We start from the raw sequence: 48,353 nt of genomic DNA, 5'->3' as shown, positions 1-48,353 counted from the left end.
GGATCAAACTCTCCAATAAAGTTAGTTTGTCTAGCATCTAAAATAAAAATTGACGTTTCACGTTGTTTGTTTCGTTCAGTTTTCAAAGAACTACTTTGTCGCTCAGAAGCGACTTTATCAATATAACATTTCGTTATACTTTCGTCAACAACTTTTTTCAATAAGTTGTTTTTCGTTTGTTTTGTTTGTTACCTTTCGTGGCAACGAATATAAATATACCAGTTTGATTATTAAAATGCAATAGTTTTTCTAATAAAATTTTTAACTTAGTAAAAAGTATAAAAACAGCACATTTCTTCTATATAAATATAATTTCTCGCACTATCAAGATTTACTATACCCACGCAACTCATGCTCAAATAAAAAAAGCTTTGGAGAAATCTCCAAAGCTTAGTCTTGTTTATGGCGCATAGCAGGGAATAATAATACATCACGAATAGATGGTGCATTTGTTAATAACATAACTAGACGATCAATACCGATTCCTAATCCACCCGTAGGAGGCATACCGTACTCAAGAGCTTCAATATAATCGTCATCCATCATGTGAGCTTCGTCATTACCTTGTTCGCGCTCTTTTAATTGCGCTTCAAAACGTTCTTTTTGATCGATTGGATCATTTAACTCAGTGAATGCATTTGCATGTTCACGCGCAACGATAAATAATTCGAAACGATCTGTAAATCTTGGATCTTCATCATTCTTTTTCGCAAGCGGCGAGATTTCTACCGGATGACCGTAAATAAATGTTGGTTGGATTAATTTATCTTCTACTTTTTGTTCGAAGAATTCATTTATAATATGACCAACTTCCATTGTATCTTTAATTTCTACATTATGTTCTTTTGCAAGTTCACGCGCTTCTTCTACACTCATCGGATTCCAGAAATCAGCTCCAGAGTATTGCTTAATCGCATCTACCATATGAAGACGTGTCCATTCTGGTTCTAGATTAATTTCATAATCACCATACTGGATTGTTGTTGTACCCAGTACTTTTTTCGCGATATGAGCAACCATATCTTCTGTTAACTTCATAATATCTTTATAATCAGCGTATGCTTCATATAATTCAATCATCGTAAACTCAGGATTATGACGAGTTGATACACCCTCATTACGGAATACACGGCCGATCTCATATACTTTTTCTAAACCACCCACAATAAGACGCTTTAAATGTAGCTCAATTGCGATACGCATATATAATTCCATATCTAACGCATTATGGTGTGTAGTGAAAGGACGCGCAGAAGCTCCACCTGCAATTGCATGCATCATAGGTGTTTCCACTTCAAGATAACCGTTGTCATCTAGGTATCTTCTCATCTCACGAATGATTTTACTACGAGTAACGAACGTTTCACGACTTTCCATACTTGTAATTAAGTCTAAGTAACGTTGACGGTAGCGTTGTTCAACATCTTTTAATCCATGGTATTTATCTGGTAATGGACGAAGAGATTTCGTTAATAGCGTAAAGCCTGTTGCTTTTACTGAAAGTTCTCCAACGTTTGTTTTGAACACTTTACCTTCAATACCTACTAAATCACCTAAATCTGCTGTTTTAAATAATTCGTACTCGTCATCTCCAACAGCATCTTTACGAACATAAATTTGAACTTGTCCATGTAAATCTTGAACATGTGCAAATCCAGCTTTCCCTTTTCCGCGTTTTGTCATAATACGACCAGCGATAGAAACAGCGATTTCCTTCTCCTCTAATTCCTCTTTAGAGAACTCTCCATATAGACTCACTAAGTCAGTTGTTGAATTTGTGCGTTCAAATCTTTTACCGAACGGGTCAATTCCTTGTTCACGTAAATTATGTAGCTTTTCACGACGAACAATCAATTGGTCGTTTAATTCTTCGTGGTTCATGTTATCCATGATATTGATATCACTCCAGCTCTATTTAATTTTACAATATATACAGTATAGCATTTTCTACTCAACTAGAAAAACTGCCAGCAACTAACTGGCAGCTCTTCTTTCTTTCACGTAATTATAGGAAGTGTATAGAAGAATGTCAATCTCCTATGTCCATTATTAACCAACGTAAATTGTTTGTTGTTTCGCTTCCACTTCTTCTACAAATGTACCTAACACATTCGCAAGGTCTTCCCGTGTGTTACAAGCATTAATACCATTACGTACACTCGCATTACCACGAACACCTTTTAAATACCAAGCTGCATGTTTTCTCATCTCTCTTACAGCGACACTTTCATTCTTTAAGTCGATAAGACGATCTAGATGCAACATACATACATCAATTTTCTCGCGCACTGTTGGTTCCGGCATTAATTCACCTGTCTCCAAATACTTTACCGTACGATAAATCATCCACGGATCTCCAAGAGCAGCACGACCAATCATAACACCATCTACACCAATTTCATCAAGCATACGCTTTGCATCTTGCGGCGTTGCGACATCACCATTTCCGATAACCGGGATATTTACAGATTGTTTTACTTGTTTAATAATATCCCAATCCGCTTTTCCTTCATACATTTGCACTCGTGTACGTCCGTGAACCGCCACAGCTTGGCCACCAGCACGCTCAACAGCCCTAGCATTTTCTATTGCGAAAATATGTTCTTCATCCCAACCGATACGCATTTTAACTGTAACCGGCTTTTCAACAGCATCTACAACCGCTGCTACCATTTCATATATTTTATTCGGGTCTAAAAGCCACCTTGCTCCAGCATCACATTTAACGATTTTCGGCACTGGACAACCCATATTAATATCAATTATGTCTGCTGTCGTATATTTATCTACATATTTCGCAGCATCTACAAGAGTTTCTTTCTCTCCACCAAAAATTTGTAAACTTAATGGCTTTTCTCTCTCGTCGATATATAACATATCTAATGTTCTTTTATTATTAAGCAATATTGCCTTATCACTTACCATTTCAGCACAAACTAAGCCGGCACCAAATTCTTTTACTGTTAAACGGAATGCAGAGTTACACACTCCCGCCATCGGTGCTAGTACAACCGGATTTTTCATCTCGATATTTGCAATCTTTAACAATCAATCTACTCCTTCCTGTACAATCACTTTGGCATTAATTCCTCTATCGAAACATTTAATGCCTTAGCAACTTCTACTACAAAATCTTGAGAAGGCGATCTATTCCCTCTCTCAACCTCACCTAAAACAGATACAGATACCCCTAGTGCTTTAGCAAAACCTTCTTGTGTGTAACCTTTTAGCTTTCGAAAAGCACGAATGCGTCTTCCCCATTTTTCTGCTTCCATACCGTTACTCCCTCTCGCCTTTTCATTTCTTCTACTTGTGAACATGAAATGTTTTGTTTTATGTCTTGATTAATTTCTAACAACGGAACGATAACAAAAGCTCTTTCAAACATCCGCGGATGCGGAACAATAAGATTCTCTGCTTCAATATTCTCTTGATTATAAAGTAAAATGTCAAGGTCGATAGTCCTCGGCCCCCACCTAATTTCCCTTTTTCTTCCTAGGTCATTTTCTACTTTTTGTGTTACTTTCAATAATTCTTGTGGTGATAAATTGGTAGAAATTTTTATAACTAAATTTAAAAAGCAACTTTGGTCAGTATAGCCAACTGGCTCAGTTTCATATACAGATGAAATATCATCAACCTGAATATAAGGATTTTTATTTAAAAACTGAATCGCTTCGGTTAGATACGTATAACGCTCTCCAATATTCGACCCTAATGCAATGTAAGCTATATTGTTCATGGACGTTCTCTCGTAATTTCTACTGCTACAGCACGATAATGACCCGGTATCGGTGGATCCGGCTTAATTACCTTAATTGTACAGCGCGAAATACTTTCATATTGTTTTAATATATCTGCAGCAATATTTTCAGCGATACTCTCCACAAGCTTATACTTTCTATCCTCAACAACTTTTCTACATAATTCGAAAAGCTCTCCATAATTGACCGAATGCTCTAAGTCATCACTTTCCCCTGCACGCTTTAAATCCAACTCCACCGTTAAGTCAACTTTAAATCTCTGACCTAATTTATTCTCCTCTGGGAACACGCCATGATAACCATAAAACTCCATATCATGGATATAAATTTTATCCAATTACCTTACCCCCTTACCAATCATCGCATCCATCATTTTAGCCATACGCGCCATTTCTTTCACATCATGGACACGAACAAACTCACAGCCCTTTTCAATACCAAGACAAACAGTAGCTCCCGTTCCCTCAAGGCGTTCCTCTACTGGCAAATCTAATACGTGCCCAATAAAGGACTTTCTCGAAGTACCTAAGAGAACCGGATAACCTAGCACATTTAACTGTTCTAAATTACGCATCGCCTCTAAGTTCTGCTCAGGTGTTTTAGCAAAACCGATACCTGGATCTAAAATAATATTCTCATCTCGCACACCAGCATTTTTAGCAATTTTAATACTGTCATACAAATCAGCAATCATATCCGCCATTAAATTACGATAATTCATGTTATCGCGGTTATGCATTAAAATGATGGGTACATCGTAATGAGCTGCGACTTCAGCAATTTTCGGCTCCGCCTTCGCTCCCCAAATATCATTAATAATATGAGCACCAGCCTCAATTGCTTGCTTTGCAACTTCAGCTTTATATGTATCGATAGATATAGGCAATTTTACTTCTTTTGAAACTGCTTGAATCATCGGGACAACTCGCTTTATTTCTTCTTCTACTGATACTTTAGCAAAACCCGGGCGAGTAGATTCGCCACCAATATCAATAATATGAGCACCTTCACCTTGCATTTCTTTTGCGTGACGTACCGCAGCATCTACCTCGTTGTAACTCCCACCATCAGAAAACGAATCTGGTGTTACATTTAAAATCCCCATAATTAATGTCTTTTCATTTAAATTCAATGTATATTCGCCGCAGCGTAAATCATAATCCCACTTCAAACTACACATCTCCTCTTCGTAATTCATTTCTGCTCCATAATTTCTCTCTTTGCATTCCATAAAGGTACATTAAACTTTTTGTAACCACTCCTACTTTACCCGGGAAATCCTGCGCTTCTATACGATAAAGCGGAACAATTTCTTGAATGGAGTTTGTTACGAAGACTTCATCCGCTGAAAGTAGCTCATCTTTTGTAAAGAAACCTTCCTTTACTTCTATATTTAATTCTTCAGCACTCTTTATAATAAACGCACGAGTGATACCATTTAAAATCCCTGTCTCTAACGAAGGTGTATATAAAACATCACCTTTCACAAAAAATAGATTGGAAACAATACCCTCTGCAACATAACCTGCTTCAGTAAGAAAAATACCTTCCTTACTCACAACATTTCCAATTTCACGCTTCCCTAAAATATTATTTAAATAATGATGAGACTTCAGACGAAATGTTCCTTCCGGTGTATTTCGCACTTGTTTTAGAATAACACCTTCTTTTTCCACTACATCTCCTGGAGCTGTTAAAGGTTTTATAAAAACAATAACCGAAGGCTCTTCATACATTTCCGTTTGTAATCCTATTTCATCTATACCCGCTGATACATTAAAACGTACATATGCATGCTTCAATTCATTCTTAGCGAGTAAATCTTTCAAAATAAGCATCACGTCATTTTTTGTCATTGTCCATTTAATTTGCAATGTATCCAGCGCTTCTATTAAACGGTCATAATGATCATCCAATAAGAAAGGATGACCATTATAAATACGAAACGTTTCAAAAACTCCAAGACCATATAAATAACCATGATCATAAGGAGAAATTTTCGCTTCACTTGCTTCTACATACTGACCATTTACGTAAATTAACATAACGTTGCACTTGGACTGTATTTACAAATGAAATTCTGTAACAACTCTTTCCCATGAGAAGTCATAATAGATTCCGGATGGAATTGCACACCCTCTATCGGCAATGTCTTATGACGAAGTGCCATAATTTCTCCTTCCTCTGTCCAAGATGTTACCTCTAAGCAATCGGGTAACGTCTCTTTCTTAACAATAAGGGAATGATAGCGCGTCGCAGTAAACGGATTAGGAATATCCGAAAAAATCGTCTTTCCATCATGATGCATAAGCGACGTTTTCCCATGCATTAATCGTTCTGCACGGACAACCTCTCCACCAAACACTTGTGCAATGGATTGATGCCCTAGACAAACTCCAAAAATCGGAATCTTTCCAGCAAAGTATTTAATAACTTCCATACTAATCCCCGCTTCATTAGGACTACATGGACCTGGAGAAATCATTAGAAAATCTGGTTTCATATTCTCAATATCTGAAATGGTCACTTCATTGTTACGTTTAACAACGAGCTCTTGTCCAAGTTCTCCAAGAAACTGCACTAAATTAAATGTAAAAGAATCATAATTATCAATCATTAATATCATTTCTCTCACCTAACCGTTTCTTCGCTACGTTCTTTTGCACGCCATAAAGCAATCGCCTTTTTTAACGACTCTTTATATTCATTTTCTGGATTTGAATCAATTACAATTCCCGCCCCTGCTTGTACATGAGCTTTTCCATCTTTAGCAAGAAGCGTTCTAATTACAATATTCAATTCTGTATCTCCAGAATAACCAATCCAACCGATTGAACCTGTATAAATCCCTCTTCGAACAGGTTCTAATTCCTCAATAATTTCCATCGTACGTATTTTCGGGGCACCAGTAATTGTTCCCCCAGGGAATACAGCCTTCACTAAATCAAAAGCATCTTTATCTTCTTCCACCTCACCACGCACATTAGAAACAATATGCATAACATGTGAGTATTTCTCAATTACCATAAATTCATCCACTTCTACAGTGCCATATTTACAAACACGTCCTAAATCATTTCTTTCTAAATCCACAAGCATTACATGCTCTGCTCTTTCTTTTTCGTTCTCAATTAATTCTCTTGCTAATTCTTCATCCTCTTGCTCATCCGCGCCTCTAGATCTCGTTCCAGCAATTGGTCTTGTACTTACTTCAGTTCCTTGTTTCTTAATTAACAACTCTGGCGATCCACTAACAATTTGAAAATCCCCAAGCTCCAGGTAACCCATATATGGAGATGGATTAATTTCACGAAGACTTGTATAAATTTCTAGTGGGTGTGTCTGTAACGTTCTTTCTTGTCTCGTCGACAAGTTTACTTGGAACACATCACCCGCCCCAATATATTCTTGAATACATTCAACTGCCTTCATAAAGCCGGCTTCAGTAAAAGCAACTGCTTCACTTTTCTTTTCAGGACTTTCAAAGGGCACAGTCACTTCAGGCGCTTCTGTCATCCAAAGACTCTTCCACTCATTTAGCCGTTCTTTTGCCTCTTCATATTTATCTACATAATGCGTAATAACCCATAACACTTGTTCTTTTTGATCATAGACAAATACGTCATCAAATAATAAAAAGAAGATGTCAGGTATATTAATATCATCTTCCGCAAGAGAAGGCAGCTTTTCAATATAACGGATACAGTCATAACTGAAATAGCCAATTGCACCACCTTGAAAAGGCGGATACTCTGGGTTATAGTCCGTCTTCCATTGTTCCATATATTCTTGCATTAAATCTAACGGATTCCCTCGTTTTATTGTTTCCTTACCACTTTCACTTATATGTAACGTTTCATCCTTCCCTCGGATTACCGCTACTGGGTTCAGCCCTACAATGTTATAACGACCGCCACGGCCGCTTTCTAACAAAATATGTTGCGATTTACCCTGAGAAAGAAATTTATATTGCTTAAAGAAATCTAACTGATATGGAATAGAAAGCGCTAAAGATTTTCTTCGTTGCATATCAACACCCCGTCTTCTTTTATCCCACCCTCTTAGATTAACCAGCTCAAACTACATAAGTTATTTATATAGAGATTGATTATACTCGAAGGCTAGTGAAAATAATTTAATTATACTACCTCTTATTTTACATGAAGTTTTCTAGTCATTCACTCTTTTCCTATTTCCAATCCCAAAAGAAAAAGCACCCTTTTTCAAGGATGCTTTTTCAATCGCGTTTAATTATGATTCAAATTGATAAAGTGGTGTACTTAAATAACGTTCACCGTTACTCGGGATAATAACAAGTACCTTTTTCCCTTTACCTAACTTTTTCGCAACTTCTGTTGCTGCATAAATAACTGCGCCTGAAGAGATACCAACTAAAATACCTTCCTCTTTAGCCACTCTTCTCGCATATTCAAATGCTTGCTCTGTTTTCACTTGAATAATTTCATCATATACTTCTACATCCAACGTCTCCGGAACAAATCCCGCCCCAATTCCTTGGATTTTATGTGGACCTGGTTTCCCACCAGATAATACTGGTGAATCTGCAGGTTCTACTGCATAAATTTTAATATCTTTATACGCTTCCTTCAGTACTTCACCAGCACCAGTAATCGTTCCACCTGTACCAATACCTGCAATAAACGCATCTAATTGGTCACCCATTTGTTCAATAATTTCTGGACCTGTTGTTAAACGGTGAATTTCTGGATTCGATTGGTTTTTGAACTGTTGTGGTATAAAGTAGCCATGCTCTTTTGCTAATTCAGTCGCTTTACGAATTGCTCCACCCATTCCTTCAGGCCCTGGAGTCAATACTAATTCCGCACCGTAAGCACGTAATAAATTACGACGCTCAATACTCATTGTTTCTGGCATTACTAAGATTGCATTATATCCTTTAGCAGCCGCTACCATCGCTAAACCAATTCCTGTGTTACCACTTGTCGGCTCAATGATTGTATCGCCCTCTTTTAATAATCCATTTTTTTCAGCATCTTCAATCATAGCTAATGCGATACGATCTTTAACGCTACTCCCCGGATTCATAAATTCTAATTTTAAGTATATATCTGCGCTGTCTGATTCTACGATGCGGTTCAACTTAACGATCGGCGTTTTCCCGATTAATTCTGAAACTGATTGTGCCATTCGCATTCCTGTCACTCCTAACACCGAGTATTTTTATTGGTTTTATCTATATTTAGATTTTGTCAGAAAATTCCCTGTTTGTCAATTCATTTGGAGGATTGCTCCTCTTAATTCCCTTATTACAAATTCTCGATTAAATTTGTAATATCTTCTTTAGAGAACTTGTATCGTTCATTACAGAAATGACAGTGAACTTCTGTCTCTTCCTCTTCTTCACGAACTTGCTCTAACTCTGTTTTACCTAAACTAATTAATACACTCTCAATACGCTCGCGTGAGCATGTGCAATTAAATTGAACATCCATTGTTTCTAATACTTTTACTTTATCTTCTCCAAGAACTGCATATAGTAGCTCTTCCGGAGAAAGTCCTTGTTCAATCAACGTTGATACAGGTGGAATCTTTTGTAAACGGTCTTCAATAAATGAAATCGTTTCATCTTGCGCACCCGGCATAATTTGAAGGATGAATCCACCTGCCGCTAATATGCTATCATCTCCATTTACAAGAACACCAACACCTACAGAAGAAGGCGTTTGTTCAGAAACTGCAAAATAATACGTAAAGTCTTCTCCTAATTCTCCTGAAACGATTGGAGATTGACCAATAAACGGCTCACGCATTCCAATATCTTTAATTACAGTTACAAACCCCTCTGTACCTACCGCTTGATATACACGTAACTTCCCTTGTTCTGTTCCTTCAAAATCAACATGCGGATTCGTTACATAACCACGTACATCTCCATTTGCATGAGCATCTACTAAGATAGGACCAATCGGACCGTTACCTTCTACCTTAATCGTTAACTTTTGCTCACCTTTTAACATTGCGCCCATCATTGTACCCGCAGTTAAAGAACGCCCTAGTGCCGCTGAAGCTGTTCTCCATGTATCATGACGTCTTTGCGCCTCACTTACTGTATTTGTTGTACGTACACTATACGCACGCACTTCTCCATCAAACGCTAACGCTTTTACTAAATAATCTTTCATACGTATTTATTCACCTTTCTCATGCTGTAAATTTGCATTACGTTCATATAACATGTATAAACCTTTTAACGTTAAAAATGGATCTACAATATCAATTACATTCGATTCTTCGGAAATTAATTTTGCTAATCCACCTGTTGCAATAACTTTAGGTTCTTGTCTAGCTTCTTCTTTCATACGCTTAACAATACCTTCCACTTGTCCAACATAACCATAAAGAATACCCGATTGCATCGCACTTACTGTATTTTTCCCAACTACACTGCTTGGTTTTGTAATTTCGATACGAGGAAGTTTTGCTGCTCTGCTATATAAAGCCTCTGCTGAAATCATAATTCCTGGCGTAATAACTCCACCCATATAATGCTTTTCTTCGTTAATATAACAATATGTAGTAGCCGTACCAAAATCAACAATAATAAGCGGACTTCCATATAAGTGGATTCCTGCTACTGCATTTACAATTCGGTCTGCGCCTACTTCACGCGGATTTTCATATTTAATATTTAGCCCTGTTTTTATCCCAGGCCCTACTACAAGCGGTTTAATTTTAAAATATTTTTCACACATGCGCTCTAAAGCAAACATAATTGGTGGTACGACTGAAGACACAATAATACCTTTCACATCTTCAAACGAAAGACCTTCATGCTCAAGCAATTGCTTTACAAGCATTCCATATTCATCTTCTGTCTTATGACGATCTGTTTCCATGCGCCAATGCTGACGAAGTTCCCCCTCTTCAAACACACCTAGTACAGCATTTGTGTTCCCTACATCCAATACAAAAATCATATTCTCACCACTTATCTTATTTAATCTATATTTGTGCAGTATGTATAAAACTTATAAAAACATCATATCACACATACTTATATAATCAGCTTTCCTATCCTCATCATTTTACAAAAAGATTGCTCTCTATTTCAATTTTTAATACTAGTTTTACTTAAATTACTTTATCCACTAAGTTCTCAATAGTAATTAACAAAGGTTTTAACAAACAAAAAAGGAGTGACGATAGTCACTCCTTCGTTTCTTACTTATCTTCTTTATCTTCATCGTCTTTCTTCATGTTGATGTTTACTTTCACATCATCTGAAGATGTTGGACGTTCTGGCAATCTGCCGTAATCACATAAATGATTGATTTGCTCAGCATCTAACGTTTCTACTTCAAGTAACGTTTTTGCAATAAGATCTAGCTTATCACGATTTTCAGTAAGAATGTCTTTTGCACGAGCATAACATTCTTTCATAATCGTTTGCATTTCTACATCGATATCGTGTGCAATTGCATCACTGTAGTTTTGCTCTGAATGGAAGTCTCTTCCTAAGAACACTTGACCACCTTGCGAACTACCAAATTGCATTGGTCCAAGCTTATCACTCATACCGAATTCTGTAACCATACGTCTTGCAATGCCCGTCGCACGTTGGAAGTCGTTGTGAGCACCTGTACTCACTTCACCAAATACAATCTCCTCAGCTACTCGACCACCAAGTAAACCAGTGATTTTATCAAGTAACTCTGGCTTTGTCATGAAGTAACGATCTTCTTTCGGAAGCATTACTGCATATCCACCAGCTTGACCACGAGGGACAATTGTTACTTTATGAACGACATCAGCTTCATCAAGAACAACACCAATTACAGTATGACCCGCTTCATGGAAAGCAACGATATTACGTTCTTTTTCAGAGATAACACGACTTTTCTTAGCCGGACCTGCAATAACGCGATCCGTTGCTTCATCAATGTCACTCATATCAATTTTCTTCTTATCTTGACGCGCAGCTACTAAAGCAGCTTCGTTTAATAAGTTTTCAAGATCAGCACCAGAGAATCCTGGCGTACGAGTTGCAATTGCTCTTAAGTTGATATTTTCATCAAGCGGTTTATTACGAGCATGCACCTTCAGTACAGCTTCACGGCCATTTACATCTGGACGATCTACTGTAATTTGACGGTCAAAACGACCTGGACGTAATAATGCTGGATCAAGAATATCAGGACGGTTTGTCGCAGCGATGATAATAATACCTTCGTTTGCACCGAATCCATCCATTTCAACAAGTAATTGGTTCAACGTTTGCTCACGCTCATCATGGCCACCACCAAGACCTGCGCCACGTTGACGCCCTACTGCATCAATTTCATCAATGAAAATGATACAAGGAGCATTTTTCTTTGCATTTTCAAATAAATCACGTACACGTGATGCACCGACACCCACAAACATCTCTACGAAGTCAGAACCACTGATAGAGAAGAATGGAACGCCAGCCTCACCTGCAACAGCACGTGCTAATAAAGTTTTACCTGTACCTGGAGGTCCAACTAATAGGACACCCTTTGGAATACGAGCACCAACTTCAGAGAACTTACGAGGGTCTTTCAAGAATTCAACTACCTCAACAAGTTCTTGTTTCTCTTCATCCGCACCAGCAACATCTCTGAAACGAACTTTTTTCTTTTCATCATTATATAACTTCGCCTTACTTTTCCCGAAGTTCATAACACGGCTACCACCGCCTTGAGCTTGGTTTAATAAGAAGAAGAATAAAATGAAGATGATGACAAATGGAATGATTGAAGTAAAGAATGTTACCCAAGCACTTGTTTCTTCTGCTGGTTGATACTTAACTTCGGCACCTTTCGCTTTATCATTAATTTTCTTTTGTAATTCCTCAGTATTTGGTGCATAAGTAACAAATTGTTCTCCTTGGCTAGAGTTATTAAATTGTCCTTTTACCTCAAATACACCATTTTTCGGTTGAAGTTGCACATTACGCACTTCACCGCTTTCTAGTTTAGTAATGAATTTGTCGTAGCTAACTGATGTCGTTTTTTGTGTCGAACCATTAAAATAGCTCACGATTCCAATTACTACTAAGAATATCAGTAAATAAAAGATGGTATTACGGAAGATACGATTCATTCCTAACCTCCTCTCACGGCATAAACACTATAGTAAATCGTAACATAGAAAAACTTTCCTATACAATTGTGAAGCCTATATTTAATTAATTTGAGTAAACGCTTGGTTTTAATACGCCTACATAAGGAAGATTACGGTACTGCTCTTTATAATCTAATCCATATCCTACTACAAATTCATGTGGAACAGTAAATCCAACATAATCCGCTTTCAGATCAACCTTACGGCCTGTTGGCTTATCTAATAATGTAACAATTTTTACAGACTTCGCTTTACGATATTTGAATAAGTCTACTAAGTAGCTTAGTGTAAGACCACTATCAATAATATCTTCGACGATTAAAATATCGCGACCTTCTACAGAAGTATCAAGATCTTTTAAAATTTTCACTTCGCCTGTTGAAACTGTAGAGTGACCGTAACTAGATACAGCCATAAAATCCATTTCAAGATATGTATCTGTTCTCTTTAATAAATCTGCCATGAATGGCATTGCGCCTTTTAATACACCAATTGCAAGAGGTACTGTGTTTTTATAATCCTCTGCAACAATTGCACCTAGTTCGCGCACCTTTTCTTGTATTTGCTCTTCAGAAATTAATACTTTTTCGATATCTTGATTCATCATTTCATTATCCTCCCGGAAGACTCCTTGCTTTTGTAGTGAATAATCATATATTTATCCTTCTTTGCCATCTCTTTCGAAATTGCAAATGCAGATCGCTTCAACAAGGGTACCCAAATAATGGTCCCACTTGCATCACAAACGACCGGCCATTCTTCTCTTTTTTCTTTCGGTACTTTTGCTTCGATAAAAATAGCTTTTATCTTTTTCGTGCCATTCATACCTTGTATTGACATGCGATCTCCATTTTCCCTAGAACGAATACGAAGTGGATATGATATATCATTATACTTAGCAACAAATACTGTTTCATTCATGTTACTTGGTATATCTTCGCTCACCTCTGTTACAAATTCATCCCCGTTCAATAGCGTAATGGTCCCGGGTACTGATAAATCTTGTAAAAAAGGAGAAACAATTTCTTGTTTAAATCTAAAGCTACACTCCTCGTATGTACGAACAATTTTCAAATCACCTGGAAAATCAAGTGAACCTGAAGGTTGTGTCCGCTTAAAAAACTCAATCACCTTGTCAATATGTATGGAAGAAAGAGAAGATGGAATCTTATATTCATAAAGATAGTTTAATATTAGTTGAATCCCTCTTCTTTGTAAAGGCATAGACATGGATTCAAAGGCAGGAATTGATAAGCTAATTTGTTTATCACTTTTTTTTGTAATTACTTTATTCATTTTCTCAAAAGCTAATTCCTGCAAATAAGCCTCATCCTCTTGCATCTGCACGCTAAATTTTTGGAATTTCTCATGCACTTGTGGATTTTCTTCTTTCAAATGAGGAAGGACATATTTACGTAATCGATTCCTTGTATATACTTCCTTTTTATTACTCGGATCTATACGTGGCATTAAATTTAGCTTATTACAGTAATCAACAATTTCTTCCTTCGTTACCCCAAGTAACGGCCTAATTAAATACCCATTATGAAAAGGACGCTTCACTGCAATTCCTGCATATCCTTTCGGAGTACTCCCTCTTACAAGACGCATTAAAATTGTCTCGACTTGATCATCTCCATGATGTCCAAGAGCAACATATCTTGCATCATATTTCTTCATTATTCTTTCCAAAAATGCATATCTGCATTCTCTAGCAGCAACCTGTGCATTCATTCCGTATTGCTGTTGATATTGTGATACATTAATCCTTATCGTTTCACAAATAATTCCCAGTTCTTCACAAAGGCCCTGCACAAACCGTAAATCCTCATGAGATTCATCACCTCTAAACATATGATCCACATGAGCTACTACAATTTCCAACTGTTTTTCCGCTCTTTTTTCTAATAAATAATATAAAAGCGCTAACGAGTCAGGACCACCAGAAACTCCCACAACAATCGTTGAATCATTCTTTAATACATCATGCTGCTTTACAAAGTCATCTACTTTTTCAACAAATGTATCTTTCAACTTCGTAATCACCTTTCATTAAACAAGAACAGCAACGTTAGTTGCCTTGTCTACAATGGTACAACTTTTACAAACATTGTGCAAAAAAAAGATATACAAAAATTACATTTTTATCTTACATCCTCCGTGTATATTCACAAAATTAATAACATTACCTTTTTCCACAAAAAAACCTAGGTATTCACCTAGGTTTTTAAAATCAAATTATAGATAAACATTCCACTTACATTTTACTGCGCCTGCATTCCTACAATCGGAATCGTAGCCCACTTCGGCATATTTTTCTTCACTTTTGCCACTACAATAGTCATATCATCATTTATATAACCATCACAAGAGCGAATCACTTCTTCCATAATGATATCAGCAATTTCTTGCGGGTCTTCGGTTTGCAATTCTTTAATTTTTCGTTTCATCCACAATTCATGATTCTCCACATGCTGCGCTCCCTCAAAAATCCCATCGCTCATCATAATAAGAATATCGCCCGTTTTTAATTGTTCACCCACCACATCAACTTCAACATCTTCAATGATTCCCATCGGCAAATTACTTGCTTCAATTTTCAAAATATTATTTGCGCGTTTAACAAAACTCGGCGTCGATCCAATCTTTAAAAACCTTGCACTCGCATCCCGCAAATCTACCATAGCTAAATCTAACGTCGTAAACATCTCTTCTGTCGTTCTCAAAGAAAGAATTGAATTGATAGACTTAATTGCTATTTCTTCATCAATGCCCGATTGGAGTATTTTTTGTAATAATTTCACCGTTTCCTTACTTTCCATATGAGCCCTTTGCCCATTCCCCATACCATCACTAATTGCAAGTGCATATTTACCAACACTTAAATCCATCATCGCATAAGAGTCACCCGAAACAAATCCACCGCCTTTTGCAGCTGTAGCCAATCCTGTATCAAGAGAATACGTCTTCGCCGAACCAAATGATATTAAACTATGGCCATTTGGATAAGAAGACTTTTCTTCATGTTTAACGACAATATTTTCTTTAAGGATATCCGAAAGCATCGGTGCAACTAACTTTTCACATTCACCATGTTCATTAGATGCAACTGGAATTAACATTTCAATATCAATACTTCCTCTATCTAAACAATAAATATCAACATGCTCTACTTCGACACCAAAATCACGGAATGCTTGCATAATCTGTTCTTCCTGCACTTGATGATTTTCACGCTCTCGTTGTATCTCCTTAGCAAAATCCTCCATAACCTTTGATACACCTAATAGTTGCTCCGCTACTATTCTACGATTTTCCTTCATTTGTTTTCGTAATTTTTGTCCCTCATAGAAGTGATCTAATTCACCCGCTACTAAATCCGTCACTTTTTTCCCTCTCACACAATGCTTGTCCCACTCACGAACTAATTTACGATTATGTTGCAGGGTTCCTTCTTCCGTTTCATTCATTATTTGTTTCATATAATCGTACGTTTTATCAAAATTCACTACCCAGCATTGATCCTTTTTAAAGCATGTTTGACATGTTTTCGCAGTAATTGTACTCAAAAACAAATCTGCTTCTGTCTCTTTATCTTCTTCCTCTACATACCCATATACAGAAAAGCTATTAGATAAAGCAGCAAATACATTTGCAAATTGGTTGATTTTATTTGCTGTAACATCACGCATCCTTCTTAAATATTGTTGTTGGTCTTGCGAATGCTCTTGTGTACCTGGCATAAATTTAGCAATACGATCCAAAACAAGCTTCGGTGTTAATAAGAAGATAACAATCGCTACACCTGACTCAATTAAAGTTGTTACAATATTTGTCTGTTTGTCCACATATAATGTAATTAAGCTTGTCCCAATTAATAAACCTAAACTAACACCTAAACGCTTCCCTTCTTTTAACAATCCACCAAGCAATCCAGAGAAAGCAAGAAGGCTAAGCTGAGACAAGCTAGACACATTTGCTAAACTTAATATTAGTCCTGTTACAACCCCTACTGTGGATCCTGTGGCAGCACCTGCAATAAATGCAAATACTAGCACTAAATACCTTGTAAAAATATGTTGAATAGAAGCATCATATACAAACCAATCTGTTGTACCCGTTAAAACAGATGCTAGTAATATAATCAAACAAACAATTTCTTCCGTCTCTAATGCCTGTTGTTTTCCTTTCCTTTCCACTAAAAGCGGGACGCTTTGTAAAAATATCATAGTTAATACGAAACTAAGCCCAGCCTCAATGGTACTAACGAGTAAATCGTACATGGTGACAGTTTGTTGCGCAAAATATACAACAACTAAGTGTGCGGTTAATGCGGAGATAAATACTTGAAATGGAACAAGTCCAACAGTTTTACGTGTAAATCGACTAAAGAAGATATTATAAATGAAGAAGGTAAAGATAGATGCAAAGGTAAAAAACAAATTATCTATCGATACCGAAAGAGCTCCTCCCATTAGAGCTAAAAATGCTAGCGGCATCTTATCCCGCTTCATAACATAAACAGCAGCAAAAAATGGCAGTGCAAACGGTAAAATATTTGTTAATATATATGCTCGTCCCAAAAGAAAACCAATAACAACAATAATAAATCCCCATCTAAAGAAAACTTGCTCAAATTTCATTCGCAACTTACTCGTCCACTTTATTCCTCCAAGCTGACTCTCATTCATTGCCAATGCACTTGTATTCATAGTATTCCTTCCTGCTTTAGGCATATTTTTAACACCACCTGCATAGTTTAATTACTGTCATTATAAAAGATGATTGTTGGTTTTTTTGTCAAAACAACAGTTTTCACTTTTATAATCGTTCGACTTTTTATTCGAAATAACTCTACAGATATACACGGTATGTAAGTTATTTTTGAGATTTTAATTAAATATTCAGAAAATATAGGGTGATTTTGTAGAAGTGTTGTATATCTTAATTTATTTAACAAAAAAAGATCATGCAAATTTGCATGATCTTTTTAGATGACCCGTACGGGATTCGAACCCGTGTTACCGCCGTGAAAGGGCGGTGTCTTAACCACTTGACCAACGGGCCGTTAAATTAAATATAGCGGCGGAGGGGATCGAACCCCCGACCTCACGGGTATGAACCGTACGCTCTAGCCAGCTGAGCTACACCGCCATGTCGTCTTATTTAACGGACAATTAGTATCTTACATCAGATACTAATTAAAGTCAACACATCTCAAAAACTTTTTTAAAAATATTTTTAACATATAAAAAAGCACCCTGAGCCATCACTCTGGGTACCTCTCTATATGTTAAAAACTAAACGTCCTTATTATCCGCGACGCGCGCCACGGCCACCACGTTTAGACTCTGTGTTACGCTTTAAAGAAGTTAAACGATCTTCGCTATCTTTTAAGAAGCGTGCCATCTTTTGCTCAAATGTTTCTTTCGGAGCTCGGTCGTTACCGCCACCGCGATTATCTCTGTTGAAAGAGCGATTATTACGTTGTGGACGTCCAGAACGTTGTTGATCACCACCGCGTTGGTATTCACCGCGTGGACGATCTCCTTCTGTTTTTTCACGTTCTTTCGCTTTTTTGATAGATAAACCAATCTTTCCATCTTTTTCAACATTAATAACTTTTACTTCTACTTGGTCGCCCACTTTTAAGTGATCGTTAATATCTTTTACATAGTTATCAGCAACTTCACTAATATGAACAAGACCCGTTAAGCCCTCTGGCAGCTCCACAAAAGCCCCAAAATTTGTAATACCTGTTACTTTACCCTGTAACTTGCTGCCTACCTCGATTGACATAAAAAAAATGCTCCTCCTTAGTGGTTAAAAAGTCAAATTTTACTTTATTATATATAATCCTAAAATATAGTGTCAATAAGACATACTCTACTTAGAAACAGGAAAAATTATCTCCCCTTTACCAGAGAAGAAATAATCCCTTCTAGCAATCTTTAATACGTACTCTTCATCATTTAACTTTTGAACTTCGTCTTTTAGACTTTTTTCTTTATTCGTTAATGAATCCAGTTCTTTTTTCATGTCCTTAACTTTTGCTTCTTTTGCTTTAATGGAACTGTTTTGTTGATAAAACGTTACACCAATACTCGCAATAATTGTAAAAGTAAAGACAAGAAAAACCGCTAAACGGCGATAAAGTCGCTTCCTGTTCTCATCCGTTTGTATTATATGCTCTTTAACAGGATTTGGACTCTGTTTTTCGATTGTTCTTTGTCTCAGTTCCCTCATTTCCGAGGTCCCCCTAACTTCTTTTTTATATGCTCCCATAGTTGGAAGATATGTCCCTTCAATTTTGCTATATATTGCAGGAACCCTATATGTTTCACTATAAAAAGTTTAACACGATTAGGGAGAAGTTTCCATATGAGCGAAGCAATAAATCGAACAGGCCAGAAAAAAACTTTCCATATGAAAAGTAATATCCAAATCACCATTTTCCATAACACATGTCCAATTGAAAGCAGTATACGAAATAAGAATAATATAAATGCAATAAATAGCTGCGCTATAATAATAACAGGTTTTATCATGAGTAGCTGTATAATTCGAACAAAAAAATATGTTGTTTGCATAAAAATATAGATGAGAAAATTTAACAGCTTCATGTATAGTGCCTTCAGTAAGCTTTGATATGCCGCAAAACCACATAATAATGCCAAAAACACATATATACGTAGCTCAGCTTCATTTACGAGAAGCAATACATAAAAGACGGATAATGCTTGGACAATCCAAAATAATATATCATGTATAAATACAAGCCAACGTTTACGTTCTTGGCGCTTTAAAAAACGTTGATATGTATCTAAAGACGCTCCAATCCAAGCACCCATTCCAATCATTGAAAGCATTGTATACAACTGAATTGTTAAGCTCATTTAAACAACTTACTAAAGAAACCTTTAGTTTTTTCCCCTTGATTTTCATCAATATACAGCATCTCATTAACTTTCCCTTTAATCGACACAATACCTTTTTCCACATCTAAATTTTTCATTTGTAAATTTTGACCACGAATTGTTAAAAAACCCATTACGGTCTCTAGTAAAAACTCTTCGCTATCAAAACTCTCTACCTGCTTCACACCGGTAATATCAATTATACGCCTGCCACGCATAATAATGTCATGCTCTACAGAAACATTTTGTTGATTAGAAGACGTAGGTGAGTAACCATTATTCACGTAAATCCCCCCATAGGTTTTTACTAGCTAATAGTAATGTATGAGGGGATAAATGATTTTAGAACAAGCCTTCTTCCGCTTTTACTTTTTCTTCACGAACTAAGCTATACATATTTGCTGCATCTTCTTTTTTAGTTGTTTCTTTTAATTCATTTATTTTCACAGTCACTATTTTTTGACCAAAACGAATTGTTAATTCGTCAGCTACTTTCACATCAGAACTTGCTTTTGCCACTTGACCATTAATAGATATTCTTCCTTGATCAGCTACTTCTTTCGCTAATGTTCTTCTTTTAATTAAACGTGATACTTTTAAAAACTTATCTAGACGCATATCAAATCCCCCTATTAACGCTCTGTCTGTTTCGCTTCTTCCCATAAAACATCTAACTGTTCTAATGATAAATCTTTCATCTCTTTATTCATTTCAGCTACTTTTGCCTCCATGTATAAAAAACGACCAGTAAATTTCTCATTAGTTGAACGTAACGCCTCTTCTGGATCTATTTTGTAATGACGAGCTATATTAACAAATGCAAATAGTAAATCACCAAACTCACCCAGCATCTTTTTCTCATCCATATTTGTAACCTCTTGTTGGAACTCTTGCCATTCTTCCAAAGCTTTCTCTATCATCGGTTGCACATCAACCCAATCAAATCCAACCTTACCAGCTTTCTTCTGAATTTCATAGGCGCGTAGTAACTGCGGCAAACTTTTGGGAACACCATTTAAAACAGATTCTTTCACGAATCCTTTTTCTTGTTTTTTAATTTCTTCCCAATTTGCAATCACTTCATCAGCGCTGTTTACATCCGTATTTCCAAACACATGCGGATGGCGACGAACCATTTTCTCAGATAGAGTTCGAATGATATCATCTATAGAGAACCAACCTTCATCTTCTCCGATTTGAGCATGAAGCATAACTTGTAATAATATATCACCTAATTCTTCTACTAAGTGATCATCATCCTCTTCATCGATTGCTTCCAACACTTCATAAGCTTCCTCAATTAAATATTTCTTTAATGATTGATGTGTTTGCTTTTTATCCCACGGACAACCATTTGGACCACGAAGTTCCGCAATAATTTCTCTAAGAACATCAAACTGTTGATACAAGGACGCACGCTCCTGAACTGGCGGCACGTACACACTCGTTAAATTATTCAATTCCGTTTCATGATCTAACATGTACAACGGTACCTTCTTTACTTGTTCAAATGAAGTTCCTGCAGCTGTTACGATATACACTTCATAATCATCTGGTAACATCTCCATTAATGTTAATTTCACATCAGATGCAACGAATGCATCATATACTTGGCAAAAGATTAAATGTTGACGCAGTTCTAATTGCCCTCTTTCAAATGATGTAGCATCAAGTAATTGGAATCCTTCAATCGGATCAATCTTTAGACTTGCAAACATAGGATCAAGGAAACTTTGTCCACCCTCAATTCGCACTTCAACATTTGAAACTTCTCCTTTTTCCAACAGTAGCTGAACTGTTCTTTCTGCTACAAGTGGATGCCCGGGAACAGCATAGATAATTTCTGTACCTTCAGCTTGTTCTAGCAATTTATTCGCAATTGTTTCATATACAATTTCAAACGTATCATGTGCTTCATATACAGCATCAAAAGACGTATATTGTACGCCTTCTTTCTCCAATTCTTCTATAACTGGATGTTCTTTCGTTCTAACAAACAGATGGTCTGCTTCTTTTATTTTTCGATATACACCCATCGTTAGCTGATCTAATTCACCAGCTCCTAAACCTAAAATAGTAATGATTCCACTCACAACCAGTCACCTCTATCCACTCTTCTTCAATGAACCTTCTTTTTTCTCTTGTTTCATAACGGTTCCTAATTCTTTTTTTGTAAATACACGTAATTTCAAAATAAAAAACATATATGTCAATCCGCCAATGGCTACACCTAACAACGCTTCAAGTGTCGCGCTTCCTCTATGTTCCGTATCAATTACTAATCCAGACATCTGTAACACACGTGTGAATATCATTAATACAAATCCCATACAGATACCACTAATTACTATCCCTAACATATTTCGCTTATTGATAAGTGACCCTGATACAGCTCTCGTAAGCAACAAAGTATTTAGTCCAGAGATTATAATTAACGCACATAAAGTCGCAAAGGCTGCACCTTTCACACCCAAATAAGGCATGAATATATAATTTAACGCTAACTTTAAGCAACCTCCAAATACAACAAATAATGCTGGCTTAAACGTTTGCCCCAATCCTTGTAAAATAGAAGCTGTCGTAATTGACAATGAACTAAATAAAATAGATAACGATAAAATAGATAAAACATCTGATCCATCACTGTTTTCAAACAACATAATATTCGTAGGTTGAATAATACAAGTTAGTCCAATAGCTGCTGCAAGTCCAATAACACATGTTATTTTCACTGCTAACTTTACCTTTTCTTGAATAAAGGAAAGATCTCCTCTTTCCTTCGCCGCTGTAATAATCGGAATAAGTGACAACGAGAAAGAAGTCGTCACAACAGTACCTAATTGCATTAGCGGAATACTTCTATCATAAACACCCTTTAATACCTTTGCATTTTCAGCCTGTTCTCCCACACCAATAAGTAAGCTGTAAAAGGACACTGAATCAGCCATCTGTATAAAAATAAGCACTAAATTACTAACACAAATCGCTAACCCCTGCCAAAAAAGGATTTTAACTATCTTCCTTTTACCCTTAATTCTCGCTGCACTTTTGAAGAATATAGAACGAAAATCTTGACGCATATACAATATAAGTACAATAATCCCAATAAGACCACCCGCAATTGAGCCTAACATAGCCCCTGCACCAACTGTATATAAATCAAATCCGTGAGCAATTAGGAATAGCGATAAAAATACAATAATAGAAACTCGAATTGTTTGTTCTATTACTTGCGAAACAGCCGTTGGCATCATATTATTAAATCCTTGAAAATACCCTCTTGCTACAGACAAAAATGGCATCAATAAGAATGAAAATGAAATAACACGTAGTAACTTATCTAAGTGTATATCGCCCATAGCTACCGCAATTGTTTCGGCCCCAAAAAACAATGTAAAGAAGCCTATAAAACCAATTCCTAATAAGAACCAAAAAGATACACAAATAATTTCTTCTGCTTCTTTTTGTTTTCCCCGCTCTAATCGTTCTGCAACCATTTTCGAAATGATAACAGGAAATCCATAAGTAGCTAAAATTAAACAAAATCCATAAAACGGGTAAATTTGTTGGTAAATATAAAACCCAATATCCCCCGCTATATTTTGATATGGAATACGGTAAAAAGCGCTTAATACTTTTGTAACGAAACTTGCAATCGTTAATATAATAGCCCCACGCCAAAAGGCTTGATACTTCTTCGCTTCCATACAAGAAAACTCCTTTTTCTATTCTCACCTCTCGTATTATATCATAAAGAAAAGAACAAACTCCCTTCCCAACACGGGTAATAATGAGTTCCTACACGTTAAAAATATTCAACGAAAAAAGGTAGCAAAGTGCTACCTTCATTCAATATACATATATCTCCAAATAATTGATTTCTCAAAAAGAAAGATCATAATTAGGAAAGATTGCTACTTCTAAAATCAATATACCCTTACTGTTCCATTTGTTTCGCTAAGAAACTGGCAGCAGTATTAACCGCTTTATGCTCGATCTCGCTTATAATAGCTTCTTTTGAAAAAATAATGACGGCTCCAATCGGATCTCCGTTTGCAACAATTGGTCCAACTGTATAAGAATGAACCTTTTCTGTTACACCATCAATAATGGAAATATCACTTTCATCCGTCATAATAACAGACTTTCGTTCTTCCATCGTTTTTTCAATTAAATCGCCAACACTTTTATTTAAGTATTCTTTTTTCGATACACCTGATACTGCGATGATAGAATCTCGATCACACACAAGCACATTATGTCCTAAGCTGTCATATAAAGCATCAGCATATTCTTTTGCAAAATCACCTAGCTCACTAATTGGAGAATACTTCTTTAAAATTACCTCTCCATCGCGATCAACAAATATTTCTAGTGGGTCTCCTTCTCGAATACGTAAAGTTCTACGAATTTCCTTCGGGATTACGACCCTGCCTAAATCATCAATTCGACGTACGATTCCAGTTGCTTTCATTCTAATGCTGCCTCACTTTCTACTGATGATCAAAGTGGTGAATTTACCTGTTCATGTAAAAATCACCAACTGTTAGATATAGTATTTTACACATTAGTTCTTCTATGCACGTCGAATTGTATTTTTTTATCTTATTTTAGGCATTTATTACTTCTTTTTTTACATCTGGTAAGCCTTTTAATAAATTTTCAGCAATCGTTAACCACTTCGATGTCTCTAAGCCATTTGTTTTCATAACAATTTTCAATTGTGATCCTTCCATTCCTAAACCAATCATACGTCCAAAACTATTTCCGAGCATGAATAATTTTCCACCATCAATATTTTGACTTGCTTGTTCAGAAAACAGGAATGTTACTTCAAATTTATTCTGCTTAATTAATTCAATTTGTTCTTTCATTGCCAACACTTTAATATTTGCAATTTGTAATAAATAACCAACTTCTTGTGGATAATCGCCAAATCTATCGATCATTTCTTCCTGCAATTCTTCAATATCCTCAATTGCAGAAACACCTCTAAATTGTTTATACATCATAATTTTTTGCTTACTATCTGAAATATAAGCATCTGGTAAGTATGCATCTACCTCTAAGTCAATTTCAACATTAACTATATTTTCAGCCCCATCTGTTCCTCTACGCTGTTCAATTGCATCTTTTAACATTTGAGAATATAGATCAAATCCGACAGAATCAATAAATCCATGCTGTTCTGCCCCTAACAAATTACCTGCTCCACGAATAGATAAATCTCTCATCGCAATTTTGAAACCAGATCCAAGTTCCGTGAACTCTTTAATTGCTTGTAGACGCTTCTCTGCAACCTCTGACAGCACTTTGTCACGTTTATATGCAAAGTATGCATATGCAACACGATTAGAACGTCCAACACGCCCACGAAGCTGATACAACTGTGATAATCCCATACGATCTGCATCAAATACAATTAACGTATTTACATTCGGAATATCTACACCCGTCTCAATAATTGTTGTACTTACAAGAACATCATGCTGTCCTTCTAAAAATGATAGCATAACAGACTCTAATTCGCTTTCGTTCATTTTCCCATGTGCGTACGTTACGCGGGCATCTGGAACTAACATCGAAATTTCATCTGCTTTTCTTTCAATATCCTCTACACGGTTATATAGGAAGTAAACTTGACCACCTCTTGCAAGCTCTCGCTCTATCGCCTCTCGCATTAACGCTGGATTATACTCGACTACATACGTTTGGACTGGGAAACGATTTTCTGGTGGTGTCTCAATAACAGATAAGTCGCGCACACCAAGCATAGACATATGAAGCGTCCGCGGAATCGGAGTTGCCGTTAATGTTAATACGTCAACATTCGCCTTCAATTGTTTAATTTTTTCTTTATGTGTCACACCAAATCTTTGTTCTTCATCAATAATAAGAAGCCCTAAATCTTTATAAGTAACATCTTTAGATAAAATACGATGTGTTCCGATTACAATATCTACTGTTCCATCCTTTAAGCCCTTAATTGTTTCATTTTGTTGTTTCCTCGTACGGAATCTACTTAATAAGCCTATATTGATTGGATAATCTTGAAAACGCTCTCGAATTGTTTCATAGTGTTGCTGCGCAAGAATCGTTGTCGGTACTAAAATTGCAACTTGTTTTTCATCCATAATCGCTTTAAATGCCGCACGAATAGCCACTTCAGTCTTCCCATACCCTACATCACCACAAAGGAGCCTATCCATCGGGCGTCCGCGTTCCATATCTTTTTTAATCTCGTCAATAGAACGTAACTGATCCTCTGTCTCTTGGTATGGGAAAGATGATTCGAACTCTTGTTGTTCTGCCGTATCTGGCGTATATGCATAGCCTTTTGAAGCTTCGCGCTCAGCATATAGTTTAATTAGGTCATCCGCAATGTCTTGTACAGATTTTTCAACTTTCGTTTTAACCTTTTTCCAATCATTCCCACCTAATTTGTAAACTTTCGGATCCTTACCTTCAGATCCTACATATTTTTGAACTTGATCAATTTGTTCAATTGGAACGTATAGCTTATCATTACCTTGATATTTAATATTTAAATAATCTTTATGAACACCATTAATCTCTAATGTCTCAATACCTAAAAATTTACCTATACCATGATTTACATGAACTACATAATCTCCAACTTTTAATTCCGAATAACTTTTAATACGTTCAGCATTCGATAGCTTTTGTTTACGTTGTGATTTTTTAACTTTCTTATGAAAAAGCTCCTTTTCAGTAATGACAACAAGCTTTTGCATCGGCATTTCAAATCCTGCATGTAAATCACCTACAGCAATTTGTAACCTTCCAGGCAATAAAATATCTGTACCTTCTACAATATCTGCCTCAATATCATAATCACTTAAAATATGTTGTAATTTTTTCACACGTTCATCATCTGTTCCGAGTACAACAGTCGTAAAATGCCCTTCATTCCATCTATCAATTTCTGTTTTTAACAAATTCATCTGTCCATGGAAATCTTGCATTGTTTTACATGTTACATTAACAATATTTTGCGGATGTGTGTGTGCGATATGACGCAAGAATAACGTTAAATATACAAAACTTCTTTTTTTATGATGAAGAAACCCCTCGAATGGGTGAGAGAAAGATAAATCTTGAATAATTGTTCCTTCACCAAGAAGTGATATATACCATTCCGCCTCTTCTGTTTCAAGATGTGATGCTGTTTCTTGAATACGGGAAATCTCATCTAAAATTACAACACCATCTTCTGGTAAATAATCTATCAGACTAGCAGGTTCTTTATAGAAAATAGATAAGTATTTAAACATCTGTTCTATACTTTGCCCGTTTTTCAACATCTCAATTTCATGACTTACCGTCTCAAGCACTTTAGTCTTTAGTTTATCATCAGAAAGTTTTTGCATCGTCTTAGTCAAGCCTTCTTCAAGATGCTGAATTCCTGATTTTAATTCTTCCTGTGAAAATAAAAACTCTGTTGCCGGACCAAACCTAACGTTTTCTTTTTTACCTTGAGAACGCTGTTCATCCACATCAAATAATCGAATAGAATCGACTTCTGTATCAAAGAATTCAATACGAAATGGTAGTTCTTCAGTTAAAGGATAAATATCTAATATTCCCCCACGCAAACTGAACTCCCCTGGAGCTTCTACCATCGACTTACGTTCATAGCCAATATGATGTAAAGTATGCAAGAGCGCATCTAAATCAATCTCTTGCCCTAGATTGATTTCAACTTGCTTTTGCTTCCACAATTCTTTTATTGGTAAAAATCTACGCAATCCTGCCACTGGCGCTACAATGATTCCATTCTCTCCCGCAGCCAAGCGATTTAACACTTCTATACGTTGCGCCTTCAATTCTGGACTTGCAACTCCAATTTCCGATGCTATCAGTTCATTCACTGGATATAACCACACATCTTTTTCACCAAGTAACGCCACTAAATCTTCATGTACTTTTTGTGCTTGGTATAAGTTATGTGTCACGATTAATTGTGATTTTTTTGTTTTTTTATATAAAGCCGCCATTAATAATGAACGAGAAGACGTTGCCATCCCTGATATAAGTTGTTCTTTTAACCCATCTTCTAACCCATTAATAACCGATTGTATCTCTTCATTTTTATAAAATTGCTCTAATAAACCTATCATCTTTAAAACTCCTCTCAACATAAAGAGCAAGTCATTCTATTTTATGCAAATATTTTGGAAAAGGAAAACAGAAAAATGCTTTGGACATGCCAAAGCGACAACATTTTATTGCAGAAATTTTTCATACTCATAATACTCAGGATAAGATGCGAGCGTTTCTTGACACGATTCACAAATCGTTTTTATATATATATTTCCATTCTCATGAAAATGAATCATTTCTACTACTTCTTGCTCCGTTAGTTGAAATAAAACGTCGCTATATACTTTTTCTGCGTTAATGGAGCCTACATTACCTCCGCAGTGTCTGCAATAATAATACCCTTCCATACTAGCCTCCTAAAAATTCAATTACTACTAGTATGGGTAAAACAAAAGAGAAATATTCCCAATCTCATTTTTAACTATTGAAAGTATTCATGATTTGAAGAAAAGGCTTATTTAGCCACTCTTCACATGCATCCGCTGCTTTTTCAATAGAATGGTTAACATCCGGAATCTCTTCAGATGTAAAGCGTCCTAATACATAATCGACTACCTTCATTCCATTTTTCGGGCGATCAATTCCCATACGGATACGTTGAAATTCTTGTGTTCCTAAGTGCGAAATCGTTGACTTTACACCATTATGTCCACCAGCACTACCTTTCATGCGAAGACGCAATTTACCTACAGGAATGTCTAAATCGTCGTACATAACAACGAAGTCCTCAACATCAATTTTATAATAATCCATAAGTGGACGAATACTTTCCCCAGATAAATTCATGTATGTTAGCGGCTTTAATAAGATTACCTTTTCTCCATTAACAAACCCTGCACCAAATACACCTTTAAATTTTTGTTCATTCAAAGAAATGTTCCAACGCTTCGCAAGTTCATCAATGGCCATAAATCCAATATTATGCCTTGTTAATTCATATTCTCTACCTGGGTTCCCAAGTCCTACTATCAATTTCATTCTTGTACCACTACTTTCTTTTTTCGATACGAAAAGACGTAACCAATTTTGGTTACGTCTCATTCTATCCAATTAATTGAATAATACACTCACAGATTCTTCTTCGTATACACGAATGATTGCTTCTCCGATTAATGGAGCAACTGAAAGTTCATGTACTTTGTCGATTTTCTTCTCTTCTGGTAATACGATAGAGTTCGTTACAACTAACTCTTTAATGTTTGAATTTTGAATACGCTCAATTGCTGGACCAGATAATACTGGGTGTGTACAGCAAGCATATACTTCAGAAGCACCGTTCTCAACAAGAGCGTTTGCTGCTAATGTAATTGTACCAGCTGTATCAATGATGTCATCAATTAAAATCGCTGTTTTGCCTTCAATATTACCGATAATGTTCATTACCTCTGAAACGTTCGGGCGAGGACGACGCTTATCAATAATAGCGATTGGCGCTTTTAGACGATCTGCCATTTTTCTCGCACGAGTTACACCACCATGATCAGGAGACACGATTACGATATCTTTAAGACCTTTTGTTTCAAAGTAATCAGAAAGAATCGGTACACCCATTAAGTGGTCGATTGGGATATCAAAGAACCCTTGAATTTGTGGAGCATGTAAATCTAGAGTGATTACACGAGTTGCACCTGCTGTTTCAAGCAAGTTTGCTACAAGTTTCGATGTAATTGGTTCACGAGAACGCGCTTTACGGTCTTGACGCGCATAACCATAGTAAGGAATAACAATATTAATTGTTTTCGCAGATGCACGTTTTAATGCATCGATCATAATAAGTAATTCCATGATATGTTCGTTTACTGGGAAGCTTGTAGATTGAATAATGAATACATCGCAACCACGGATACTTTCTTCAATGTTAATTTGAACTTCTCCATCACTAAAACGATCAACAGAACATTTTCCTAGTCCTACTCCAATATGCTTTGCAATCTGCTCAGCAAGTTCCTTATTAGAGTTTAAAGAGAATACTTTCAAATTAGAATTTAGATATTGAGTCGACATCTAGATTAACCCTCCACATTATTATGATTTTTTCTTATTCAGCAATTGATCAACATAGTCTTCTTTGTTAACTTGACGTGCACGTGCTACCGATAATGCTTTTGATGGAACATTCTCTGTAATTGTAGAGCCTGCCGCCACATAAGCACCATCTTCAACTGTTACTGGAGCAACAAGGTTTGAATTACATCCAATAAATACCCCATTACCAATCACAGTTTTGAATTTATTCTTACCGTCATAGTTCACCGTAATTGAACCACAACCAAGATTCACGTCTTCTCCAACTTGTGCATCCCCGATATAACTCAAGTGTGAAGCTTTACTTCTATTACCAAAGACAGTTTTTTTGATTTCCACGAAGTTTCCAACGCGTACTTCGTCTCCAATAACTGAATCTGGGCGAATATGTGCAAATGGACCAACCGATACTTCTGTACCAAGCTTACTATCATGTACAGTAGATTGTCGAATTGTCGTACGATCTCCAATTTCACTATCGCGAATTACTGTATGCGGTCCAATTTCACAATCAGAACCAATTACAGTGTTCCCCTCAATAATTGTTCCTGGATGAAGAACTGTATCGCTACCGATAATTGCATCAGCAGAAATATAAGTGTTACTTGGATCAATAATTGTAACACCATTTACCATGTTCTTTCGGTTGATACGGTTTTTCATAATAATTTCCGCTTGCGATAGAGCGACTCTGTCGTTAACACCTAACGTTTCATCGAACTGCTCTGTTTGATAAGCTGATACGATATGACCTTCATTTTTTAAAATCTCAATAACATCTGGAAGGTAATATTCACCTTGCACGTTATCATTTGAAACTTTAGAAAGTGAAGCAAATAAAGCCTTATTATCAAAACAATACGTACCTGTATTGATTTCTTTAATAGCTAATTCTTTCTCATTTGCATCTTTATGCTCAACAATCTTTTCAACATGACCATTCTCATTACGAACAATACGGCCATATCCAGCAGGCTCTTCTATGTATGCTGTTAGCACCGTCGCCATTGCTCCTGCTTCTTTATGTTGCTGAAGTAATGCTTCCATTGTTTCAGCAGTTATTAGAGGCGTATCACCACAAATAACTAAAGTTGTTCCTTCTTCATTTGCAAGTACACTTGCAGCTTGATCTACAGCATGTGCTGTACCAAGTTGTTCTGCTTGTAATGCAAATTCACTTACGTTCCCTAGCTGTTCTTGTACCATTTCAGCACCATGTCCAACAACCGTTACAAGTTTCTGCAATCCTAATTGAGATACTTGATCGACTACGTGTTGTACCATAGGTTTTCCACATACAGGATGCAGCACTTTGTATAGCTTAGACTTCATACGTGTGCCTTTACCTGCAGCTAGAATCACTGCAAATCTGTTTGACATATAGACCCTCCATCGCAACCTATTTATCCATTAAAGATATTATCCTAAATCATCATATATTTCAAGAAACACATTTTAACTATTAAATTTTACCATAATTCTTATAAGATGTTTTACTCTTTAGTATCTTTTTTAAGAAATAAGCTATACTATTTAAAATGATTTTGAAAAAATTAGTAGTTTCTTCTTTTTATGTTAATAAATTATGAAGTTTCCAAATATAAAACAAAAAAAACAAACCCCTGTAAATGCTTACAGGAGTTTGCTACAAAATTATAAGGCTTTTTGTCAAAAGCCCTTTTCATTCGAATTTTACGAAGCACCTGCTTCTTCAAACTCAACCTCTTCTAACTCGCCTAAACGATGATACTCTGTTAAAACCGCATCTTGAATTTTAGAGCGTGTACCAGAATTAATTGGATGTGCAATGTCACGGAACTCTCCATCTGGAGTACGTTTACTTGGCATTGCTACAAATAATCCATTATTACCATCAATTACACGAATATCATGAACAACAAATTCATGGTCTAGAGTAATAGAGGCAATTGCTCTCATGCGGCCTTCTGTGTTTACGCGGCGTAATCTTACGTCAGTCACTTCCATCTTGTGTTCACCACCCTTTTCTAAATAAGCGATATATTTGTATAAATTCCACAAATTTTCTATTTTCCCTTTAATTTTTTAAAAATTTTTAAGATAAAAATTTTTAAAGTAGTTGAATATAGAGATTAGTGGAGGTTATCGCTTACAAAAGGTTACTTAACTAGGGCGATTACTTCAATTTCAACGGAAACATCTTTCGGTAATTTTGCTACTTGCACACAAGATCGAGCTGGTTTATGAGTAGAGAAATAAGAGCTATACACTTCATTCACAGCATTAAAATCATCCATGTCCTTTAAAAATACTGTTGTTTTTACGACTGTATCAAATGAAGCACCTGCTTCCTCTAATACCGCTTGTAAATTTTGAAATACTTGTTCTGTTTGTACTGTTACATCTCCTGTTACAAGCTCCCCATTTGCCATCAATGGAATTTGTCCTGAGCTATAGAACATGTTATTTACAATAATCCCCTGTGAATAAGGTCCAATTGCTTGTGGTGCCTTGCTTGTTTGAACAACTTTCATACTTTTCACCCTTTTATTATTTATTTTACTCTTTAAAAATAGTGTACGAAAGGCAGTTTGTCCATCTATTTTATAATCTATAAATAAAATAAAAAAGATAGAGCTATCTGCTCTATCTTTTATTCCGCCTCTACAAGCCCTTCATCAAATGGTGCAAGAGAATAATTCCCTTTTTCCACTTGAATCGTTTTTTCTTTCACATCAACTTCCGATAGACGAATTAATGATACAAAATTATTAATTAGTCGTTCTTCAATATCTGTAGATTCTACTAATACACCGATACCAACAACATTAGCCTTGAATTCTTCTAGCATACTCATCATACCTTGAATTGTTCCGCCAGCTTTCATGAAGTCATCAATAATTAAAACATTCGACCCTTCTGGAAGACTGCGTTTTGCTAACGTCATTGTTTGAATTCGTTTAGAAGAACCCGACACATAGTTAATACTAACAGTCGGACCTTCTGTTACCTTATTATCTTTCCTTGCAATTACAACTGGTACATCTAAGTAATTTGCCACTGCATAAGCAAGTGGAATCCCCTTCGTTGCCACCGTCATAACTGCATCAATTGGTTGCCTAGCAAAAACAGAAGCAAACAAACGACCTGCGCCATTAATATGGCGAGGATTACTCAATAAATCTGTCATGTATAAGTAACCGCCAGGCAAAATACGATCTGGGTTTTCAAATAAGCCACAAAGCTCATCAATAATTAGATCTGCCTCTTCTTCACTTATATACGGTATATATTTCACTCCTCCTGCTGCTCCTGGTATCGTTTGCAATGTGCCGACCCCTTGTTGTTCAAACGTTTGCTTAATAATAACTAAATCTTCACTAATGGAAGACTTAGCCGATTGATACCTTTCAGCAAAAAAAGTGAGAGATACTAGCTGACGAGGGTTTTGTAGCAAGTAATAAGTCATATCGACTAATCTTGTACTTCTTCTAATTTTCATACTCTCACCTCAAATCACGAATATTCTAAACAAATCATAACGTATTATACGTCTTTATTCAAGCGTTTCTCGCTCTCCTAATAAACGTACCGCATAGACTTGTTCACAAAATCCTTTTAATCCGTTATAAATGCGATGCATTCGTGAATCATGGTGTACAAGTCCAAATACAGTTGGACCACTTCCACTCATTAATACAGCATCCGCTCCAAATCGCTTCATCTGTGATTTAATACGGGCAACTTCAGGATGCATTCCAAATGTTACATCTTCTAAAACGTTACCAACAGTATCACAAATTCCTTTATAATCACCAGAATTTATGACATCAACCATTTTATCTACATTTGGATGTGTAACTCGATTTAACTTTAAATTTCCATACACATCAGCAGTAGATACACCTATATGTGGTTTCGCTAAAATAACCCAACAAGAAGGCGGAGTCTTTATATGTTCAATTTTCTCTCCTCTTCCAGTGGCAATTGCTGTGCCTCCGTATACACAGAACGATACATCTGATCCAATTTCTGCACCAAGCTCTGCTAACTCATCAATTGTAAGCCCTAAATTCCATAATTTATTAAGACCACGTAATGTCGCTGCTGCATCACTACTTCCACCTGCTAATCCAGCTGCTACTGGAATCGTTTTTTCAATAGTAATAGATACACCTTTTTTTACATTAAACTTCTCTTTTAATAATTTCGCTGCCTGATAAGCTAAATTTCGTTGGTCGTCTGGGACATACCGATTATGGGATAAAATTTCAATACGGTCTTCTGCTAATTCCGTTAGTTCTAGACGATCTGCTAAATCAATGGTTGTCATAATCATTTTCACTTCATGATATCCGTCTTGTCTTTTTCCCAGTACATCTAACGACAGATTAATCTTTGCTGGTGCTTTCACTAGTAGCTTCAATCTATTCACCCACTCTATGTACTCAATCTTTTATCGTTTATTTTACCATAAATTTATAGTAAGACGATGACACTTCCCTAATTATAACGAAAAGCATTCAGAATGAAACTACTTATGTAAAATGATGGCACCTTTTAGAGTACAAAAAGCCGAGGAATGTCTCCTCGGCTACCGTAGCATAGAAAGTATCTTACAACTACTGGTTTCGTTTCATTAATTGCTGTTCTGCAATTTCTATAGCACGTTTCACCATGTTACCAGCATCTTTCGCACGAATTCCGCCCCATCCTTCTTTCTGAACAACATCATAAAAGCCAAGCTCTTTTGCTAGCTCTTCTTTAAATTGGTTTGACATGACACCTCTTCGTCTACTCAATGCAGAGTCCCTCCTTATTTTGCTACGGTATAGTTAGTATGCAAAATAATATAGCTTTTCATTTATGGGAATATATGTAATGATATATGGATTATAAAATGACCTCATTATGAGGGTCTCCATAAAATGTTAACTCTACTGTCTCTGTTAAAACATCTGCATAACTATAAGATACACGTTGCAACGCATCTTCTTGTTGATCCAATTGTACAACAAAAACGGAACGGTATGTTTCTGCTAGTACACCTGATTGCTCCACAGTTTTTCTTCTTCCACTATTTGCTTTTAACATAAGTCGCTGTCCAAGATGGTGATCTAATTCGCTTTTAATTTCATCTAAACGTTTTGACATATACTTCGCTACACCTCGCTGTAATTTAGATTGAACACTTAAAGCACGATAATATCTATCCTAATTATTAACCGCGATTCACAGCTAATATCATCCTGCGTTTGAATAGATAGAAGAAATACTATATTGTAAAAGTATCATTACGTAGTCTTTACGTTCTTACCTCTTTTTATCCAAATTCATTTAAATCCTTCCATACAAAAAAGCAAGATACATATGTACCCTGCTTACTCTTCGTAATGTTGAAAAGGTAATCCCGTTCGTAAAATCCCTCTCGTTTCAATTCCACCTAGTCCCTTTTCACCAGTAATTGTATTACGTACGACATCCCATACATTGACTCTCTCCATAAATGAAGTAAAACTAATTTTACCAACTACATATACAGGATCTAGTGCATGAATATTAATTCTAGATGGTGAACTAGCGAAATTGGCCCCTGCACGAATTAGTGCCTCAAAATGTGATTGACATGCCCCAGCAAAAATAACAAGTTGATCCAATGATGGATATTTTTTTCGCACTTCACGAACAGCCTGTACAAAATGCCTTGAATGCCTATATGCCGCTAAATCTCCCTTCACTCCTTTTGATTTTGTATATGCATCATGCCCTGTAATAACGAGAATGTCTGGGCGAAAGTGATCTATTAAGTCTACTACTTTTTCATGCATCTCCGTTTCTTTACAATGAATACCTTGAACAGGAACGCCAATTTTATTATATAAATCTAAGCACTTGCGCAAATATAAAGGGTCTCCATCTATATGCAATACACGTCCCGGCATTTGAAAATAATTTACCTCACTTGTGTATCCACCAGTTGAAGTATGTTCATGCCTTTGTTTCATCAGTACATAATCTTGTTGAAACAAACGATACGTGCGCTCCATTGTTTCTTTCTCACGCTTCACCCTTTTTTTATGTTCTCTTTGATCTATACTAATTAAATCTTCAAGTGGCGCATCCGCCACCAGTCTAATTTCCTCTCCAAACAATATAGCTATCTCGCCTTTTATTTCTATAATACGAAAAAGAATATCCCTCTTATGAGAATATCGTTCCACTAATTCTCCAACATGTAAAACCATTCTCCTACCTCCAAACTCATTAGGCCATCTTACCTGTTTTTAAAGTATGAATTTAGAGAGAGAAAGGTGACAAAAGGGACAGTTCAACTTGAACTGTCCCTTTCATATTCTTATGATAATTTATGAAGAACTAATGCATTACTTAATGTTGCAAACTCTTCAATAGATAGCGTTTCGCCTCTTCGCTTTGGATCAATTCCTACTTCTGTTAAAATTCGATCCAATAACTCCTTATCTTTCGGGAAACCATTTAAATTATTTGATAAATTATTCATTAAAGTTTTACGGCGCTGTGCGAAACTTGCTCGTACTACTTCAAAGAAAAACGTTTCATCTGTCACCTCTACAACCGGTTTAGGACGCTTTAGAAGGCGGATAATTGCAGAATCAACGTTTGGCTGTGGTACAAACACTGTACGCGGTACAGTCATAACTGTTTCAACCTCTGTATAGTACTGAATGGCAATCGATAAAGAACCATACTCTTTCGTTCCAGGTTTAGCAGCTAAACGATCTCCAACTTCTTTTTGCATCATAACAACAAATCCACGAACTGGTAACTTTTCTTCAAGCAATTTAAATAAAATTGGCGTTGTAATATAGTACGGTAAGTTAGCTACTACCATTACATCTTGCCCTTCTTCAAATTGCTCATTAAATACTTCATGTACATCTGCTTTTAGTACATCTTTATTAATAACTGTAACATTACCATATGGCGCTAACGTCTCATCTAAAATTGGTAATAGTCTTTGATCAATTTCAAAAGCCACTACTTTTTTAGCACGCTTCGCTAATTGCTCTGTTAATGCACCAATACCTGGTCCAATTTCAATTGCACCACTTTCTGAACCAATTTCTGCATGATCGACAATACGATTTAATACATTTGTATCAATTAAAAAGTTTTGTCCTAAACTTTTTTTGAATGAAAATCCATACTTTTCAACAATGTCTTTTGTACGATTTGGCGTTGCGATATCCTTCATTTTTTTTCCTCCTGTATTACTTGCTTATAAGCTTCTGCAAATGATTCCTTTGAAACTTGAAACATCTGTAATCTTTTATGTAACTGTTTTGCATTTGTATAACCAATCTTTAATAGCTTACCCATTCTTTCTCTGCGGCTCTTTGCCATTTCTCCGCCCACTAAGCCTGCATCGACTAAATCACTCCAACTAATTTCACTTGTGTAAGCTTCCATTTCTTCATGTATATTCTCTAGAGCACGGCGAATCGACTCATTAGAAGCATGTTCAATCCCAACACCCTTTTTCCTTTTAGCAAGCGCTTCTTCCTTCGGTAAAAAAGCATGCTTACAGCCAGGAACCTTGTCAGAAATAATTTTTCGAATACGCTCTCCAGGATAATCCGGATCTGTGAAAATAATAACGCCCCTTTTTTGCTGCGCTAATTTAACTTGCTCAATAACATGATCACCGATTGCTGAACCGTTCGTTTCAATTGTATCCGCATCAACAGCACGCTTAATCGCAACTGTATCATCTTTACCTTCTACAACGATAATCTCTTTTATTTTCATGCTTGCCTCCACACTCATTTCGTCTCTACTTAGTAAAACAAAAAAATGACGACTTTTCCATTATTATTTTCCCCATTCTTATATTTTAAAAAATAGAATAGAAAAATCTTTGTTCTCTGTCCTTATTGTAACACTTCATCATTCACATTTATTTTCTTGATTACTTCTACTAGTTTTTCTCAAAATAAAAAAGAACAGGTTTCACCCGTTCTTTTTATTCAACTCCAAATAAAACTTTTGCATTTTTAGTTGTCATTTCTGCTACTTCCTCATAAGAAATTCCTTTTAAATTCGCAATTTCTTCTGCTACGAGTTTTACATAACTCGGTTCATTTCGTTTCCCGCGAAATGGATGCGGCGTTAAATAGGGACAATCCGTCTCTATTAACAATTTCTCTAATGGAATCTCCGTAGCAACTTCTTTCGGTTTCTTAGCGTTTTTAAATGTAACTGGTCCACCTAATGAAATTAAAAAGTTCATATCAACACATCGCTCTGCTACTTCTACGCTACCGCTAAAGCAATGCATAATGCCTCCTACTTCAGCTGCATTCTCTTCTTCTAGAATATCGACAATATCTTGAGTTGCATCGCGGTTATGTATAATAATCGGCAAATTTACTTTTTTCGCTAATGCAATTTGTTTACGAAATACTTCTTTCTGTATTTCTTTTGGAGACTTATCCCAGTGATAATCTAAGCCCATTTCTCCAAGTGCAACGACTTTAGGATGAGAAGCAAGTTCTTCTAACCAAGCTAAATGTTCTTCTGTCATGTCGATTGCATCAACTGGATGCCAGCCAACCGCAGCGTAAATAAAATCATAGGCTTCAGCTAATTCCATCGCCTTTTTTATCGTTACTTCATCAAAACCAACAACAACTGTATAAGTAACTCCCGCTTCTTTCATTCGGGCAATAACCTCTTGCAAATCTTCTTCGAATTGCTCTGCATTCAAATGTGAATGTGTATCAAACAACATAATACATAACTCCTTTTATATTGAAATCAAGTTTATTCTGCAAAAATAAGTTCTTTAATAACTTAACGATAACAATACTACAATCTTAATGCAAAATAGAGAGTGTAAAAAGAAAAAAGACGCTTCACACATGTTACACGTGAAACATCTCTTTTCTTGTCTTAATTACTTGATTTTTGTACCATTTGGTAGATTTTGGTCAATTGATGCTAATGACAATACGCCATTCTCTTCACCCGCTAAAATCATACCTTGCGATAATTCACCACGTAATTTTACAGGTTTTAAGTTTGTTACACAAATAACCTTTTTACCTTTTAAGTCTTCCGGCGAATAGAATTTTGCAATTCCAGAAACAACTTGACGCTTTTCTGTGCCTAAGTCTAGTTGAATTTTTAACAACTTGTCTGCTTTTTTCACAGGTTCAGCAGATAGTACTTCAGCTACGCGTAATTCTACTTTAAAGAAATCATCAATTGTAATTTCTTCTGCCTTCGGTTCTTCTTCTTTTTTCTCTTCTACTTTAGGAGCAGAGCTTTTCATTTGTTCTTTAATGTACTCTACTTCCACTTCCATTTCTAAACGAGGGAAAATTGGGTTTCCTTTTTCTACTTTTGTTCCAGCTGGAATGCAGCCAATTGTAGATAGACTTTCCCAAGATTTATGAGCTTCATCAGTAAGGCCAAGTTGAGCAAACATCTTGCTTGGTGCTACTGTTAAGAATGGCATAAGCATAATACCTGTTTGACGAAGTACTTCTGCTAAATGAGCCATTACAGAAGCTAACTTTTCACGATCATTCTCATCTTTTGCTAATACCCATGGTTGTGTTTCATCAATATATTTATTCGTACGACTAACTAGTTGCCAAATAGATCCTAACGCTACAGAGAACTCCATATTCTCCATTGCTTCTTCTACTTTTTTCAAAGTATCTTGTGCAAACGCTACTAACGTTTCATCAAATTCCGTCACATTTTCTTTAAATGCAGGGATTTCTCCGTTAAAATACTTATCAATCATAGCTACTGTACGATTTAATAAATTACCTAAGTCATTTGCTAAGTCGAAATTAATACGCTCCACAAATCCTTCTGGTGTGAATACACCATCAGATCCAAATGGAACTTCACGAAGTAGGTAATAACGTAATGCATCTAATCCGTAACGATCGATTAATGTAACTGGATCTACTACGTTTCCTTTTGACTTACTCATCTTTCCATCCTTCATTAAAATCCAGCCATGAGCAAAGACTTTCTTCGGAAGAGGTAAATCTAATGCCATTAAAATTATCGGCCAATAAATTGTATGGAAACGAACAATTTCTTTCCCAACTAAATGCACATCTGCAGGCCAGAATTTTTTATATTTCTCTTCATTTGCTGTTCCATAACCTAACGCTGTAATATAGTTAGATAATGCGTCAACCCATACGTAAATAACATGTTTTGGGTTACCAGGAACACGAACTCCCCAGTCAAATGAAGTACGAGAAACCGCTAAATCTTCTAATCCTGGTTTAATAAAATTATTAATCATTTCATTTTTACGAGACTCCGGCTGAATGAAATGTGGATTATCTTCATAGAACTTTAATAGTCTGTCGACATATTTACCCATTCTAAAGAAATAAGATTCTTCACGAACAAGTTCTACATCATGACCACTATCTGGGCTTTTTCCTCCAACTACTTTGTCGCCTTCCATAATTGGATCTACTAATTGATGCTCTGTATAGAACGTCTCATCTTGTACAGAATACCAACCTTCATATTCATCAAGATAAATGTCACCTTGATCTACTAATTGCTTAAAGATTTTTTCGACAACATCTTTATGACGATCTTCAGTTGTACGAATAAAATCATCATAAGAAATATCCATCTTCTCCCAAAGCTCTTTAATTCCTGCAACAATGTTATCAACATATGCCTGTGGCGTAATATTTAACTCTTCTGCTTTCTTTTGGATCTTCTGTCCATGCTCATCAGTTCCTGTTAAATAATGCACATTATAACCTTGCATACGCTTATATCGTGCCATCGCATCTCCTGCTACTGTCGTATAAGCATGTCCAATGTGTAATTTTCCACTTGGATAATAAATTGGGGTAGTAATATAAAAGGACTTATTTTCCTCTGTCATTGTTTTGGACCTCCCGAATAACCTCATATGTATTTATAAACAGTATATCAAAAACTCATATATAAAGTGAAACTTTAATCAGTAGGGTTTTGTTCCTCCCCACTAATTATTAGCCCACATTAATTGGGCTTTTACGAGCAGCCCAAATCTAACTTATCTTCTTTACGCCAACCTAATTTTAAATTTAGGTCTTAATGCTCGATATCTTTATCATCTATTGCTCATATTTCACAAAAATATACAATCTTCACTTTTAATTTATTATTTTTTCAGAAAATAATGTAAATAATTGTGGAATTTCCTCTCAATCTATTATATATAAGAAATAAGAAATCTATAAATCTTTTTAAAAAATATAGAATTTAAGAATTGACGGAAATGTAAATGATTGGTATCATATGTCCATAGGGTATTTTGTCGAAAAATGACGAATCTAAAAATAGACTCGAAACTTATAAACTATTTATTTAGGAGGAAAAAAATTATGAAATCTACTGGTATTGTTCGTAAAGTTGATGAATTAGGTCGTGTAGTAATTCCAATCGAATTACGCCGTACTTTAGGTATTGCAGAAAAGGACGCTCTTGAAATCTATGTTGATGACGAAAAAATCATCTTAAAGAAATATAAACCAAACATGACTTGCCAAGTAACTGGTGAAGTATCTGACGGTAACCTTTCTTTAGCTGAAGGTAAAATCATCTTAAGCAAAGAAGGCGCTGAGCAAATCTTAAACGAACTTCAAGATTATATCGAAACAGCAAAATAAGCTTCTCAATTATGAGAAGCTTATTTTTTATCGACATGATAGATTTGATATACATCTCTTTTCGACAAATCTCGATCTTTAGCGACTGTTTTAATCGCTTCTTTTGAATTCATACTTTTTTCATTTATATAATGTTCAATATGGTCATATACCGAAAGAGATTCCCACCATTGTTCTTCTGGAGCAGGTTCTTCTGTTGAACCAGCTACTAAAATACAAAACTCACCACGTACTTCATTTTGCTTCGTCCACTCAATTGCTTCTTCGATTGTCCCTCGAATAAATTCCTCAAATTTTTTAGTTAACTCTCGACATAATACAATCTCTCTATTTCCCAACACTTCCTGCATCGAAATTAAAGTATCGTCTAAACGATGAGGCGCTTCATAAAACATCATTGTAGTTTGTACATAACGAAGCTTTTCTAACTCCATCTTTCGTTCCTTTTTGTTTCTCTGCAAGAAACCATAGAAATAAAACTGCTTTGTTTCAAGACCGGATGCAATTAATGCTGTAAGGGCTGCATTTGCTCCAGGAAGCGGAATTACATGATATTGCTCAGCTACTGCCTCAACGACAATATCGTAACCTGGATCAGAAATACACGGCATACCAGCGTCGCTAACAAGTGCTACATTCTTTCCATCCTCTAATTTCTCTAATAGTTTCTTCCCACTTACTTCTTTATTGTGCTCATGATAACTCGTAACAGGTGTTTCAATTTCAAAATAATTACAAAGTTTTTTCGTTTGTCTCGTATCTTCAGCAGCAATTAAATCCACTTCTTTTAAAATTCGGATTGCACGAAATGTCATATCTTCTAGATTTCCAATAGGAGTTGGTACTAAATATAAAACTCCCTTTTCATTTTGTTGAAAGCTTTTTTGTTGCCACATAGCGTTCTCCTTTTTGCATATATGCCTCTTTTTGTTTTCTCGTTAATTGCTTAAAGTAATACTCCGCTTGCATAGCTGTACGCTTATCATCGTGGGTCTCTACATATTTTAAAACAACAGGAAGCCTGACGCGTGTATACTTAGCCCCTTTGCCGCTATTATGAGTCTGAATTCTCTTTTCTATATGGTTTGTATATCCAGCATAATAACTTCCATCAGAGCACTCTACCACATAAAAAAAGTGCTTATTCTTCTCCATATAAAATCGAACGTAGCTCCTTTGTATATTCGTTATTGTTCTCATATACAACGAGAGGCGGTAAAATTTTCAAATCTGCATTTCCATCCTTAATTCCTTCAATTAACAATGTATTTGCTTCTTTTCCAACCTTAGGATAAACAAATTGCACACGCTTTGGTTCAATTTTATATTTACGCATTAATGTGACAATGTCTAGTAATCGCCCTGGACGATGTACAAACGCTACTTTCCCACCTTGTTTTACTAACTGACTACTTACAGATACAACATCTTCTAATGTACACATAATTTCATGACGAGCTATCGCTAAATGTTCATTCATATTTTTCTCTGAAGTTTGAGGTGTTTGAAAATATGGTGGATTACATGTAACAACATCATATTGATGACGCCCAAGTTTCTCTGGCATATCTTTCAAATCTCCATGTATGAGGTGAATTCTTTCCTCCAACCCATTGTATTGAACACTTCTTACTCCCATATCATATAAGCGTTCTTGAATTTCCACCCCAGTAATATTTCCTTTTGTTCTTGTACTTAATAGAAGGGGAACAACCGCGTTACCTGTACACAAATCAAGTAAATTCCCCTTTTGAATTGGTACCCATGCAAAATCTGCAAGTAAAACGGCATCTAAAGAAAAATTAAATACTGATGGGCTTTGTATAATCTTCATGTCTTGTGCTAATAAGTAATCTAAACGTTCATCTTCATATAAATTCATATACTGCTCCTTTTCTTACCCTTAACCTACCCTATTTCATGTATAAAAAATTACCTTTCCAATTATAATTGGAAAGGTAATTTCACTTTTTATTTAAGAATGACAGACAGAATAAACAATCTCCCTCTTTACGTACACTTCCATAATGTAGATTGCAAATATGAAAACCTTCTTGATACAGTCTCGCTAAATTGTCATAGCCTTCACCAATATCTGTTTTCGGCTTCACTTCTTTACGTTTTTGAGTTTTTTGTTTTTCTTTATTCTGCACTTCTTCAAAACGGTGTCGCAAATTGTTATTTTCCATTTTTATATGCTGGTTTTCTTCCAACAACTCTGCAAGATGCTGTTTTAACTCTCCCAACTGTTTATATAAATGTCCAATTTGCTCTTCCATACTAGAAACCGATTCAAAAATATCTTTTTTCTCCACAAGCACCCACCTCATTAATCTGTGGTTTGACTCGAAACGACCCCTTTATTCACTAACTCATCTAACGTATATTCTACTATCCGTTCCTTGTCTACTAGTTCCACTTGAATTAATCTTTCTAAAATATTTAATCCGATAACACGGCCAGTACCATGCGGGGTTTGTATACGTTGATCTAAATCAGGAAGTTGTTCCTTTGCTGCCTCATATTCATCATTCTCATATTTTAAGCAACACATTAAGCGACCACATAAACCAGAGATTTTTGCAGGATTTAATGATAAATTTTGATCCTTTGCCATTTTAATGGATACAGGTTCAAAATCCCCTAAAAAAGTAGAACAACAAAGCATACGACCACATGGACCAATACCACCTAGCATCTTCGCTTCATCACGAACACCAATTTGTCTTAGTTCAATTCTTGTTCTAAAAATTGCGGCTAAGTCCTTCACTAGTTCGCGGAAATCGATCCGACCATCCGCAGTAAAATAGAAAATAATCTTATTACGATCGAATGTATACTCTACATCTACAAGTTTCATATCAAGATTATGCTCTACTACCTTTTGTTGACAGACTTGATATGCTTCTTTGGCAGCATGTTTGTTCTCTTCAACAATGGTACGATCATTTTCATTTGCAATACGAATAACCTTTTTTAGCGGTAATACAACGTCGTTTTCATCAACTTGTTTTTTGGTAATAACTACTTTTCCGTATTCAATACCTCTTACCGTTTCTACAATGACAAACTCATTTTCAGAGATATCGAACTGATTTGGATCAAAGTAATATACCTTTCCGGCCTTCTTAAAGCGAACACCTACTACATCATACAAAACGGTCATCCCTCCTGCAACCGCAACACTAACTGTTCGAACACAAGCTGCGCATTTACATTAGCGTTGATTCTATTTTTTGCCTCTAATATATTAAAGAGAGCTGATACAATGCGCTTCTGAGCATAGGAAAACGATTCAAACATCTCTTTCTGATCATGAAAAACAAGACGATCTTCTTCTCCAAGTTGAACATATAATAAATCCTTATAAATAAGGAGTAACATATCTAAACCTTGCTGTAATTGTTCTTTCTCTCCAAAGTGTTTTCCCCATTTTTCTTGTACAAAAAAAATAGAGGTTTTATCTTTTTCGAGCGCTTCACATAATTTTATCACTAAAGCTCGTGCTTGTGCAAACCATTCATCACTACATAAAGCTAAAGCTTCATCAAAACTATTTGTAAGTTGAGCAGCAAGTGTCGATAAAGATGCTGTAATCCCTTCATCCTGTAATCTTCTAATTAAAGATTCCGTAGGTAACGGTCTAAACGTAACAACTTGGCAACGAGATAAAATCGTATTTAAAATTTGATGACTTTGTTCAGTAAGTAAAATAGCAGTTGTATCACTACTTGGTTCTTCTAAAAATTTCAAAAGTGTATTTGCCGCATTTGCTGTCATACGATCTGCGTGCTCAATAATATATAATTTTTTATTTGCCTCTAATCCTGTTTTTGAAAACTCTTCTTGTAAATCATGAATTTGCTGCTTTTTAATAGATAATCCGTCTGGTTTTACAATATGTAAGTTAGGGTGGTTACCTGAATCAATTCGCTTACAGTTTGTACATACATGGCAGGGCTCTACCCCATTTCGCTCAGAACAGAGGAAACTCTTTGCCATTTGAATTGCTGTCGCAAACTTTCCTGTCCCTTTCCCTCCCTCTAACAAGTAAGCGTGGGATATACGCTCTTTTGCAATGCTATTCATCAACATTTTTACACCGATGGGTTGTATAGCAGAAAGCTGCTCCCACGTCTTCGTCATAATGCATACCTCACTTATTTCATTCTTTCCTTCTATTATAACAATTTATCTTCTATAATCTGAACAACTTCTTCTATAAGTTTTTCCATCGGCTGATCAGCATTTACCAATACAATACGATCCGAGAAACGTTCTACAACTTGTAAATACCCTTCGCGCACACGTTTATGGAAAGAGATATCTTCCATATCTAGTCGATTTACTTCACGTCCTGCATCTTTTTCAATCCGAGCCAAACCAACCTCAGGCTCAATGTCTAGATAAATTGTTAAACTAGGCATACAGTCCTCTGTTGCGAAACGATTTATTTCAAATACCTTATCCATACCCAATCCTCTTGCATAGCCTTGGTATGCTAAAGAGCTATCTATAAAACGATCACATAACACGAGGTAGTTCTCATTAAGTGCTGGCATAACTTTTTCTACTAAATGTTGTCTGCGCGCAGCAGCATAAAGAAGCGCTTCTGTACGTGCTTCCATCATCGTATATTCTTGTTTATGTAAAATCGTCCTAATGTCCTCAGAAATTGCAATACCGCCTGGTTCTCTTGTCGCCATTACCTTTTGTGCTTTTTTTTCAAAATATGGCAATAAGCTTTTAATTAACGTTGTTTTACCTGAACCTTCTGGGCCCTCAATTGTTACAAATAATCCCTTCATCCTAAAACCTACTTTCTATATCATACACTTTCATATATTTCGTATTACATTGAAAACGAGCCCCTGCTCTCTCTAAATACATAATTTGCCCTTTATGCTCTGAAGTAATTCTCTCTCCATACATAATCAATGGAATTCCAGGTGGATACGGAATCACCATTTCCGCCGCTATCATTCCAACAGCATCTTCTATAGATACTATCTTTGTTTCATATCCATCTAGTTGTTTATACGTATACGGTAAAAGAGAGAATTCACCTTTATAAGTATAACGAATAGATTCCCTCTTGTCCTTCACCTCATAATGTTGCAATGCTACTCGGATCATCTCTATAACCTTCATATATCCCCCATTTACTTGTAAGGGTAAAATAAATAGGACATTGTACGGATCAGCCATCTCTGTATATATACCGACCTTTTCAAATACAGACTGTAATTCGTACCCTGATAACTGACAACGAGTTTGTACGGTGACCTTTAACTCATCTTGCAACGGATATTCTAAAATGGCGATTTGAGGAATAGAACGTAATTGTTCCTTAAATTTTCGTAAGAACTCAACAATTTCACTGTGACCTTCTTCTTTTATACGCGCCATTGTAAAGCGTGCTATATCCAAGGAAGCCATAATTGGATACGATGGACTACTAGATTGTAGCATACTTAAATAAGTAGTAACCTTCTCTTCGTCTACTAAGTGACTATTTATATGTAAATAGGAACCCATTGTCATTGCGGGTAATGTTTTATGTGCAGAATGAACTACAATATCTGCACCATATGTTAATGCTGACTTCGGGAATGGTTCTCCCAAGCACAGATGTGCCCCATGTGCCTCATCTACCAAAACAGGTATTTTATGTGCATGTGCAAAAGCGATGCTTGCCTCTAGATCCATCCCCATACCATAATAATTAGGATGCGTTAAAATGAGCGCTTTCGCATTTGGATACTTTTCAATTGCTTTCTTAATAATTTCGTTACGAACTCCCACCGGTACGTTATAAGCTTCATCAATCCATGGATCTAAAAAAATGGGATTTGCTCCCGCAAGTTTTAAAGCATTAATAATTGATTTATGGCAATTTCTTTGTACAAGAACAATATCATGTTCCCCGCAACAAGACAAAATCATTGCTAAGTTCCCGACTGTTGAACCATTAATTAAAAAATAGCTCCTCTTTGTATTATAAACTTCAGCCAATAATTGTTGTGCCTCATCTATACATTCAAACGGACTATGCAAATCATCTAGTCCTGCTAACTCAGTTACATCAATAGATAGAATATCTTTAAACTCTCTTATTGCCTCCTGAGGGAAGTTTAAACCATTCTTATGACCTGGAACATGAAAAGATAACGGCCCTCTTTCTTTAAACTCTATTAACGCCTCATATAAAGGCATACGATTTTGATTCATCTACATCTCTTCCTTATTATTCATTCTCTATCTATTATACAGAACAAAAAAAATAATAGGCATATGCCTATTTAAAAATATGATACTTCTAATTTTCGAAGCTGCTTTAAATAATGTATATATTTCGGATCATCTGTCTCTGTATTCACCATATCCTTTTCACATTCATAGCATATTAAATTATTATAAACATATATACCTTCTTTTCTTTTCGTCTCACAAACAATACAAACTTCACTTTGTAATTTCATAACCTTCCCTCCCTATTTAAGTGAACCTATTTTATACTTCTAATCCTTAACAATTTACAGAAAAATATACACCCATCTTTTATATAATATGATTAACTCTTGGGCAACGTGTTTGTATTACCATTACTTCTTTCCCATTCTTTTTAACAATACAAAAAAACACAAGTCAAATGACTTGTGTTTTTAGTTGCTTGGCGACGTCCTACTCTCACAGGGACAAGGTCCCAACTACCATCGGCGCTAGAGAGC

General features: G+C 36.0%; 50 protein-coding genes and 2 tRNA genes. 1 reads left to right on the top strand and 51 read right to left on the bottom strand.

The window, feature by feature from the left end:
* Positions 1-390: 390 nt before the first annotated feature.
* The 42 genes from lysS to metG all read right to left on the bottom strand — a co-directional run bounded on the left by lysS (position 391) and on the right by metG (position 40,853).
* Positions 391-1,890: a lysine--tRNA ligase gene (gene lysS / locus ACK1U5_RS27325; protein WP_000369668.1), complete on the bottom strand. Its 1,500-nt coding sequence runs from the start codon at positions 1,888-1,890 to the stop codon at positions 391-393.
* 159 nt (positions 1,891-2,049) lie between these two features.
* The gene (dusB, locus tag ACK1U5_RS27320) at positions 2,050-3,048 is read right to left on the bottom strand and encodes a tRNA dihydrouridine synthase DusB (protein WP_000912251.1); all 999 of its coding nucleotides are present in this window, start codon (positions 3,046-3,048) and stop codon (positions 2,050-2,052) included.
* Positions 3,049-3,071: 23 nt separating this feature from the next.
* Positions 3,072-3,275, bottom strand: coding sequence for a helix-turn-helix domain-containing protein (locus ACK1U5_RS27315; protein ID WP_000387024.1), 204 nt, complete (start codon positions 3,273-3,275; stop codon positions 3,072-3,074).
* Positions 3,227-3,742: a 2-amino-4-hydroxy-6-hydroxymethyldihydropteridine diphosphokinase gene (gene folK, locus ACK1U5_RS27310; RefSeq protein WP_001059447.1), complete on the bottom strand. Its 516-nt coding sequence runs from the start codon at positions 3,740-3,742 to the stop codon at positions 3,227-3,229. Before folK ends, ACK1U5_RS27315 begins: the two co-directional genes overlap by 49 nt.
* A complete protein-coding gene (folB, locus tag ACK1U5_RS27305; RefSeq protein WP_000358062.1) occupies positions 3,739-4,101 on the bottom strand; it encodes a dihydroneopterin aldolase in 363 nt (120 codons plus the stop codon). Before folB ends, folK begins: the two co-directional genes overlap by 4 nt.
* Complete coding sequence (gene folP, locus ACK1U5_RS27300; RefSeq protein WP_002103948.1) at positions 4,102-4,962, bottom strand: dihydropteroate synthase; 861 nt, start codon at positions 4,960-4,962, stop codon at positions 4,102-4,104.
* Positions 4,937-5,809, bottom strand: a complete 873-nt coding sequence (pabC, locus tag ACK1U5_RS27295) for an aminodeoxychorismate lyase (protein WP_000909873.1) — start codon at positions 5,807-5,809, stop codon at positions 4,937-4,939. Before pabC ends, folP begins: the two co-directional genes overlap by 26 nt.
* Positions 5,803-6,390, bottom strand: a complete 588-nt coding sequence (gene pabA, locus ACK1U5_RS27290; protein WP_000602309.1) for an aminodeoxychorismate/anthranilate synthase component II — start codon at positions 6,388-6,390, stop codon at positions 5,803-5,805. Before pabA ends, pabC begins: the two co-directional genes overlap by 7 nt.
* A 5-nt stretch (positions 6,391-6,395) precedes the next feature.
* Positions 6,396-7,793: an aminodeoxychorismate synthase component I gene (pabB, locus tag ACK1U5_RS27285; protein ID WP_001189719.1), complete on the bottom strand. Its 1,398-nt coding sequence runs from the start codon at positions 7,791-7,793 to the stop codon at positions 6,396-6,398.
* A gap of 222 nt (positions 7,794-8,015) precedes the next feature.
* Positions 8,016-8,939: a cysteine synthase A gene (gene cysK / locus ACK1U5_RS27280; RefSeq protein ID WP_069604772.1), complete on the bottom strand. Its 924-nt coding sequence runs from the start codon at positions 8,937-8,939 to the stop codon at positions 8,016-8,018.
* A gap of 113 nt (positions 8,940-9,052) precedes the next feature.
* Positions 9,053-9,928 (bottom strand): redox-regulated molecular chaperone HslO, encoded by an 876-nt coding sequence (gene hslO / locus ACK1U5_RS27275; protein ID WP_000656372.1) that lies wholly within the window; start codon positions 9,926-9,928, stop codon positions 9,053-9,055.
* A 6-nt stretch (positions 9,929-9,934) separates the two neighbouring features.
* Positions 9,935-10,723, bottom strand: a complete 789-nt coding sequence (locus tag ACK1U5_RS27270) for a type III pantothenate kinase (protein WP_000578368.1) — start codon at positions 10,721-10,723, stop codon at positions 9,935-9,937.
* A gap of 244 nt (positions 10,724-10,967) precedes the next feature.
* Positions 10,968-12,869, bottom strand: a complete 1,902-nt coding sequence (ftsH, locus tag ACK1U5_RS27265; RefSeq protein ID WP_001079672.1) for an ATP-dependent zinc metalloprotease FtsH — start codon at positions 12,867-12,869, stop codon at positions 10,968-10,970.
* A gap of 85 nt (positions 12,870-12,954) precedes the next feature.
* Positions 12,955-13,497, bottom strand: a complete 543-nt coding sequence (hpt, locus tag ACK1U5_RS27260; protein WP_000981844.1) for a hypoxanthine phosphoribosyltransferase — start codon at positions 13,495-13,497, stop codon at positions 12,955-12,957.
* Complete coding sequence (tilS, locus tag ACK1U5_RS27255) at positions 13,494-14,924, bottom strand: tRNA lysidine(34) synthetase TilS (RefSeq protein WP_000655458.1); 1,431 nt, start codon at positions 14,922-14,924, stop codon at positions 13,494-13,496. Before tilS ends, hpt begins: the two co-directional genes overlap by 4 nt.
* A gap of 230 nt (positions 14,925-15,154) precedes the next feature.
* The gene (spoIIE, locus tag ACK1U5_RS27250; protein ID WP_001123552.1) at positions 15,155-17,626 is read right to left on the bottom strand and encodes a stage II sporulation protein E; all 2,472 of its coding nucleotides are present in this window, start codon (positions 17,624-17,626) and stop codon (positions 15,155-15,157) included.
* A 259-nt stretch (positions 17,627-17,885) separates the two neighbouring features.
* Positions 17,886-17,957 (bottom strand) — tRNA-Glu (locus ACK1U5_RS27245).
* 13 nt (positions 17,958-17,970) lie between these two features.
* Positions 17,971-18,044, bottom strand: a tRNA-Met gene (locus ACK1U5_RS27240).
* A 159-nt stretch (positions 18,045-18,203) separates the two neighbouring features.
* Positions 18,204-18,689, bottom strand: coding sequence for a S1 domain-containing RNA-binding protein (locus ACK1U5_RS27235; RefSeq protein WP_000021451.1), 486 nt, complete (start codon positions 18,687-18,689; stop codon positions 18,204-18,206).
* Between the two features lie 87 nt (positions 18,690-18,776).
* Complete coding sequence (gene divIC, locus ACK1U5_RS27230; protein ID WP_001208738.1) at positions 18,777-19,136, bottom strand: cell division protein DivIC; 360 nt, start codon at positions 19,134-19,136, stop codon at positions 18,777-18,779.
* Positions 19,133-19,786 (bottom strand): spore cortex biosynthesis protein YabQ, encoded by a 654-nt coding sequence (yabQ, locus tag ACK1U5_RS27225; RefSeq protein ID WP_000059777.1) that lies wholly within the window; start codon positions 19,784-19,786, stop codon positions 19,133-19,135. The genes divIC and yabQ overlap by 4 nt, the downstream gene beginning before the upstream one ends.
* Positions 19,783-20,091, bottom strand: coding sequence for a sporulation protein YabP (gene yabP / locus ACK1U5_RS27220; RefSeq protein ID WP_001059104.1), 309 nt, complete (start codon positions 20,089-20,091; stop codon positions 19,783-19,785). Before yabP ends, yabQ begins: the two co-directional genes overlap by 4 nt.
* 58 nt (positions 20,092-20,149) lie before the next feature.
* The gene (locus ACK1U5_RS27215) at positions 20,150-20,425 is read right to left on the bottom strand and encodes an RNA-binding S4 domain-containing protein (protein ID WP_001234876.1); all 276 of its coding nucleotides are present in this window, start codon (positions 20,423-20,425) and stop codon (positions 20,150-20,152) included.
* A 14-nt stretch (positions 20,426-20,439) separates the two neighbouring features.
* A complete protein-coding gene (locus ACK1U5_RS27210; protein ID WP_000014241.1) occupies positions 20,440-21,900 on the bottom strand; it encodes a bifunctional methyltransferase/pyrophosphohydrolase YabN in 1,461 nt (486 codons plus the stop codon).
* Positions 21,901-21,912: 12 nt separating this feature from the next.
* Positions 21,913-23,514, bottom strand: a complete 1,602-nt coding sequence (locus ACK1U5_RS27205) for a putative polysaccharide biosynthesis protein (protein WP_000387592.1) — start codon at positions 23,512-23,514, stop codon at positions 21,913-21,915.
* A gap of 230 nt (positions 23,515-23,744) precedes the next feature.
* Positions 23,745-24,281 (bottom strand): stage V sporulation protein T, encoded by a 537-nt coding sequence (spoVT, locus tag ACK1U5_RS27200; RefSeq protein ID WP_000648302.1) that lies wholly within the window; start codon positions 24,279-24,281, stop codon positions 23,745-23,747.
* A gap of 136 nt (positions 24,282-24,417) precedes the next feature.
* A complete protein-coding gene (gene mfd, locus ACK1U5_RS27195; RefSeq protein WP_000579678.1) occupies positions 24,418-27,948 on the bottom strand; it encodes a transcription-repair coupling factor in 3,531 nt (1,176 codons plus the stop codon).
* Between the two features lie 105 nt (positions 27,949-28,053).
* Positions 28,054-28,278, bottom strand: coding sequence for an anti-sigma-F factor Fin family protein (locus ACK1U5_RS27190; RefSeq protein ID WP_000399438.1), 225 nt, complete (start codon positions 28,276-28,278; stop codon positions 28,054-28,056).
* Between the two features lie 70 nt (positions 28,279-28,348).
* Positions 28,349-28,909, bottom strand: a complete 561-nt coding sequence (pth, locus tag ACK1U5_RS27185) for an aminoacyl-tRNA hydrolase (protein ID WP_000767702.1) — start codon at positions 28,907-28,909, stop codon at positions 28,349-28,351.
* Positions 28,910-28,981: 72 nt separating this feature from the next.
* Positions 28,982-29,935 (bottom strand): ribose-phosphate diphosphokinase, encoded by a 954-nt coding sequence (locus ACK1U5_RS27180; protein ID WP_000107420.1) that lies wholly within the window; start codon positions 29,933-29,935, stop codon positions 28,982-28,984.
* Positions 29,936-29,956: 21 nt separating this feature from the next.
* The gene (gene glmU, locus ACK1U5_RS27175) at positions 29,957-31,336 is read right to left on the bottom strand and encodes a bifunctional UDP-N-acetylglucosamine diphosphorylase/glucosamine-1-phosphate N-acetyltransferase GlmU (protein WP_000071039.1); all 1,380 of its coding nucleotides are present in this window, start codon (positions 31,334-31,336) and stop codon (positions 29,957-29,959) included.
* A 312-nt stretch (positions 31,337-31,648) separates the two neighbouring features.
* Positions 31,649-31,942, bottom strand: coding sequence for a septation regulator SpoVG (spoVG, locus tag ACK1U5_RS27170; RefSeq protein ID WP_000454041.1), 294 nt, complete (start codon positions 31,940-31,942; stop codon positions 31,649-31,651).
* Positions 31,943-32,094: 152 nt separating this feature from the next.
* Positions 32,095-32,469 (bottom strand): RidA family protein, encoded by a 375-nt coding sequence (locus ACK1U5_RS27165; protein ID WP_000869811.1) that lies wholly within the window; start codon positions 32,467-32,469, stop codon positions 32,095-32,097.
* 119 nt (positions 32,470-32,588) lie between these two features.
* A complete protein-coding gene (purR, locus tag ACK1U5_RS27160) occupies positions 32,589-33,437 on the bottom strand; it encodes a pur operon repressor (RefSeq protein WP_000702466.1) in 849 nt (282 codons plus the stop codon).
* Between the two features lie 54 nt (positions 33,438-33,491).
* On the bottom strand, positions 33,492-34,361 hold the full coding sequence (gene ispE / locus ACK1U5_RS27155; RefSeq protein WP_000772104.1) for a 4-(cytidine 5'-diphospho)-2-C-methyl-D-erythritol kinase: 870 nt from the start codon (positions 34,359-34,361) through the stop codon (positions 33,492-33,494).
* Between the two features lie 196 nt (positions 34,362-34,557).
* The gene (gene sspF, locus ACK1U5_RS27150; RefSeq protein ID WP_002094215.1) at positions 34,558-34,737 is read right to left on the bottom strand and encodes an acid-soluble spore protein SspF; all 180 of its coding nucleotides are present in this window, start codon (positions 34,735-34,737) and stop codon (positions 34,558-34,560) included.
* Between the two features lie 91 nt (positions 34,738-34,828).
* On the bottom strand, positions 34,829-35,089 hold the full coding sequence (gene veg, locus ACK1U5_RS27145) for a biofilm formation stimulator Veg (RefSeq protein ID WP_000044347.1): 261 nt from the start codon (positions 35,087-35,089) through the stop codon (positions 34,829-34,831).
* 227 nt (positions 35,090-35,316) lie between these two features.
* Complete coding sequence (gene yabG / locus ACK1U5_RS27140; protein ID WP_000242868.1) at positions 35,317-36,180, bottom strand: sporulation peptidase YabG; 864 nt, start codon at positions 36,178-36,180, stop codon at positions 35,317-35,319.
* Between the two features lie 110 nt (positions 36,181-36,290).
* The gene (gene rsmA / locus ACK1U5_RS27135) at positions 36,291-37,169 is read right to left on the bottom strand and encodes a 16S rRNA (adenine(1518)-N(6)/adenine(1519)-N(6))-dimethyltransferase RsmA (protein WP_000651548.1); all 879 of its coding nucleotides are present in this window, start codon (positions 37,167-37,169) and stop codon (positions 36,291-36,293) included.
* Complete coding sequence (gene rnmV / locus ACK1U5_RS27130; RefSeq protein ID WP_000692835.1) at positions 37,166-37,723, bottom strand: ribonuclease M5; 558 nt, start codon at positions 37,721-37,723, stop codon at positions 37,166-37,168. The genes rsmA and rnmV overlap by 4 nt, the downstream gene beginning before the upstream one ends.
* 214 nt (positions 37,724-37,937) lie before the next feature.
* Positions 37,938-38,705: a TatD family hydrolase gene (locus ACK1U5_RS27125; RefSeq protein ID WP_000895843.1), complete on the bottom strand. Its 768-nt coding sequence runs from the start codon at positions 38,703-38,705 to the stop codon at positions 37,938-37,940.
* Positions 38,706-38,870: 165 nt separating this feature from the next.
* A complete protein-coding gene (metG, locus tag ACK1U5_RS27120) occupies positions 38,871-40,853 on the bottom strand; it encodes a methionine--tRNA ligase (RefSeq protein ID WP_000134135.1) in 1,983 nt (660 codons plus the stop codon).
* Between the two features lie 484 nt (positions 40,854-41,337).
* Between metG and ACK1U5_RS27115 the strand changes: the two genes are divergently transcribed.
* The gene (locus ACK1U5_RS27115) at positions 41,338-41,622 is read left to right on the top strand and encodes an AbrB/MazE/SpoVT family DNA-binding domain-containing protein (protein ID WP_000843036.1); all 285 of its coding nucleotides are present in this window, start codon (positions 41,338-41,340) and stop codon (positions 41,620-41,622) included.
* A 20-nt stretch (positions 41,623-41,642) separates the two neighbouring features.
* On the opposite strand, the gene rsmI is transcribed toward ACK1U5_RS27115, so the two are convergent.
* The 9 genes from rsmI to ACK1U5_RS27070 all read right to left on the bottom strand — a co-directional run bounded on the left by rsmI (position 41,643) and on the right by ACK1U5_RS27070 (position 48,104).
* Positions 41,643-42,518, bottom strand: coding sequence for a 16S rRNA (cytidine(1402)-2'-O)-methyltransferase (gene rsmI, locus ACK1U5_RS27110; RefSeq protein WP_000267820.1), 876 nt, complete (start codon positions 42,516-42,518; stop codon positions 41,643-41,645).
* Positions 42,487-42,777, bottom strand: a complete 291-nt coding sequence (locus ACK1U5_RS27105) for a GIY-YIG nuclease family protein (protein WP_000414350.1) — start codon at positions 42,775-42,777, stop codon at positions 42,487-42,489. Before ACK1U5_RS27105 ends, rsmI begins: the two co-directional genes overlap by 32 nt.
* Positions 42,764-43,504: a tRNA1(Val) (adenine(37)-N6)-methyltransferase gene (locus tag ACK1U5_RS27100; protein ID WP_001055367.1), complete on the bottom strand. Its 741-nt coding sequence runs from the start codon at positions 43,502-43,504 to the stop codon at positions 42,764-42,766. The genes ACK1U5_RS27105 and ACK1U5_RS27100 overlap by 14 nt, the downstream gene beginning before the upstream one ends.
* Positions 43,505-43,586: 82 nt before the next feature.
* The gene (yabA, locus tag ACK1U5_RS27095) at positions 43,587-43,937 is read right to left on the bottom strand and encodes a DNA replication initiation control protein YabA (RefSeq protein WP_000412063.1); all 351 of its coding nucleotides are present in this window, start codon (positions 43,935-43,937) and stop codon (positions 43,587-43,589) included.
* Positions 43,938-43,951: 14 nt separating this feature from the next.
* Positions 43,952-44,779, bottom strand: a complete 828-nt coding sequence (locus tag ACK1U5_RS27090; RefSeq protein ID WP_000272429.1) for a PSP1 domain-containing protein — start codon at positions 44,777-44,779, stop codon at positions 43,952-43,954.
* 5 nt (positions 44,780-44,784) lie between these two features.
* On the bottom strand, positions 44,785-45,768 hold the full coding sequence (gene holB, locus ACK1U5_RS27085) for a DNA polymerase III subunit delta' (RefSeq protein ID WP_000169563.1): 984 nt from the start codon (positions 45,766-45,768) through the stop codon (positions 44,785-44,787).
* Positions 45,769-45,803: 35 nt separating this feature from the next.
* Positions 45,804-46,430 (bottom strand): dTMP kinase, encoded by a 627-nt coding sequence (gene tmk, locus ACK1U5_RS27080; protein WP_000677214.1) that lies wholly within the window; start codon positions 46,428-46,430, stop codon positions 45,804-45,806.
* 1 nt (position 46,431) lies between these two features.
* Complete coding sequence (locus ACK1U5_RS27075; protein WP_113710831.1) at positions 46,432-47,853, bottom strand: aminotransferase class I/II-fold pyridoxal phosphate-dependent enzyme; 1,422 nt, start codon at positions 47,851-47,853, stop codon at positions 46,432-46,434.
* 71 nt (positions 47,854-47,924) lie between these two features.
* A complete protein-coding gene (locus ACK1U5_RS27070) occupies positions 47,925-48,104 on the bottom strand; it encodes a sigma factor G inhibitor Gin (protein ID WP_000776279.1) in 180 nt (59 codons plus the stop codon).
* Positions 48,105-48,353 lie beyond the last annotated feature (249 nt).

This window comes from Bacillus sp. XB1 (assembly GCF_053557995.1).
Note: the sequence above shows the minus strand (reverse complement) of the source record. Positions and strands in the feature narration are given on the sequence as shown.

Excerpts from the sequence above, each read along its gene's own strand:
- lysS (WP_000369668.1), bottom strand. The coding sequence starts at position 1,890 with ATGGATAACATGAACCACGAAGAATTAAACGACCAATTGATTGTTCGT.
- ACK1U5_RS27315 (WP_000387024.1), bottom strand. The coding sequence starts at position 3,275 with ATGGAAGCAGAAAAATGGGGAAGACGCATTCGTGCTTTTCGAAAGCTA.
- folK (WP_001059447.1), bottom strand. The coding sequence starts at position 3,742 with ATGAACAATATAGCTTACATTGCATTAGGGTCGAATATTGGAGAGCGT.
- folP (WP_002103948.1), bottom strand. The coding sequence starts at position 4,962 with ATGAATTACGAAGAGGAGATGTGTAGTTTGAAGTGGGATTATGATTTA.
- pabC (WP_000909873.1), bottom strand. The coding sequence starts at position 5,809 with ATGTTAATTTACGTAAATGGTCAGTATGTAGAAGCAAGTGAAGCGAAA.
- pabA (WP_000602309.1), bottom strand. The coding sequence starts at position 6,390 with ATGATATTAATGATTGATAATTATGATTCTTTTACATTTAATTTAGTG.
- pabB (WP_001189719.1), bottom strand. The coding sequence starts at position 7,793 with ATGCAACGAAGAAAATCTTTAGCGCTTTCTATTCCATATCAGTTAGAT.
- cysK (WP_069604772.1), bottom strand. The coding sequence starts at position 8,939 with ATGCGAATGGCACAATCAGTTTCAGAATTAATCGGGAAAACGCCGATC.
- hslO (WP_000656372.1), bottom strand. The coding sequence starts at position 9,928 with ATGAAAGATTATTTAGTAAAAGCGTTAGCGTTTGATGGAGAAGTGCGT.
- ACK1U5_RS27270 (WP_000578368.1), bottom strand. The coding sequence starts at position 10,723 with ATGATTTTTGTATTGGATGTAGGGAACACAAATGCTGTACTAGGTGTG.
- ftsH (WP_001079672.1), bottom strand. The coding sequence starts at position 12,869 with ATGAATCGTATCTTCCGTAATACCATCTTTTATTTACTGATATTCTTA.
- hpt (WP_000981844.1), bottom strand. The coding sequence starts at position 13,497 with ATGATGAATCAAGATATCGAAAAAGTATTAATTTCTGAAGAGCAAATA.
- spoIIE (WP_001123552.1), bottom strand. The coding sequence starts at position 17,626 with ATGCCTAAAGCAGGAAGGAATACTATGAATACAAGTGCATTGGCAATG.
- ACK1U5_RS27235 (WP_000021451.1), bottom strand. The coding sequence starts at position 18,689 with ATGTCAATCGAGGTAGGCAGCAAGTTACAGGGTAAAGTAACAGGTATT.
- divIC (WP_001208738.1), bottom strand. The coding sequence starts at position 19,136 with ATGAGGGAACTGAGACAAAGAACAATCGAAAAACAGAGTCCAAATCCT.
- yabQ (WP_000059777.1), bottom strand. The coding sequence starts at position 19,786 with ATGAGCTTAACAATTCAGTTGTATACAATGCTTTCAATGATTGGAATG.
- ACK1U5_RS27215 (WP_001234876.1), bottom strand. The coding sequence starts at position 20,425 with ATGCGTCTAGATAAGTTTTTAAAAGTATCACGTTTAATTAAAAGAAGA.
- ACK1U5_RS27205 (WP_000387592.1), bottom strand. The coding sequence starts at position 23,514 with ATGGAAGCGAAGAAGTATCAAGCCTTTTGGCGTGGGGCTATTATATTA.
- spoVT (WP_000648302.1), bottom strand. The coding sequence starts at position 24,281 with ATGAAAGCAACTGGAATCGTACGTCGAATTGATGATTTAGGCAGGGTC.
- mfd (WP_000579678.1), bottom strand. The coding sequence starts at position 27,948 with ATGATAGGTTTATTAGAGCAATTTTATAAAAATGAAGAGATACAATCG.
- ACK1U5_RS27190 (WP_000399438.1), bottom strand. The coding sequence starts at position 28,278 with ATGGAAGGGTATTATTATTGCAGACACTGCGGAGGTAATGTAGGCTCC.
- pth (WP_000767702.1), bottom strand. The coding sequence starts at position 28,909 with ATGAAATTGATAGTAGGACTTGGGAACCCAGGTAGAGAATATGAATTA.
- ACK1U5_RS27180 (WP_000107420.1), bottom strand. The coding sequence starts at position 29,935 with ATGTCGACTCAATATCTAAATTCTAATTTGAAAGTATTCTCTTTAAAC.
- glmU (WP_000071039.1), bottom strand. The coding sequence starts at position 31,336 with ATGTCAAACAGATTTGCAGTGATTCTAGCTGCAGGTAAAGGCACACGT.
- spoVG (WP_000454041.1), bottom strand. The coding sequence starts at position 31,942 with ATGGAAGTGACTGACGTAAGATTACGCCGCGTAAACACAGAAGGCCGC.
- ACK1U5_RS27165 (WP_000869811.1), bottom strand. The coding sequence starts at position 32,469 with ATGAAAGTTGTTCAAACAAGCAAGGCACCACAAGCAATTGGACCTTAT.
- purR (WP_000702466.1), bottom strand. The coding sequence starts at position 33,437 with ATGAAAATTAGAAGAAGTACAAGATTAGTCGATATGACTTATTACTTG.
- veg (WP_000044347.1), bottom strand. The coding sequence starts at position 35,089 with ATGTCAAAACGTTTAGATGAAATTAAAAGCGAATTAGATCACCATCTT.
- yabG (WP_000242868.1), bottom strand. The coding sequence starts at position 36,180 with ATGGTTTTACATGTTGGAGAATTAGTGGAACGATATTCTCATAAGAGG.
- rsmA (WP_000651548.1), bottom strand. The coding sequence starts at position 37,169 with ATGAAGGATATCGCAACGCCAAATCGTACAAAAGACATTGTTGAAAAG.
- rnmV (WP_000692835.1), bottom strand. The coding sequence starts at position 37,723 with ATGAAAATAAAAGAGATTATCGTTGTAGAAGGTAAAGATGATACAGTT.
- ACK1U5_RS27125 (WP_000895843.1), bottom strand. The coding sequence starts at position 38,705 with ATGTTGTTTGATACACATTCACATTTGAATGCAGAGCAATTCGAAGAA.
- metG (WP_000134135.1), bottom strand. The coding sequence starts at position 40,853 with ATGACAGAGGAAAATAAGTCCTTTTATATTACTACCCCAATTTATTAT.
- ACK1U5_RS27115 (WP_000843036.1), top strand. The coding sequence starts at position 41,338 with ATGAAATCTACTGGTATTGTTCGTAAAGTTGATGAATTAGGTCGTGTA.
- rsmI (WP_000267820.1), bottom strand. The coding sequence starts at position 42,518 with ATGTGGCAACAAAAAAGCTTTCAACAAAATGAAAAGGGAGTTTTATAT.
- ACK1U5_RS27105 (WP_000414350.1), bottom strand. The coding sequence starts at position 42,777 with ATGGAGAAGAATAAGCACTTTTTTTATGTGGTAGAGTGCTCTGATGGA.
- ACK1U5_RS27100 (WP_001055367.1), bottom strand. The coding sequence starts at position 43,504 with ATGAATTTATATGAAGATGAACGTTTAGATTACTTATTAGCACAAGAC.
- holB (WP_000169563.1), bottom strand. The coding sequence starts at position 45,768 with ATGACGAAGACGTGGGAGCAGCTTTCTGCTATACAACCCATCGGTGTA.
- tmk (WP_000677214.1), bottom strand. The coding sequence starts at position 46,430 with ATGAAGGGATTATTTGTAACAATTGAGGGCCCAGAAGGTTCAGGTAAA.
- ACK1U5_RS27075 (WP_113710831.1), bottom strand. The coding sequence starts at position 47,853 with ATGAATCAAAATCGTATGCCTTTATATGAGGCGTTAATAGAGTTTAAA.
- ACK1U5_RS27070 (WP_000776279.1), bottom strand. The coding sequence starts at position 48,104 with ATGAAATTACAAAGTGAAGTTTGTATTGTTTGTGAGACGAAAAGAAAA.